Annotated in this window: 54 protein-coding genes and 3 pseudogenes; 18 read left to right on the forward strand and 39 right to left on the reverse strand. The window is 66.8% G+C overall.

The genetic code is table 11. The annotated features are described in order from the left end of the window. A pseudogene (locus DPV74_RS10510) lies at positions 1–240 on the forward strand (RND transporter); the annotation flags it as partial. Between the two features lie 117 nt (positions 241–357). Then, on the forward strand, positions 358–1,386 hold the full coding sequence (locus DPV74_RS10515) for a MerR family transcriptional regulator (protein WP_059696660.1): 1,029 nt from the start codon (positions 358–360) through the stop codon (positions 1,384–1,386). Positions 1,387–1,443: 57 nt separating this feature from the next. Here DPV74_RS10515 and DPV74_RS10520 read toward each other — a convergent pair whose 3' ends face one another. From DPV74_RS10520 to DPV74_RS10540, 5 genes are all read right to left on the reverse strand, one after another. Further along, positions 1,444–2,100, reverse strand: a complete 657-nt coding sequence (locus DPV74_RS10520; protein ID WP_308355535.1) for a hypothetical protein — start codon at positions 2,098–2,100, stop codon at positions 1,444–1,446. Positions 2,101–2,125: 25 nt separating this feature from the next. Further along, positions 2,126–2,350, reverse strand: a complete 225-nt coding sequence (locus DPV74_RS10525) for a helix-turn-helix transcriptional regulator (protein ID WP_027787308.1) — start codon at positions 2,348–2,350, stop codon at positions 2,126–2,128. 8 nt (positions 2,351–2,358) lie between these two features. Further along, on the reverse strand, positions 2,359–2,919 hold the full coding sequence (locus tag DPV74_RS10530) for a DUF2975 domain-containing protein (RefSeq protein WP_119337114.1): 561 nt from the start codon (positions 2,917–2,919) through the stop codon (positions 2,359–2,361). 164 nt (positions 2,920–3,083) lie between these two features. Beyond that, on the reverse strand, positions 3,084–3,614 hold the full coding sequence (locus DPV74_RS10535) for a M949_RS01915 family surface polysaccharide biosynthesis protein (protein ID WP_119337115.1): 531 nt from the start codon (positions 3,612–3,614) through the stop codon (positions 3,084–3,086). A gap of 79 nt (positions 3,615–3,693) precedes the next feature. Continuing rightward, positions 3,694–5,091 carry a sigma-54-dependent Fis family transcriptional regulator gene (locus DPV74_RS10540; RefSeq protein WP_060372761.1) on the reverse strand — a complete coding sequence of 466 codons (1,398 nt, stop codon included), beginning with the start codon at positions 5,089–5,091 and terminating at the stop codon, positions 3,694–3,696. Between the two features lie 261 nt (positions 5,092–5,352). Here DPV74_RS10540 and DPV74_RS10545 point away from each other — a divergent pair, with 261 nt between their 5' ends. Genes DPV74_RS10545 through DPV74_RS10555 form a run of 3 tightly spaced genes read left to right on the forward strand, consistent with a single transcriptional unit; the run spans position 5,353 to position 8,761 of the window. After that, complete coding sequence (locus tag DPV74_RS10545) at positions 5,353–6,237, forward strand: MBL fold metallo-hydrolase (RefSeq protein ID WP_162923012.1); 885 nt, start codon at positions 5,353–5,355, stop codon at positions 6,235–6,237. Between the two features lie 28 nt (positions 6,238–6,265). After that, positions 6,266–7,936, forward strand: coding sequence for a bifunctional protein tyrosine phosphatase family protein/NAD(P)/FAD-dependent oxidoreductase (locus DPV74_RS10550; protein WP_119337117.1), 1,671 nt, complete (start codon positions 6,266–6,268; stop codon positions 7,934–7,936). A gap of 18 nt (positions 7,937–7,954) precedes the next feature. Continuing rightward, positions 7,955–8,761: a sulfite exporter TauE/SafE family protein gene (locus DPV74_RS10555; protein ID WP_027787302.1), complete on the forward strand. Its 807-nt coding sequence runs from the start codon at positions 7,955–7,957 to the stop codon at positions 8,759–8,761. A gap of 146 nt (positions 8,762–8,907) precedes the next feature. Here the strand turns inward: DPV74_RS10555 and DPV74_RS10560 are convergent, their stop codons facing one another. The 5 genes from DPV74_RS10560 to DPV74_RS10580 form a co-directional block, all read right to left on the reverse strand. Further along, positions 8,908–9,318: a hypothetical protein gene (locus DPV74_RS10560; RefSeq protein ID WP_119337118.1), complete on the reverse strand. Its 411-nt coding sequence runs from the start codon at positions 9,316–9,318 to the stop codon at positions 8,908–8,910. A gap of 87 nt (positions 9,319–9,405) precedes the next feature. Beyond that, entirely contained in the window at positions 9,406–10,227 is an 822-nt protein-coding gene (locus DPV74_RS10565) for an ABC transporter permease subunit (RefSeq protein ID WP_027787300.1), read from the reverse strand. After that, the gene (locus DPV74_RS10570) at positions 10,224–11,150 is read right to left on the reverse strand and encodes an ABC transporter permease subunit (RefSeq protein ID WP_027787299.1); all 927 of its coding nucleotides are present in this window, start codon (positions 11,148–11,150) and stop codon (positions 10,224–10,226) included. Before DPV74_RS10570 ends, DPV74_RS10565 begins: the two co-directional genes overlap by 4 nt. After that, positions 11,147–12,307: an ABC transporter ATP-binding protein gene (locus tag DPV74_RS10575; protein WP_027787298.1), complete on the reverse strand. Its 1,161-nt coding sequence runs from the start codon at positions 12,305–12,307 to the stop codon at positions 11,147–11,149. Before DPV74_RS10575 ends, DPV74_RS10570 begins: the two co-directional genes overlap by 4 nt. An 85-nt stretch (positions 12,308–12,392) precedes the next feature. Continuing rightward, a complete protein-coding gene (locus tag DPV74_RS10580; RefSeq protein WP_027787297.1) occupies positions 12,393–13,487 on the reverse strand; it encodes a polyamine ABC transporter substrate-binding protein in 1,095 nt (364 codons plus the stop codon). A gap of 421 nt (positions 13,488–13,908) precedes the next feature. Between DPV74_RS10580 and DPV74_RS10585 the strand changes: the two genes are divergently transcribed. Further along, entirely contained in the window at positions 13,909–14,112 is a 204-nt protein-coding gene (locus tag DPV74_RS10585) for a DUF1289 domain-containing protein (RefSeq protein WP_021159754.1), read from the forward strand. Positions 14,113–14,203: 91 nt separating this feature from the next. Here DPV74_RS10585 and DPV74_RS10590 read toward each other — a convergent pair whose 3' ends face one another. From DPV74_RS10590 to DPV74_RS10600, 3 genes are all read right to left on the reverse strand, one after another. Further along, entirely contained in the window at positions 14,204–14,845 is a 642-nt protein-coding gene (locus tag DPV74_RS10590; protein ID WP_027787296.1) for an OmpW family protein, read from the reverse strand. A gap of 65 nt (positions 14,846–14,910) precedes the next feature. Beyond that, entirely contained in the window at positions 14,911–16,101 is a 1,191-nt protein-coding gene (locus DPV74_RS10595; protein WP_027787295.1) for a nitronate monooxygenase family protein, read from the reverse strand. A 121-nt stretch (positions 16,102–16,222) separates the two neighbouring features. Then, positions 16,223–17,659 carry an aldehyde dehydrogenase family protein gene (locus DPV74_RS10600; RefSeq protein WP_060174543.1) on the reverse strand — a complete coding sequence of 479 codons (1,437 nt, stop codon included), beginning with the start codon at positions 17,657–17,659 and terminating at the stop codon, positions 16,223–16,225. A 124-nt stretch (positions 17,660–17,783) separates the two neighbouring features. Here DPV74_RS10600 and DPV74_RS10605 point away from each other — a divergent pair, with 124 nt between their 5' ends. Together DPV74_RS10605 and DPV74_RS10610 are read left to right on the forward strand one after the other, a co-directional pair. Beyond that, positions 17,784–18,545 (forward strand): hypothetical protein, encoded by a 762-nt coding sequence (locus DPV74_RS10605; RefSeq protein ID WP_027787293.1) that lies wholly within the window; start codon positions 17,784–17,786, stop codon positions 18,543–18,545. Positions 18,546–18,865: 320 nt separating this feature from the next. Further along, a complete protein-coding gene (locus tag DPV74_RS10610; protein WP_027787292.1) occupies positions 18,866–19,231 on the forward strand; it encodes a hypothetical protein in 366 nt (121 codons plus the stop codon). 111 nt (positions 19,232–19,342) lie between these two features. Here DPV74_RS10610 and DPV74_RS10615 read toward each other — a convergent pair. After that, positions 19,343–19,823: pseudogene (locus DPV74_RS10615) on the reverse strand (DUF2501 domain-containing protein). A 271-nt stretch (positions 19,824–20,094) separates the two neighbouring features. Between DPV74_RS10615 and DPV74_RS10620 the strand changes: the two are divergent. Both DPV74_RS10620 and DPV74_RS10625 read left to right on the forward strand, forming a co-directional pair. Then, positions 20,095–20,652, forward strand: coding sequence for a hypothetical protein (locus DPV74_RS10620; RefSeq protein ID WP_374708962.1), 558 nt, complete (start codon positions 20,095–20,097; stop codon positions 20,650–20,652). A gap of 76 nt (positions 20,653–20,728) precedes the next feature. After that, a complete protein-coding gene (locus DPV74_RS10625; RefSeq protein WP_060314112.1) occupies positions 20,729–21,304 on the forward strand; it encodes a polysaccharide deacetylase family protein in 576 nt (191 codons plus the stop codon). Between the two features lie 18 nt (positions 21,305–21,322). Here DPV74_RS10625 and DPV74_RS10630 read toward each other — a convergent pair whose 3' ends face one another. Then, positions 21,323–22,309, reverse strand: a complete 987-nt coding sequence (locus tag DPV74_RS10630; RefSeq protein ID WP_205571904.1) for a phosphotransferase — start codon at positions 22,307–22,309, stop codon at positions 21,323–21,325. Between DPV74_RS10630 and DPV74_RS10635 the strand changes: the two genes are divergently transcribed. Next, positions 22,308–22,997 carry a cephalosporin hydroxylase family protein gene (locus DPV74_RS10635; RefSeq protein WP_119337120.1) on the forward strand — a complete coding sequence of 230 codons (690 nt, stop codon included), beginning with the start codon at positions 22,308–22,310 and terminating at the stop codon, positions 22,995–22,997. The two genes, DPV74_RS10630 and DPV74_RS10635, sit on opposite strands and share 2 nt — an antisense overlap. Here the strand turns inward: DPV74_RS10635 and DPV74_RS10640 are convergent. The 6 genes from DPV74_RS10640 to DPV74_RS10665 all read right to left on the reverse strand — a co-directional run bounded on the left by DPV74_RS10640 (position 22,954) and on the right by DPV74_RS10665 (position 29,710). Further along, entirely contained in the window at positions 22,954–24,159 is a 1,206-nt protein-coding gene (locus DPV74_RS10640; RefSeq protein ID WP_119337133.1) for a glycosyltransferase, read from the reverse strand. The two genes, DPV74_RS10635 and DPV74_RS10640, sit on opposite strands and share 44 nt — an antisense overlap. A gap of 7 nt (positions 24,160–24,166) precedes the next feature. After that, positions 24,167–25,240, reverse strand: coding sequence for an asparagine synthase-related protein (locus DPV74_RS10645; protein WP_119337121.1), 1,074 nt, complete (start codon positions 25,238–25,240; stop codon positions 24,167–24,169). Next, positions 25,237–26,097 (reverse strand): 4Fe-4S cluster-binding domain-containing protein, encoded by an 861-nt coding sequence (locus DPV74_RS10650; protein ID WP_233634251.1) that lies wholly within the window; start codon positions 26,095–26,097, stop codon positions 25,237–25,239. The genes DPV74_RS10645 and DPV74_RS10650 overlap by 4 nt, the downstream gene beginning before the upstream one ends. 22 nt (positions 26,098–26,119) lie before the next feature. Beyond that, on the reverse strand, positions 26,120–27,112 hold the full coding sequence (locus DPV74_RS10655) for a phosphotransferase enzyme family protein (protein ID WP_119337122.1): 993 nt from the start codon (positions 27,110–27,112) through the stop codon (positions 26,120–26,122). Continuing rightward, positions 27,113–27,862 carry an FkbM family methyltransferase gene (locus DPV74_RS10660; protein WP_059696628.1) on the reverse strand — a complete coding sequence of 250 codons (750 nt, stop codon included), beginning with the start codon at positions 27,860–27,862 and terminating at the stop codon, positions 27,113–27,115. Between the two features lie 255 nt (positions 27,863–28,117). Further along, entirely contained in the window at positions 28,118–29,710 is a 1,593-nt protein-coding gene (locus tag DPV74_RS10665; protein WP_027787281.1) for an ABC-F family ATPase, read from the reverse strand. Between the two features lie 169 nt (positions 29,711–29,879). Here DPV74_RS10665 and DPV74_RS10670 point away from each other — a divergent pair, with 169 nt between their 5' ends. Then, entirely contained in the window at positions 29,880–30,332 is a 453-nt protein-coding gene (locus DPV74_RS10670) for a lipocalin-like domain-containing protein (protein WP_027787280.1), read from the forward strand. 139 nt (positions 30,333–30,471) lie between these two features. On the opposite strand, the gene DPV74_RS10675 is transcribed toward DPV74_RS10670, so the two are convergent. Next, positions 30,472–32,766, reverse strand: coding sequence for an AsmA family protein (locus DPV74_RS10675; RefSeq protein WP_119337123.1), 2,295 nt, complete (start codon positions 32,764–32,766; stop codon positions 30,472–30,474). 152 nt (positions 32,767–32,918) lie between these two features. On the opposite strand from DPV74_RS10675, the gene DPV74_RS10680 reads away from it, so the two are divergent. Then, complete coding sequence (locus DPV74_RS10680) at positions 32,919–33,620, forward strand: ATP-binding cassette domain-containing protein (RefSeq protein WP_027787278.1); 702 nt, start codon at positions 32,919–32,921, stop codon at positions 33,618–33,620. Then, complete coding sequence (fetB, locus tag DPV74_RS10685; RefSeq protein ID WP_021159773.1) at positions 33,617–34,420, forward strand: iron export ABC transporter permease subunit FetB; 804 nt, start codon at positions 33,617–33,619, stop codon at positions 34,418–34,420. Before DPV74_RS10680 ends, fetB begins: the two co-directional genes overlap by 4 nt. A 42-nt stretch (positions 34,421–34,462) precedes the next feature. Here the strand turns inward: fetB and DPV74_RS10690 are convergent, their stop codons facing one another. From DPV74_RS10690 to DPV74_RS10700, 3 genes are all read right to left on the reverse strand, one after another. Next, complete coding sequence (locus DPV74_RS10690) at positions 34,463–34,936, reverse strand: PliI family lysozyme inhibitor of I-type lysozyme (RefSeq protein ID WP_027787276.1); 474 nt, start codon at positions 34,934–34,936, stop codon at positions 34,463–34,465. Between the two features lie 250 nt (positions 34,937–35,186). Then, positions 35,187–35,738: a DUF6013 family protein gene (locus tag DPV74_RS10695; RefSeq protein ID WP_027787275.1), complete on the reverse strand. Its 552-nt coding sequence runs from the start codon at positions 35,736–35,738 to the stop codon at positions 35,187–35,189. Positions 35,739–35,897: 159 nt separating this feature from the next. Continuing rightward, positions 35,898–36,914 (reverse strand): zinc-binding alcohol dehydrogenase family protein, encoded by a 1,017-nt coding sequence (locus DPV74_RS10700; RefSeq protein ID WP_027787274.1) that lies wholly within the window; start codon positions 36,912–36,914, stop codon positions 35,898–35,900. 121 nt (positions 36,915–37,035) lie between these two features. On the opposite strand from DPV74_RS10700, the gene DPV74_RS10705 reads away from it, so the two are divergent. Together DPV74_RS10705 and serB are read left to right on the forward strand one after the other, a co-directional pair. Further along, positions 37,036–37,977: a LysR family transcriptional regulator gene (locus DPV74_RS10705; RefSeq protein WP_119337124.1), complete on the forward strand. Its 942-nt coding sequence runs from the start codon at positions 37,036–37,038 to the stop codon at positions 37,975–37,977. A gap of 201 nt (positions 37,978–38,178) precedes the next feature. Next, positions 38,179–39,024, forward strand: a complete 846-nt coding sequence (gene serB, locus DPV74_RS10710) for a phosphoserine phosphatase SerB (RefSeq protein WP_027787272.1) — start codon at positions 38,179–38,181, stop codon at positions 39,022–39,024. Positions 39,025–39,111: 87 nt separating this feature from the next. On the opposite strand, the gene DPV74_RS10715 is transcribed toward serB, so the two are convergent. From DPV74_RS10715 to DPV74_RS10735, 5 genes are all read right to left on the reverse strand, one after another. Next, entirely contained in the window at positions 39,112–40,293 is a 1,182-nt protein-coding gene (locus DPV74_RS10715; RefSeq protein ID WP_027787271.1) for a cystathionine beta-lyase, read from the reverse strand. 113 nt (positions 40,294–40,406) lie between these two features. Further along, positions 40,407–40,949 carry a hypothetical protein gene (locus DPV74_RS10720; protein ID WP_119337125.1) on the reverse strand — a complete coding sequence of 181 codons (543 nt, stop codon included), beginning with the start codon at positions 40,947–40,949 and terminating at the stop codon, positions 40,407–40,409. Between the two features lie 90 nt (positions 40,950–41,039). Next, the gene (locus DPV74_RS10725; protein ID WP_119337126.1) at positions 41,040–41,966 is read right to left on the reverse strand and encodes a sugar kinase; all 927 of its coding nucleotides are present in this window, start codon (positions 41,964–41,966) and stop codon (positions 41,040–41,042) included. Between the two features lie 3 nt (positions 41,967–41,969). Beyond that, the gene (gene rimO / locus DPV74_RS10730; RefSeq protein ID WP_119337127.1) at positions 41,970–43,331 is read right to left on the reverse strand and encodes a 30S ribosomal protein S12 methylthiotransferase RimO; all 1,362 of its coding nucleotides are present in this window, start codon (positions 43,329–43,331) and stop codon (positions 41,970–41,972) included. Positions 43,332–43,484: 153 nt separating this feature from the next. Beyond that, a complete protein-coding gene (locus DPV74_RS10735; RefSeq protein ID WP_119337128.1) occupies positions 43,485–43,733 on the reverse strand; it encodes a hypothetical protein in 249 nt (82 codons plus the stop codon). A gap of 342 nt (positions 43,734–44,075) precedes the next feature. Between DPV74_RS10735 and DPV74_RS10740 the strand changes: the two genes are divergently transcribed. Together DPV74_RS10740 and DPV74_RS10745 are read left to right on the forward strand one after the other, a co-directional pair. Continuing rightward, a complete protein-coding gene (locus DPV74_RS10740; RefSeq protein WP_124918538.1) occupies positions 44,076–44,870 on the forward strand; it encodes a hypothetical protein in 795 nt (264 codons plus the stop codon). Between the two features lie 663 nt (positions 44,871–45,533). Continuing rightward, entirely contained in the window at positions 45,534–45,788 is a 255-nt protein-coding gene (locus DPV74_RS10745) for a hypothetical protein (RefSeq protein ID WP_060068411.1), read from the forward strand. Positions 45,789–45,883: 95 nt separating this feature from the next. Here the strand turns inward: DPV74_RS10745 and DPV74_RS10750 are convergent, their stop codons facing one another. From DPV74_RS10750 to DPV74_RS10790, 9 genes and pseudogenes are all read right to left on the reverse strand, one after another. After that, positions 45,884–46,363, reverse strand: a complete 480-nt coding sequence (locus tag DPV74_RS10750; protein ID WP_240439955.1) for a dihydrofolate reductase family protein — start codon at positions 46,361–46,363, stop codon at positions 45,884–45,886. 219 nt (positions 46,364–46,582) lie between these two features. Beyond that, positions 46,583–47,623 (reverse strand): FAD-binding oxidoreductase, encoded by a 1,041-nt coding sequence (locus tag DPV74_RS10755; RefSeq protein ID WP_162923013.1) that lies wholly within the window; start codon positions 47,621–47,623, stop codon positions 46,583–46,585. Between the two features lie 209 nt (positions 47,624–47,832). Further along, positions 47,833–48,450, reverse strand: a complete 618-nt coding sequence (locus DPV74_RS10760) for a hypothetical protein (RefSeq protein ID WP_240439956.1) — start codon at positions 48,448–48,450, stop codon at positions 47,833–47,835. Positions 48,451–48,459: 9 nt separating this feature from the next. Next, positions 48,460–48,627: pseudogene (locus DPV74_RS10765) on the reverse strand (hypothetical protein); the annotation flags it as partial. 469 nt (positions 48,628–49,096) lie between these two features. Further along, positions 49,097–49,663, reverse strand: a complete 567-nt coding sequence (phaR, locus tag DPV74_RS10770) for a polyhydroxyalkanoate synthesis repressor PhaR (protein WP_006485265.1) — start codon at positions 49,661–49,663, stop codon at positions 49,097–49,099. A gap of 119 nt (positions 49,664–49,782) precedes the next feature. Next, entirely contained in the window at positions 49,783–50,523 is a 741-nt protein-coding gene (locus tag DPV74_RS10775; RefSeq protein ID WP_006491801.1) for a 3-ketoacyl-ACP reductase, read from the reverse strand. A 134-nt stretch (positions 50,524–50,657) separates the two neighbouring features. Then, complete coding sequence (locus tag DPV74_RS10780; RefSeq protein WP_119337131.1) at positions 50,658–51,839, reverse strand: acetyl-CoA C-acetyltransferase; 1,182 nt, start codon at positions 51,837–51,839, stop codon at positions 50,658–50,660. Between the two features lie 99 nt (positions 51,840–51,938). Then, complete coding sequence (locus DPV74_RS10785; RefSeq protein ID WP_027787250.1) at positions 51,939–53,804, reverse strand: alpha/beta hydrolase; 1,866 nt, start codon at positions 53,802–53,804, stop codon at positions 51,939–51,941. A 359-nt stretch (positions 53,805–54,163) separates the two neighbouring features. Then, positions 54,164–54,535 (reverse strand): laccase domain-containing protein (locus DPV74_RS10790; protein WP_205571905.1); only part of this gene is annotated, 372 nt, incomplete at its 5' end.

Consider the following 54,535-nt stretch of genomic DNA (forward strand, 5'->3'; position numbering starts at 1 on the left):
TCGGCCGCGCGCGCCAGCGAGCTGCAGTATCGCAATGCACGGCTCGACGAGATCCGCGCGACCGGCGCGCGGTTCGCGGATACCGCGCGGCTCTACCAGGCGATGGGCACGCCGCCGGTCGACAAGGGCGGGCCGTCCGGCAAGGCCGGCAATACCGCCGGCGACGGCGCAACCGGCCAGCATGCGCGCGCCGCCACCGCCGATACCGCCGCCACTGACACGCCGCCTTCGCCGCAATAAGCCGCCCCGCCATCGCGTGCGCGCGGAATCCCCGCGCGCACGCTTCCCCATCTTCCGCTTGACCCTCACGTAGCGTAACGTTCGAGACTCCAGTGTGCGTACCGAACGGAGGAACGAATGCGACTGAAAGTGGGAGAACTGGCGAAACGCAGCGGGCTGACCGTCCGCACGCTTCATCACTATCACGCGATCGGTCTGCTGACGCCTTCGGCGCGCGCCGACAACGGCTACCGGCTGTACGACCGCCACGACATCGCCCGGCTCCACCAGATCCAGGCGTTGCGTCGCTTCGGCCTGTCGCTCACCGAAATCGGCGATCACCTGAACCGGCCCGGCACCCCGCTCGTCGATCTCGTCGCAAAGCAGATCGCGCTGCTCGACCGTCAGCTCGCGCAGACCGCGCAGCTGCGCGAGCGCCTCGTGAGCCTGCATGCGCAGCTCGCCGCGGGCACGGAGCCGGAGCTGGCCGATTGGCTCACCACACTGGAGTTGATGACCGTGTACGACAAATATTTTTCCGAGGAAGAACTCGCGCGCCTGCCGATGTACCAGAAAAGCCAGGCGGGCGACGCCGAATGGATCGCACTCGTCGACGAAGTGCGCGCGCTGCACGACGCGGGCGTACCCGCCGAGGACGAACGCCCCCGTGCGCTCGCCAGTCGCTGGATGAAGCTGCTCGTGCGCGACACGAACAACGACCCGCGGCTGCTGGCAAAGCTGAACCTGATGCACGAGCAAGAACCGGCGATGCAGTCGAAGATCGGCATTTCGACTGCGCTGCGCGACTATGTGCTGCGTGCGTCGTCCGAAAACAAGATGCGGATCTTCGAGAAGTACCTCGCGCCGGACGAGATCCGCTTCATGCGCGCGCACTACGGCGAACGCGCGATGGAATGGCCGCAACTGATGGGCGACGTGCGCGACGCGATCGATGCGGGCGCCCGACCTGCTTCGCCGGAAGGCCGCGCGCTCGCGCAGCGCTGGCTCGAGCTGTTCTGCAGCTATGCCGGCCACGATCCGGCCACGCATGCGAAATTCCGCGCGGCGATGATGAACGAGCCTGCACTGACGCAGGATACGTGGGTCGACGACACGCTGATCGGTTTCGTGCGGGAGGCGATGGCGCAGCTTGCGCCCGCGCGCTGAACGCGTTGAGCGCATGAACGTGCGGGCGGCAGGCGGGTTTCCCGCGTGCCGCCCGCTTCACCATTTGCAGCCTGTGTCGCGCACCGCATCCAGCGCGAGCATCGGCAACGCCAGCAGGCCCGCGCGTGAATACGCGTGCCGGCAGTCGGTGCGACGGGCATTCGACATGCCGTCGGCCAGCCTCGCATCGACGGTGTCACGGCGCGCGGCCACGCCGCCGGACGACGCGCCCAATGCCCCGACCGCCGCCTGCGCCGGACTGCGCGCCGCCGCATGCCGCGAGCCGATCGCGTCCAGATCGCGGCGCCAGTCGAGATCGGGGCCTGGTGCGTTCTCGGAACGGGGTTCACGTCGGGTCGCGATTGCGCCGGCAGGCGTTTCACCTTGCCGACGCGAAACGCCCTCCGTATTCGAAGACGCCCGCGTCGTCATGCGCGACACCGCAACCGCGGCGGATCGTTTCGTCGATGACACGGCGCCCTCCGCACCGCGCCCACTCGCGGCGGGCCCGGTTCGCCCGGCGTCATGCGTGCCCGCTGCGGGCACCGGCCGCGCGGGAATCAGCTCGACGCGCAGCGCGAGCCGGGGCCGCGCCCCGGCGTTCGGGCCGGCCACCGTCGACGCCCGCTGCAGCACGAACCATCCGAGCAGGTGAATCGATACGGACGCGACGACAGCCAGCGCGACGATGCGCGACCGGCGTCGCCCCGCCACGCCGGCAAGCCGCGATGGCGATGCGTCAGTCCGGCTCGCCGACACCGTCATCGCTGAACGCGAGCAGGTCGCCGGGCTGGCAGTCGAGATAACGGCAGATCGCCTCGAGCGTCGCGAAACGGATGCCCTTGACCTTCCCTTGCTTGAGCAGCGACAGATTCTGTTCGGTGATGCCGACCGCCGCCGCGAGATCCTTCGAGCGGACCTTGCGCGTCGCGAGCATCACATCGAGCTTGACCACGATCGACATGGCGCGCCTCAGACGAACTGCCGATGTTCGGCATCGAGTTCGCTCGCCTGCCGGAGGATGTGCGCGATGACCGCGATGCAGGCCGCGGTGAACAGCGCGACCACGTACGGCAGGCTGAACCCGATGCTGACCACGCGATGGCCGACCGGTTCGCGCAGCGTCGCCCACACGCTCAGGAGCGGTTCGCACAGCAGGCTCAGCAGCACCCACATCCCGATCGCACGGCCCGTCTTGCCGAGATGGCCGGCCGCTTGCGCGGAGAAATAGTCGCGGCGCGCGTAGGTGCGGAACAGCGCACGCAGATGACGCAGGCCGGTCGCGAGCGCGATCAGCGGCACGCTCGACAGCAGGATGCCGACCGCCTTCTGCCACCACGGGAACGCGGCGACATCCACGCGCAGGTTCGAGATCACCGAATCGGTGAGGCCGAATACGAGGCCGGGCCCCGACGCCGCGTTCAGCGACGGGAACGCCCAGCACGCGGCGTTGAGCACCAGCATGCCGACGATGAACCACAGCGTGACGGTGGCCATCTGCTGGCTGATACGGGCGATGCGATCGGAATGCATGACGTGTCCTCGACGACGAATGAACGAGCGTCGATTGTACGTCTGAAATTATCGTAAAACGATAATTAATTGCCGTTGAACCATGATTTTTTATTGTTCGACAGTTTTGACCCACCCCCAACAGGCGCGTGTCGCACGCGCCGTCACGATCGCCGGGCGCGCGCCTATCGGTAGTCGCGCGCGCTGATCGCGTGCCAGTGCTTCGTCATGTAGCGCAGAAACGCGGGTCGGGCTTTCAGGTCCGCATTCGGCACGGGCGCCGCGCCGCCGTCCATGAACTTGCCGTTGACCGTGACGGTTTCCTCGCCGCGCAGCACGTACTTCGTGCCCTGGTCGATCAGGAAGTACTTGACCTGGTCGGCGCTGACGTCGCCGCGGCAGCCGATCCTGTACGCGAACAGAAACTGCTTGCGGCCGTCGCCGAGCAGGTCGCGCATCTCGATCGATGCGGGCACGACGTCGAGAATCACGTCGACCGGACATGCCTTCACGTAGTCGCGCACCGTCCAGTCGGGCCGGCCGTCGAGCGTCGCGGCGACCTTGAGCTCGAGGTCGTCGCCGGACGCGGTGCGTGCGAGCGTCACCGCATGTACGCCGGCCGCATCGATCCACGTGTATTCGGTGGCGGCCTGCGCCAGGTTGCACAGCGCAGTGGCGGCAAGAAACAGGCAAGGCGAAAGGAAGCGTCTCTTCATCGGCGAGGTGGAAGCAGGATCGAACGCGCCATTATCGACACAGCCGCGTGCCTCTGCCAGCCGCCCGCCGCCTGCCCGTTCAGCGCTCGCGCGCCCCGAGCCCGAGCGCCTTCATCCGCCGGTACAACGTCCGCTCGCTCATCCCGACCTGCTCGGCGAGCGCCTTGCGCGTGCCGTCGAACGTGCGCGCGATGCGCACGAGCTCCGCGTCCGACACGCCGCGCGCATCGGCCGCGCGATCCTGCGGCGGCGCCGATGCGGCGACCAGCTCGGCCGGCAGGTGTTCGACCCGGATCGTCCCGTCGTCCGCGAACAGGCACGCGCGTTCGAGCACGTTGCGCAGCTCGCGGATATTGCCCGGCCACGCATAGGCATCGAGACACGCGCGCGCGCGTTCGGTCAGGACAAACGGCCGGGCCGCGAACGGCCGTGCGCCCGTCTCGCCCGCGCCGGCGCGCGCGTTCGCGATTCGCCGCAGGATCGATTCGGCCAGCAGCGCGACGTCCCCGCGCCGCTCGCGCAACGCCGGCAGCGGAATCGGAAACGCGTTGATCCGGTAGTAGAGATCCTGCCGGAACCGGCCGTCGTCGATCATCTCGCGCAGCGGCTTGTGCGTCGCCGCGACCAGCCGGAAGTCCGCGCGCAGCGCCTCGACGCCGCCGACGCGGCGGAACGTGCCCGACTCGATCAGGCGCAGCAGCTTCACCTGCATCGGCAGCGGGACGTCGCCGATCTCGTCGAGAAACAGCGTGCCGCCCTGCGCGGTCTCGACGAGGCCCGGCTTGCGCTGGTTCGCGCCCGTGAACGCGCCCTTCTCGTAACCGAACAGTTCGCTCTCGAACAGCGTCTCGGCGATCCCCGAGCAATCGACGACGACGAACGGCCCCATCGCGCGATCGCTCGCCTCGTGCAGCGCGCGGGCGAACAGCTCCTTGCCGGTGCCCGATTCGCCGAGCAGCAGCACCGGCAGCATCGACGGCGCGACGCGCTGCAGTGCGCCGAGCGCCGCATTGAACGCGTCGGCGCCGCCGACGAGCCCTTCCGCGCTCGGCTGCGCGGATGCGCTGCGCACCGTGGTCAGCCGCTCGACGTACGCGATCACGTTGCCGTGCGCATCGAAGATCGGCCGCAATTCGACGTCGACGTGTTCGGGGCCGCGCGGCGTGTGATGGATGTGCAGCACGCGGTTCAGCCCGCGCGACTCGAGCGCCTGCTTCATCGGGCAATGCTCGCCGGCCTGGTCGCACGGCACGTCGTAGTGATGCGACACCTGGAAGCAGTGCCGGCCCACGTGCTCGACGCCCGCGACGCCGAACTGGCGTCGGTACGCATCGTTCGCCGCGAGGATGCGGTAATCGGGATCGACGACGATCATCGGCTGCGGATCCTGCTCGAGATACGCGACGAGCGCGCGCACGTCGGGCATGACGTCGGGGCGCGGCGCGGGGACGATCGGGATGGTGTCGTGCGGATTCATGCGGACGCTCGGTGAAGGAGATGCCTGACGAACTGGCGGGCGCACTGCCAGGCGGACTGCCAATTCTGCCACGACACTGCCAGAAGTGGCAGTCGGCAGCGGCAACCGAACGCCGGCGACGCCCGTGCTTCGCCGCGCCTGCGCCGAAAACCCGAGTCGAATCAAATCCCTGGCAGATCGGCCAGTGCCGCGATGCAGGCTGGCACGCTTCTTGAGTTACAGATCGCGATTGCAGATGCAGAACCCGATCAAGGACACCCCGTGAGCGATGCCACCACGCTGTCGGTCGAAGGCTTTTTCGACCCGGCGACCCACACCGTCAGCTATCTCGTGCTCGATACCGCGAGCCGCGCATGCGCGCTGATCGACAGCGTGCTCGACTACGACCCGACATCCGGGCGCACGCGCACCGCCAGCGCCGACCGGCTGATCGCCCGCGTCGCCGAACTCGGCGCGGACGTGCACTGGCTGCTGGAGACCCACGTGCACGCCGACCACCTGTCGGCCGCGCCGTACCTGAAGGAACGCGTCGGCGGCCGGATCGCGATCGGTTCGCACGTGCGCCGCGTGCAGCACGTGTTCGGCACGCTGTTCAACGCGGGCCCCGGCTTCGCGCAGGACGGCCGCCAGTTCGACCGGCTGCTCGACGACGGCGACATGCTCGCGCTCGGCACGCTGACGATCCGCGCGCTGCATACGCCGGGCCACACGCCCGCGTGCATGACCTACTGCGTCGACGACGCGACGCAGCGCGCGGCATTCGTCGGCGACACGCTGTTCATGCCCGACTACGGCACGGCCCGCTGCGACTTCCCGGGCGGCGACGCGCGCACGCTGTACCGCTCGATCGCGCGCGTGCTCGGCCTGCCGCCCGACACGCGCCTGTACCTGTGCCACGACTACCAGCCGGGCGGCCGCGACGTGCAGTTCGTGACGACCGTGGCCGAGCAGCGCCGCGCGAACGTGCACGTGAAGGACGGCGTGACCGAGGACGATTTCGTCGCGATGCGTACCACGCGCGACGCCACGCTCGCCATGCCCGTGCTGATGCTGCCGTCCGTGCAGGTCAACATGCGCGCCGGCCACCTGCCCGAGCCCGAAGACAACGGCGTGCGCTACCTGAAGATCCCGCTCGACGCGATCTGAGCGCCGGCGCCCCAACCGAGACCCCGACATGACCTCCATCCGCAAGCTGACCGACGCGCTGTCGGTCTCGCCGCAGATCGCGGCGGCCGACCTGCCCGCGCTTCACGCGGCCGGCATCCGCGCGATCATCTGCAACCGCCCCGACGGCGAAGGCCCCGACCAGCCGACCGTCACCGAAATCCGCGCGGCCGCCGCGCCGCTCGGCATCGACGTGCTTTACCTGCCGGTCGATACGGGCAAGGTGACCGACGACCAGGCCGCGCAATTCGGCGCACTCGTCGCGTCGATCGACGGCCCGGTGCTCGCGTACTGCCGCAGCGGCATGCGTTCGGCCACGCTGTGGGCGTTGTCGCAAGCCGGCCTGCGCCCGCTGAACGACATCGTCGCGACGGCCGCCGCGGCCGGCTACGACCTGCACGCGCTCGCGTCGCGTGTCGTGTCAGGCGGCAAGCAGGCGGCACCGGCCGTCGACGCGCGGCACGACATCGTGATCGTCGGCGCGGGCGCGGCCGGCATCGCGGTCGCGTCGAGCCTGCTCGCGCGCGACGCGTCGCTCGACATCGCGGTGATCGATCCGGCCGACGTCCACTACTACCAGCCGGGCTGGACGATGGTCGGCGCGGGCGTGTTCCGCCCCGAGACTACCGCACGCCGGATCACCGACGTGCTGCCGCGCGGCGTGCACCGGATCCAGGCCGCCGTCGCGGGCTTCGAGCCCGACGCGCACGCGGTCGTGCTCGACGGCTGCCGCCGCATCGGCTATCGCAAGCTCGTCGTGTGCCCGGGGCTCAAGCTCGACTGGCACGCGATCGAAGGCCTCGCCGACACGCTCGGCCGCAACGGCGTCACGTCCAACTACCGTTACGACCTGGCGCCGTACACGTGGGAACTCGTGCGCGCGTTCCGCGGCGGCAACGCGCTCTTCACGCAGCCGCCGATGCCGATCAAGTGCGCAGGCGCACCGCAGAAAGCGATTTACCTGTCGTGCGACCACTGGCGGCGCGCGGGCCGCCTCGAGGCCGCGAACGTCGAGTTCCTGAATGCGGGCGGCGCGCTGTTCGGCGTCGTCGACTACGTACCCGCGCTGATGGAGTACGTGAAAAGCTACGACATCGCGTTGTCGTTCGGCCACAACCTCGTCTCGATCGACGGCCCGGCACGCCGGGCGACGTTCGCGCGCGCGCTGCCCGACGGCGGCAAGGAAACCGTGGTGCGCTCGTTCGACATGATCCACGTCGTGCCGCCGCAGAAGGCGCCCGATTTCGTGCGGTCGAGCCCGCTCGCCGATGCGGCCGGCTGGATCGACGTCGATCCGGCGACACTGCGCCACCGGCAGTATCCGGACATCTACGCGCTCGGCGACGCCACCAACACGACCAATGCGAAAACGGCCGCGGCCGCCCGCAAGCAGGCGCCCGTCGTCGCGCACAACCTGCTCGTGTCGCTCGGCCGCGCGCACGGCGACGCCGCATACGACGGCTACGGCTCGTGCCCGCTCACCGTCGAGCGCGGCAAGATCGTGCTCGCCGAATTCCTGTACGGCGGCAAGGTCGCGCCGACCTTCCCCGCGTGGCTGATCGACGGCAAGCGCCCGTCGCGGCTCGCGTGGCTGCTCAAGGAACGCGTGCTGCCGCCGCTCTACTGGAAGGCGATGCTCAAGGGCCGCGAATGGCTCGCGAAACCCGCGATCGCGCGTTGACCGGAGCCCGATGACGTCATGCTGATTTCCCTCGTACTGGGCGGTTTCGTCGGCGCCGTGCTCGGCCTGACCGGCGCCGGCGGCGGCATCCTCGCGGTGCCCGCGCTCGTCGTCGGCATGAGCTGGCCGATGCAGCAGGCCACGCCCGTCGCGCTCGTCGCGGTGGCCGGCAGCGCGGCGCTCGGCGCGCTCGAAGGCTTCCGCCGCGGGCTCGTGCGCTATCGCGCGGCACTGCTGATGGCGGTGGCCGGCGTGCCGCTGACCACGCTCGGCGTACGGCTCGCGCACGTGTTGCCGCAGCGCCTGCTGCTCGCGCTGTTCGCACTGACGATGCTGGTCGTCGCCGGCCGCCTGTTGCGGCAGGCGCTGCGGCATGCGGCGGTCGACGCCGACGCGTCGCCGCTGTGCGTCGGCCGCGTGAATCCCGATACGGGCCGGCTCGTGTGGTCCTGGCCGGTCGGTGTGGCGCTGGCGTCGACCGGCGCGATGACGGGCCTGATGACGGGGCTGCTCGGCGTCGGCGGCGGCTTCGTGATCGTGCCGATGCTGCGCAAGTTCACGAACGTGTCGATGCATGGGGTGGTCGCGACATCGCTGATGGTGATCGCGCTGGTCGGCACCGGCGGCGTGTTCGCGACGCTCGTGTCAGGCACGCGTGCACCGCTCGACGTGACGCTGTGGTTCACCGTCGCGACCGCACTCGGCATGGCCGCCGGTCGGGGCGCATCGAGACACCTCGCCGCGCGGCACGTACAGGCCGGGTTCGCGGCCGTACTCGTGTGCGTAGCGCTCGGGCTGCTGGCGAAGGCGGCGTTCGGCGCGTAATCGCGTACCGACCGGCGCCGGTCGACGCGCAGCGCCACCAGACAAAACGCCCGGCCGACTCGACGTCGATACCGGGCGTTTTTTATCGCGGGCGCCACCGGCCAACGGCGCGACGCCCCGTCGTCAAGACAGATGCTGGATGGCCGTCAATTCGGCCGTTTGAGCCATTTGCGCAGCCTGCCGGCAATCCCGGATCGCTCGACATACCCCAGCGCCGAAACCGCACACATCATTCCGATTGCCGCATACAGCAGGGCCATTTCTCCGTTCCTTGCGATGTCCGGCCAGGCTGCCTGTGTCAGAACCGCAAGAACGGTCAATCCAGCCGCACCGCCCACGATGACCAGCATCGGCAATACCGCCCTCCGAGGAAGCAGCGTGCTGGCCCGATAGACCGGATACGAAAGCAGCATTGCCACGGGAAATGCAACCGTGAAAGCCACAGCGGAAAAAAAGATCGAAACTTCGCCGAAATCCTTGACGGACACAATGCCGATCAACAAGCCTGCCACGATCGCGGCAGTCAGGCTTGCACCAAGCAATTCTGAAATCTTCAATTCCTTTCTCCCGTCGCGCCAGACAAAACGCCCGGCCCGACTCGTCGTCGGCACCGGGCGTTGTTCATGGCAGACGCCATTCAGGCGTCAGGTCGCGAACCCCGCCATCCGCTTGCGCTCCTGGCGCAGCATCACGAAGTTCGCGATCACGACGCCGGCCGTCACCGCGACGATGAACAGCGTCGCGAGCGCGTTCATCTCCGGGTTCAGCCCGAGGCGCACACGCGAGAACACCACGAGCGGCAGCGTCGTCGAGCCGGGGCCCGACAGGAACGCCGACAGCACGAGGTCGTCGATCGACAGCGTGAACGACAGCAGCCAGCCCGCGATCAGCGCCTGCGAGATCAGCGGCAGCGTGATCGTGAAGAACACCTTCAGCGGCGTCGCGCCGAGATCGAGCGCGGCCTCTTCCAGCGACGGGTTCAGCTCGCGCACGCGCGACTGCACGATGATCGCGACGTACGAGATGCACAGCATCACGTGGCCGAGCCAGATCGTGAAGATGCCGCGCTCGGCCGGCCAGCCGATCCACTTCGCCAGTTCGATGAACAGCAGCAGCAGCGAGATCCCCTGGATCACCTCGGGAATCACGAGCGGCGCGTTGATCATCCCGCTGAACAGCGCGAAACCGCGAAAACGCCCCATCCGCGCGAGCACGAAACCGGCCCAGGTGCCGATGATCACCGACGCGAACGCGGTCAGCACGCCGATCTTCAGCGACAGCCACGCGGCCGTCAGCAGTTCGTCGTCCTCGACGAGCGCCGAGTACCAGCGGAACGAGAACCCCGACCACACGGTGACGAGCTTCGACTCGTTGAACGAATAGACGATCAGGCTGATGATCGGGATGTACAGGAACGCGAAGCCGGCAAACAGCGCCGCGAACTGCAGGTAACGATTCGGCTTCATCGACGGCCTCCCTGCTCCTTCGCCTGGAAGTGCTGGAACATCGCCATCGGCACGAGCAGCAGCAGCACCATCGCGCAGGTCACGGCCGATGCCATCGGCCAGTCTGCGTTGTTGAAGAACTCGTTCCACATCACGCGGCCGATCATCAGCGTGTTCGCGCCGCCGAGCAGCTCGGGAATCACGTACTCGCCCACCGCCGGGATGAACACGAGCAGGCAGCCCGCGATGATCCCGTTCTTCGACAGCGGCAGCGTGATCTGCACGAACGCCTTCCACGGCTTCGCGCCGAGGTCGTACGCGGCCTCGAGCAGACGCAGGTCCATCTTCACCAGGTGCGCGTACAGCGGCATCACGAGGAACGGCAGGTACGAATACACCATCCCGATGTACACCGCGTAGTTGGTGCGATACAGCTCGATCGGCGTATGCGTGAGGCCGATCCACATCAGGAAGTTGTTCAGCAGCCCGTTGTTCTTCAGGATGCCGATCCACGCGTACACGCGGATCAGGAACGACGTCCAGAACGGCAGCATCACGCCCATCATCAGCAGGTTGCGGGTCGCCGGGTTCGAGCGCGCGATGTAGTACGCCATCGGATAGCCGATCAGCAGGCACAACAGCGTCGTGATCGCGGCCACCCACACCGAGTTCACGTAGGTCGCGAAATACAGGCTGTCCGTGAACAGGAACGCGTAGTGCGACAGGTTCAGCGCGACGTGCACGACGCCGTCGGCGTACGACGCAAGCTCCGTGTACGGCGGGATGCCGAGCTGCAGCTCCGCGAAACTGATCTTGACGACCAGCACGAACGGCACGAGGAAGAACAGCACGAGCCACGTGAACGGGCCGGCCACGACCGCCGTGGCGCCCGTCAGGTTGAAGCGCCGCACCGGCCACGAGAGCATGGACTTGAACGAGGTCATGACGTCAGCACCACGCCGGCAGTCGCGCTCCAGCGCACGTAGATCTCGTCGCCGAGCGACGGCGTGTCGAGCTCCGAAATCGCGAGGCTCGACACGTTCGCGATCACCGTCTTGCCGCCGTCGAGCTTCACGTGATACAGCGAATAGCCGCCCATGTACGCGACGTTGCCGATCCGGCCGCGCGCCCAGTTGAACGCGCCTTCGGGCGGCTTGCGCGTGAGCGCGATCCGCTCGGGGCGCACCGACACCGTGACCGGCATCCCGAGCGGGCCCGAGATCCCGTGGCTCACGTACAACCGGCTCGGCAGCTCCGGCGATTCGATGTACACGTGGTCGGGTTCGTCCTCGACGGTCACGCCTTCGAACAGGTTCGTCGAGCCGATGAATTCGGCCGAGAAGCGGCTGTTCGGGTATTCGTACACTTCGTTCGGCGAGCCGATCTGCACGATCTGGCCTTCGCTCATCACCGCGAGGCGATTGGCCATCGTCATCGCTTCTTCCTGGTCGTGCGTGACCATGATGCAGGTGACGCCGACCTTGTTCAGGATGTTGACGAGCTCGATCTGCGTGCGCTGGCGGATCTGCTTGTCGAGCGCGGACATCGGCTCGTCGAGCAGCAGCAGCTTCGGGCGCTTGACCAGCGAGCGGGCCAGCGCGACGCGCTGCTGCTGGCCGCCCGACAGCTGGTGCGGCTTGCGCTTCGCGTACTTGGTCATCTGCACGAGTTCGAGCGCCGCGGCCACGCGCTCCTTCAGCTCGGCCTTCGGCGTGCCTTCCTGCTTGAGGCCGAACGCGACGTTCGACTCGACCGACATGTGCGGGAACAGCGCATACGACTGGAACATCATGTTCACGGGCCGCTTGTACGGCGGCATCTGCGCGAGGTCCTCGCCGTCGATCAGGATCTTGCCCGACGTGACCGTCTCGAGGCCCGCGAGCATCCGCAGCAACGTCGACTTGCCGCAGCCCGAGCTGCCGAGCAGCGCGAACAGCTCGCCCTGGCGCACGGTCAGGTTGACGCTGCGCACGGCTTCGGTGTCGCCGAATTTCTTGACGACGTCGACGATCTGGACAAAGTTCTCGGCGCGCGCATCGGCGCCGGAGGAGGAAACGGAGGACGGTGCGCCCGCGACCGGCGCACCCGACTGGCTATTCATGATGTGCTGCATCTCTCCTGCGTTGAACGAACAAAGCCCCCGGGGGCACCAGGGGCTTCATGACTGCTGGGAACGCCGGCTCGCGTCAGCGGCCCGACTTCAGCTCGGTCCACAGACGCGTCTGCAGACGCTGGATTTCAGGCGGCAGCGGCTTGAGCAGGAACAGCGTCTTCACGACGTCGGCCGGCGGATAGACGGCCGGGTCGTTCGCGACGTCGGGCCGCACGTACTTGCGGGCCTCGGCGTTGGCGCTCGGGTAGTACACCGCGTTCGTGATCGCCGCGTGCACCTTCGGATCCTCGATGTAGTTGATCCACTCCAGCGCGGCTTCCTTGTTCTTCGCGTCCTTCGGGATCGCCATCACGTCGAACCACACCGGCGCGCCGCCCTTCGGAATGTAGTACTCGACCTTGTACGACTTCTTCGCCTCGATCGCGCGATGCTTCGCGATCACGACGTCGCCCGACCAGCCGAACGCGAAGCAGATGTCGCCGCCGACCAGGTCGTTGATGTAGCCCGACGAGTTGAATTGCGTGATGTACGGGCGGATCTTCTTCAGCACTTCCATCGCGGCCTTGTAGTCGGCCGGGTTCGTGCTCATCGGATCCTTGCCGATGTAGTGCAGCGTCGCCGCGAACATCTGGTCGGGCGCGTCGAGCACCGACACGCCGCAGGTCTTCAGCTTCGAGATGTTTTCCGGCTTGAACAGGATGTCCCAGTTGTCGAGCGGCACCTTGCCGAGCGCCTGCTGCGCCTTCGTCAGGTTGTACGCGAGACCGGTCGTGCCGTACGCCCAGGGCACCGAGAACTTGTTGCCCGGGTCCGCGCCGGCGACGAGCGCCATCAGCTGCGGATCGAGGTACTTGAGGTTCGGCAGCTTCGACTTGTCGAGCGGCGCGAAGATGCCGGCGGCGATCTGCTTGCCCGCGTAGTTGCTGGTCGGCACGACGATGTCGTAGCCCGAGCTGCCCGTCAGCAGCTTCGCCTGCAGCGTATCGTCGCTGTCGTAGTTGTCGTAGCGAACCTTGACGCCCGTCTGCTTCTCGAAGTTCGGGATCGTGTCCTTCGCAATGTAGTCCGACCAGTTATAGACATTGAGCTGCGTATCCTTCGCCGCTGCCGCCGATGCACCCACGCACAGCGCGAGCGCTGCGAACCGGCCCACTACCTTTGCTTTCATCCCGTTCTCCCTCCGGCCGGACACGTTGCCCGGCTGCCGTCTGCCTCGTCATGGCGGCGCATTCTGGCGCGCCGCCCCTCGAAAACCCCGAAAACTACCATCATTCGCGCCCCGTCACAAAAAAATCATGCCGGTGTCGCGCAAACGGAACAGATATCCCGCTGCCGGCCAGTCAGGCGGCCCGTGCGGCGGGACGTTCCCGGGGAATTCTATCGGGTAATCGGCGGCTGTCCACCGGGAACGACGGGCGGCGACGAAACCGGGTTCGCCGGCCGGACGCGAGCCGTGCGGCGGCCGCGCCCGAACCCGGCCGTACTGTCACGCCGCCGCACCGGTACGGCATGCCGGCCGCGCCCGTCCGACCGACCGGCCGCGATGCATTAAAATGGCGGCTGACGATTCAACTGCGTGAACCCCTCCAATGGCCTCCAATCTCCACGACCTGCCCGACAGCCCCTGCATCGGCGTGTGCTCGACCCTCTTCGACGAAGTCTGCAAGGGCTGCGGCCGCACGGCGGCCGAAGTGTCGAACTGGGTGTTCCTGAGCGACGACGAAAAGCGCGCGGTATGGGAGCGCATCCAGCGCGAAGGCACCGCGATGCGCTTCCAGTACGACAAGCTGTAAATCCGCCGCGCAAAAAAAAGCGGCATGCAGACCGCCATGCCGCCAACCCCAACTCTGTTCTGTTTCTGTTCCTGTTCCGTTCCCGCCGCGTCTAGAACTTCATCCCGACGCCCACGCCGACGATCAGCGGATCGATGTGCAGCGTGCCGATGCCCTTGTCGCCGAGCGTCGCATCGGTGCTCATCCAGATCTTCTTCACGTCGACGTTCATGAAGACCTTCTTCGTCAACTGCACGTCCACGCCGAACTGCAATGCCGGGCCGAAGCTGCTCTTGTTGATCGACACGCCCTGCCCGCCGACGTTGAGCCCGTTGTTGTAGAAGTACGTGTAGTTCACGCCCGCGCCGAAATACGGACGCACCTTGCCGGCATGGTTGAAGTGATACTGCAGCAGCAGCGTCGGCGGCAGCACGCCCACGCCGCCGAGATTGCCGAGGCTCGACGTCAGCTGGTGCCGCGACGTGCCGAGAATCAGTTCGACGCCGAGGTAGTCGCGGATCATGTACGTGAAGTCGAGCTCGGGCACGATCGCGTTGTTCACGCCGACGTTGAGCGCGCCCAGCGTGTCGCTCGCGCGTTCGTTCGGCTGGATGCTGATCGCACGCAGCCGGACCAGGACGTCGCCCTGGTTGATGCCGTCGCCCGGCGAGGCCGCGTGCGACAGCGAAGGCATCGCGGCGAAACTGGCCGCAACGGCGGCAGCGGTGACACAAGTTCGAATCGTTTTATGCATGGTACGGACCCCCAAAGAATGGTTCCCATTTTCCTCGTAGGGTCTTTTCATCGTCTTGATATCCGTCAAGCCAGCGTAAACGTGGGACGGTTTGCCGCAGGCTCGGTCGCACAGCCCGTCAGCAGCAGGTCGAGCAGGTCGCGCACGCTGCGAATCGCACGGCCGAACGGCAACGCCTCGCGGCCGCGGAAGAACAGCCCGTTCGCGACGTCGCCGCGCAGCGCCGCCGCCAGCCGTGTGTCGATGCAGAAATGGCCGAACTTCTCGATGCCGTCGCGCAAGCCGCATACGCTCAGGCATTCGAGCGCGGTCGGGCAGCGCTGCTTCAGCGCGCCGAGCTTGTTGCGGATGCGCGTCTCGTTGCGCAGGTAACGATCGAGCCACGGCGTTTTCACCGCGCGTGCGGGCAGCCCCGTCACGCTGACGAATTCGACGATGTCGTCGGGCGTCGCGTCGGCCAGCACGCGCTTGAAGTGCGGATGCGCATCGCCCTCTTCCGTCACCGCGAACGGCGTGCCGACCTGCACGCCGTTCGCGCCGGCCTCGAGCGCCGCGCGCACCGTGTCGTGACTGTTGATCCCGCCCGCAACGATCAGCGGGATTGTTTCGCGTGCGATGCCGAGCGATGCCATCACCTGCGCGGTCTCGTCGAGCACGCGTGCGAAATCGAAACGGCGGTCGTGCATGTCGTCGATCTGCGTGACGCCGAGATGGCCGCCCGCATGCGCCGGATGCTCGATCACGATCGCGTCGGGCAGGCGTCCCTTCTTCATCCACTTCTTCAGCACGAGCGCGATCCCGCGGCTGTCCGACAGGATCGGGATCAGCGCGATGTCGTGTCCTTGCGTGAGATCGGGCAGGTCGAGCGGCAGGCCCGCCCCCATCACGATCGCATCCGCGCCCTCGTCGCATGCGACCCGCACGTAGTCCGCATGCGCGCTCACGGCCTTCATCACGTTGACCGCGATCATCCCGCGTCCTTCGCTGTAGGTCTTCGCGAGACGGATCTCGCGGGCGAGCGCCTCGAGGTTCGCGGCCTCGAGCGTCGCGCGATCGGGTTGCGCGCGGCAACGCGCGAGCAGGTCCGCATGATGGTGACGCAGGTCGATGCTCGCGATCGTGCCGACCGCGCCTTCGCGCGCGACGCTGCCCGCCAGCCGGTGCGCGGAAATGCCGACGCCCATGCCGCCCTGCACGACAGGCAGCAAGGTGCGGCCGCGGATCGTCAGCGGCGGAAAGGAAGTGCGTACGGTCATCTGAAACCTCGTCGGAACATCGGAACCGCGATGATCGACGATCCACCGCCGCGCACCTTGACGACCGTCAATAAAAAAACGGCACCAGCGTGCCGTTTTCGGTTCGTGCGGCGCGAAGCGCTCAGGCAGGCTTCGCGGGCTTGAGCTGCATCGACTTGTACTCGAGATATTCCTCGAGCCCGTACACGCCGTTCTCGCGGCCATGCCCCGACTGCTTGTAGCCGCCGAACGGCGCGGCGCCGTTCCACGTGCCGCCGTTGATGTCCACCTGCCCGGTACGGATACGGCGCGCGATGCCCATCGCGCGTTCGTCGCTGCCGGCCCACACCGCGCCGCCGAGCCCGTACGGCGAATCGTTCGCGATCCGCACGGCCTCGTCCTCATCGCGATACGTGATGATCGACAGCACCGGCCCGAAGATTTCTTCCTGCGCGATCGTCGATTTCGGATCGACGCGGCCGAACACGGTCGGCTTCACGAAGAAGCCCTTCGTGAGCCCTTCCGGCAGGCCCGTGCCGCCCGTCACGAGCTCCGCGCCTTCGTCGATCCCGCGCTGGATGTAGTCCTGCACGCGCTGCTGCTGCACGGCCGACGCAAGCGCGCCGAGACGCGTCGCATCCTGCCGCGGGTCGCCCGCGACGTACGATTCCGCCGCGGCCTTCGCGATCTCGCGCGCTTCGTCGTAGCGCGCTTCCGGCACCAGCATCCGTGTATGCGCCGAGCAGGTCTGCCCCGCATTCAGGTAGCACGCGTTGACCGTGCCCTTCACCGCCGCCGCGAAATCGGCATCGTCGAGGATCACCGACGCCGACTTGCCGCCCAGCTCGAGCGCAACGCGCTTGACGCCCGCGGCCGCCAGCTCGGCCACGCGCTTGCCGGCGCGCGTCGAGCCCGTGAACGACACCATGTCGACGTCCGGATCGGTGGCCAGCACCTCGCCGACCACCGGGCCGTAGCCGCACACGAGGTTGAACACGCCGGCCGGCAGCCCCGCTTCGTGAATCGCTTCGGCAAGCATGAACGCGTTGAGCGGTGCGACTTCGGACGGCTTCAGGACGACCGTGCAGCCGGCCGCGAGCGCCGGTGCGACCTTCAGCGTCACCTGGTTGAGCGGGTAGTTCCACGGCGTGATCGCCGCGACGACACCCACCGGCTCGCGCACGACGAGCGAGTTGCCGACCTGTGCCTCGAACTCGAACGACTCGGCAAGCTTCGCGTACGCCTTCCAGTTGTAGATCGGGCCGCCGACCTGGATCGCGCGCGACAGCTTGATCGGCATCCCGACTTCGCCGGTGATCGACTGCGCGAGCTCCTCGCTGCGCGCCTGCAGGTGCTCGACGATCTTGCGCAGGTAGCCCGCGCGCGTCGAGGCCGGCGTGGCCGCCCACGCGTCGAAGGCCGCGCGCGCCGCGCGGATCGCGTCCTGCGCGTCGGATGCGACGCCTTCCGGAATCCGGCCGATCACGGCTTCGGTGCCCGAGTCGATCACGTCGATCGTGCCGGTGCCGGCCGGCTTGCGCCACGCGCCGTCGATATAGAACTGGTCGTAGATTTTCATCGTTTTCCGCCTCCAGGAAAGCCGACATTCTAGCGAGCGTTTCGGCCGGCCGGTGTGACGATTGACAGCTATTGGAAAGGTCTTTAGCCTCGGCGCCTCATTCATCATAAGAAAGGAGAATGCCTTGAGCATCCTGACCAAAATCGAGGGCGGCTATCTTCAGGTATTGCGCGTGATCGTGCTGTTGTTCGCGACCGCGGTCCTGATCGGCGGGGTCATATTCGGCGCGATCGCACTCGATGCGCGCCTGTCGAAACCGCCGAAAGTCGATTCGGCCATCCAGGTCGATCCCGCATCGTTCGCGTGGGAGAACGATGCAACCGCCAAGGCCACGCCGGCCGCCGGCGGCGCGGCAGCGAAGGACGACAACGCGTCGCCCGCGCTGCGCCTGTCGACGCAACTGTCGGGCATCGTGCAGAAGCACGGCCGGGCGGCCCTGTCGCCGGACTACGCGGTCGATCGCGACGCGTACGAGCCGTCGTTCCAGCGCGTGCTCGGCGACGACGACCATCCGGAAGTCGCGTACTACGAGCAGCAGATCGCGTATCTCGACAAGGTGCTGTCACGCGCGGACGTCGCGGCCAGCGTCAAGAAGAAAGTCACCGGGCACGGTGACGAATATGCGCGCGAGCAGGCATACACCGACGTCGTGTCGGCGGTCATGCGCGACTTCTCCGAGCGCTACGACGCACGCCGGACGGCGATCGACAACGAGAAGAAGGCCGCCGAAGAAACGGCTGCCGAGAACGGCCAGACCGCGCGCTTCGCCGGCGTCGCCGCGCTCGTCGCGCTGTATTCGTTCGTGTCGCTCGCGGTGCTGATCATCCTGATCCGCGTCGAGCGCAGCATCCGCTCGATCGCGCGCGCCACACACACGGCGACCTGATCCCGCTCATCCGCCAGCCCGCGCGCCGGGCTGCGGGGGCCCGGCAACGGGCCTGCTTCGCAGCGCAAGCGACCGCTTCCTGGTCGCTCCCCGGCCGCATCTTCCCGTGTCGTTCCTCACGCGCTCGCGCACTTTTCGTTCCCGCCGCTCCCTCATTCCGCCGTCGGCCATCCGCGCCGGCGCGGCGTCCGTTTCGCCACCGCCATGTCAGCATCCGCCCGGGTGCGCGGCCGGGCCCGCATCGTGCTATGTTTTTACTATCGGCACCGGCCCGTTGCAACCGGCGCCGCCCGGAATCGACGTATTTCGTGAGCGCTGCCATGTCCGACGCACCCCATACCCTCGGCTCGCAAGACCGCCTCGAGCTGCTTTGCTGGCTCACCTGCGGCAACCTCGGCGCGTTTTACCTCAACGAATCGTGGCCGGACGCCACGTTCCAGGTCCAGGCCGCGCACCGCTGGCTCGACCGCCATCACCGTCAGGCCGACTGGCTCGCGATCGCCAAGCTCGCGGCGCTCGCGCAGGACATCGCCAAGCGGCACGCCGGGTTCGTCGATGCGTCGTGGGCGCGCGACGCGGTCGAGGAAATCGTCGATACCGACGACCTCGACTATCGGGCGAAACTCGTGCAATGGGTCTACGAAGACTGCTGCAAGGCGCTCGCCGACAAGCGGCTGGCCGATTGACGATCGGGACGGCACGCGCGGCACCGCGCTCCTGTCGTTGACGGGAATGTCAGCCTGAAAGACTGACAGGGGCGGTACGTCGCGCACCGCACCCCGAATCGCGAGGCGCGCTTACAGCAGCGATTTCGCCTGCGTCAGCACCTTGTCGCAGATCTGCCTGGTTTGCCTGCTGCTTCAGTCCGCCGCCGCTCAGGTCGAGCTTGCTGCCATTGCCTGCGTCGAGCACACCGCTCGCACCGCTGGTATAGCCGCTGTCGGACGACGCGTTGCCGCCGAGCTTGCCCATCAGCGCGTCCTTCACCGACGACGCACCGCCGGATGCCCCGCCGAGATAGTTGTTCTGGATGCAGAACTGCAGCAGGCCCGCGACGTTGCCGGTGCTGCCCGGCATCAGCGACGAACCGCCACCGCCCGTCAACGCGCCGCCGATGCCGCCGAGGTTGCCGAGCGCACCGCCCGCGCTGCCGCCCGAATCGCCCCCGCCGCCGACCTGCTTCAGGACATCGCCCAGCTGCGCATGCGCCACCGAAAACGGCGCGAGCAATCCGATCAGCGCACCGGCAATGGTCGCGCGGTATAGACGTGCATTCATGTGAAGCCTCCCGGTTGTGACCGCGTGAGTACCGCGAATCGAATCCAAGGATACTCAATCAACCCGTGCATGACAGCCTTCGGAGGCGGCCTGAAACGTCAGGCATCGTGATATCGCCACGATTTGACAAAGCTTGACGGCGAGCCGCGTGCGGGCATGCCGGTTTTGCATCCGCGCGCGATCGCCCGTCCGGGTCGCCTGCGCGCGCGAAGCGTCATAGAATCGTCGTCGCCGGCCGCCCGGACCCTCCGGCCCGATCTCGATCCCGAACATGAAGGACACTCGCGTGACGCTTGCCCATCGATATCTGCTGTTCGCCGGCGCAGCGGCCGCGCTGGGTTGCGGCGCCGGCACCGCCGGCGCGGCCACGGCCGCCGCCGCATGCCCTTCGCCATCGTTCGAGCGCTATCCGGCACCCGCCGCAAGCGCACCGCGCAAGCCCGCCGCGGCACCACGCCTGACCACCAGGGAAGCCCGCCTCTACCGCACCGTCATTCGCGACGAATTCACGCAACCGGCCAACTTTGCCGGCCACTACCGCGTCGCGACCTGGGGTTGCGGAACGGATTGCCGGAATTTCGCGATCGTCGACAAGTACACGGGCGCGACGTACACGATGCCCGGCGTACAGGCCATCGCAGGCGTGATGGGCAACGACGAGGAGCGCGTCGATTTCCGGCCCGGCAGTACGCTGCTGATCGTCGCGGGCTGCTTCAACGACGATTGCGACTACAACGACGCGAAGGCGGCCCGGTTCTTCTACGAGTGGACCGGTACGCGCTTGCGTCGGGTCGGCACCTGTCCATTGGCCATCGAGCCGCGCGAGTAGCCGGCCGACGGCTGCCGCTCGCCGCGACTTGCGCTATCGTTCCCCCGGTATACCTTGAACGGCGCACCCACCTGCGATGCCCATTTGCCTCAGTTTCGATGACGGCCCCGGCCCGTCGACGCCCCTCCTGCTCGACGTCCTGCACGCCGCGTCGTGCCGCGCGACCTTCTTCCTGCTCGGCCGGAATCTGGCAGGCGCGCTCGATGTGGCCGCACGCATGGCGCGCGAAGGCCACCGGCTCGGCAATCACACCCGTTCGCACGCGAAGCCGGGCACGCTGTCGGACGACGCGTTGATCGACGAGATCGAGACGACCGACGCGCTGATCCGCGATGCCTATCGCGAGGCCCGCGTGCCCGCGCCGGATGCGATCCCGCTGCGCCTGCCTTATGGACTGATGCCGCGGGACAGTCGCGCCCGCGTGCTCGCACGGCTGCAACGCGAACATACCGGCTGGACCGCGATCCTCGACGACTGGCAGCGGCCGGCGCCGTCGCCGCAGGCGCTGTTCGATGCGATGTGCGCCCATGTCGACGCCAGCACGGCACGGCAGCGCGACGTGCTGTTCTGCATGCACGACGGATCGCGGCACGGCGAGGCGCGGCCCAACACGGTCGAAGCCGTGCGCCTGTTCCTGAATCGGCCGCGCTGACGTGGCATCCGGCCGGCGTCAGGGCGCAGCGCCATCCAGCAACTGCCGCCAGCCGCCGAGAAAACCGATGCCGGGCCCCGGCACCCACAGGCCGCGCTGCGCGGCTTCCAGGTGAATCAGCGTCTGGTCCGCGCAGAACAGGGCCATCAGCGCGTCGCGGCGGTCGTGCATCCAGTCAGGCACGGCATCGGGCCGCGTCGCCGCATAGGCCCGCAGGCCGGCGTCCCAGCGGCGCGCGTCGAATACGAAGCGATCGTCCCGGCCCGCATCGCGCGACAGCGCAAACAGCGCAAACGCCGCTTCGAGCCACTGCGCGCCCTGCCCGACGTCGTCGAAATCGAGCACGCCGTTCACGGCGCCCCCCACGTACAGCAGGTTGCCCGCGTGATAGTCGCCGTGCAGCCAGTGCACCGTGCCCGTCAGCCAGCGTGCGGCAGCGTCGAGATGCGCGTCGATCCGACGGATCATCGTCCCGTAGTGGTCGCTCAGGTCCCCCGGCAACGGCGGCGCGGCGCGCGCGGCAACGCGTGCGTGCCGCGCCGACAGCCAGGCCAGCGGCGCCGATTCGGTCACGGGTATCGCCGCCAGCGCCGCATGCAGATGCGCGAGCGCACGCATCGCATCGATCGCGCCCGCCTCCGCTTCGTCCGGCAGGCCGGGGCTGCCGTCGATATGCTCGAACAGATGCAGCCAGCTTCCGTCAGGCAGTCGCACGCCGGATTGCGCGTCGACGGTCGGCCGCAGGCGCGGCAGCGCCGGCAGCATCGGCGCCGTCCGCGTATCACCGAGATGACCGAGTATCGCCGCCTCGCGATCCACCTGCCCGACCGGCTTGCCGGACCACGATACGCGCAGCACCGCGCGTCCCGCATCGCACTCGACGAGATACGTTTTGTTAGTATGGCCCGACGCCAGCGCCTGCATGCGTGCAGGCCCGATGTTCCAATACCGGTGAAGCCACGGTTCCAGCGTTTTCACGTCACTCCTACTCGTTGCATTGACCATGTCAGAGCGTCCTTCGGCCCGCATGCGGGACATCAACATCGAATGGCTGACGCGCGCCGCCGAATTCGACCACCTGTTCCAGACGCGCTGGCTCGGCGAGCGCTTCTTCCACTTGCCCGGCGACATGCTCGCGCTCCAGGAACTGATCTGGCGCGAGCGTCCCGACTGCATCGTGCAGACCGGCATCGCGGCGGGCGGCGGCGTCGTGTTCTCCGCGTCGATGCTGGCGCTGAACGGCGATCGCGGCCGTGTCGTCGCGATCGAGCCGCGCCTGCGCGACGACGTCAGGCAGCGCCTGCAGTCGCATCGGCTCGCCGATCGCATGGTGCTGATCGAAGGCGAGTCGTGCGCGGCCGACACGCTCGCATCGGTACGCGCGCAGATCCCGCACGATGCGCGCGTGATGGCGATCCTCGACCTCACGCATACCCACGCGCACGTGCTGCGCGAACTCGAATGCTATGCGCCGCTCGTGACGCCGGGCAGCTACGCGATCGTGATGGATACCGTCATGGAATACCTGCCCGCGTCGATGTTCGACAGCAAGCCGTACGGCAAAGGCAACAACCCGGCCACCGCCGTGCGCGACTATCTCGACCGCGACGACCGGTTCGAGGTCGACTACGACATCGAAGACCGCGTACTCATGACGCTGTCGCCAGGCGGTTTCCTGAAGCGAGTTCGCTGATCAGGCGCGCGGCCTCCGCCGAGCCGTCACGCGCGTAGCTCGCACGGATCCGCGCCGCCTGCTCGCGCAACGAACCGGGGCGCAACAGGCACGCGAGCGCATCGGCAATCTCGGCCACGCCGGCCTGCTGCAGATCCAGCACGCGCCCCGCGCCGGCCCGCTCGACGAAGTGCGCCGAATGAAACTGGTCGTTGCAGAACGGCGACAGCAACATCGGCACGCCGCATGCGAGCGACTCCATCACCGAATTCGCGCCACCATGGCTGACGAACGCGTGCGTGCGTCGCAGCAGCGCCAGTTGCGGCACGTAACGCACCGCGATGACACGCGCGTCGTCGGCCGGCAGCAGATCCGCATCGACCAGCTCGCCCACCGACAACACCAGTTGGGCCGGCGTCGCGCGCGCCGCCTCGATGACTTTCGCGAACACATCGGGATGGTAATAAAGCTGGCTGCCGAGCGACATGTAGACGAGCGGACGATCGGCATCGAGGCGCTCCCACGGGAACGGCGTCTCGTCGCCACGCGGGCCGGACGGCAGCGCGGGGCCGACCAGTTCGACACCGGGCGGCGGCGCGCCGACCAGCGCGTCGGTCGTGAACGCGAGCGTCAGGTGCGGCGACAGGATGTCGCAACCGCGAAAGCGCGCATCGAGCCCGTAGCGCGCGAACAGCCGGGTGCGTTCCGGCGCCAGCCATCGCACCGTGCGCAGCAATTCGGAGTCGAGATCGTCCGGCAGCACCGGATTCAGCGAATTCGACATCGCCACCCACGGCAGCCCCTCCAGCTCGGCGGCGATCGCCGCCGCATAGAGCAGCGGATCGATCACGACCACGTCGGGCCGCCAGTCGCGCAGCACCGCGCGGATGCCGTCCACCTGTGCGGGCGCCAGGTCGATCAGCAGCGTGCGGATCCAGTGCCGCAGCCAGTCCGCGTCGCGGATGTTCGCGGCAAAGCTCGCGCCGCGCGACAGGTCGTGACGCTCGGGTGTCTCGCGCGGCCCGACGAACGCGAAGCCGCCGGCGGCGTCGAGCTGGGCGCTGATGTCGGCCGGCGCATAGAACGCGACGTCGCAACCGGCGGCGCGCAGATGCTGGGCCGGGCCGATGCACGGATTGACGTGCCCTTTCTCGGGCACCACGCAGAACAGGATGCGTTTCATGAGCGGCTCAGGTTGGGCGATGCGCGGCATCGAGGGGAGTGTCGAGGCGGTTGAAATGATCGAGGATCAGCGACAGCGTCGTCCACAGCACGCGTTCGTTGTCCGTTTGCAGCGTGGGCGCGTCCAGACCGAGCGTGTCGGCCAGCGCGTGCGTGCGGTCGCGATCGAGCAGCGTCGCGAGATCCATCGCCGGGGCGAGCCGCCCGCGCTTGGGGCCATGCACGAGCCGGTCCGGCAGGTTCAGGCGCGCACCGAGATCGCGCAGGCATTGCTTGTCCGGATCGGGGGCGATGCTGGTCAGATGCGCGACGACGGCATCGTCGACGAACGGCGGATGCAGGTCGACCGACGCCGCATCGAACAACGCATGGCACAGCGGCAGATAGTTGGCCGACTGGTCGCGGCGCAACACCTGGTCCGCGCCGTCGCCGGTGATGGCCACCTCGACGCCGTCCGCGGCCATCGCCTCGGCCAGCAGCAGCTTCGCGACCGGATGCAGGTTGAACATCGGCTCCTCGACCGCATGGGTCGTTCTCGGCAGCGCCGCGACGAAATCCGCCTCGTTCACGCGCACGAGCTTCACGTTCGCCTGCATCTGCCCGGCCAGTTCGAGTGCCGCATCGCGTTCGCAATAGTCCGGCATGTCGGTCACGAGGATGTAGGACGTCACGTGCCGCTGCGCGCCCAGTTCACGCAGCAGCGCAAGCAGCAGCGCCGAATCGAGCCCGCCGCTCAACGCCAGCGCAACGCGCTTGCCGCTGTCGAGCGCACGTTGCAGCGACGCGCGCAGCACGGTTTCCAGATCCGCGTGCTGCGGCCGCCCGGGTGCCGGCTGAACGGCCAGCCCTTGCGGCGAACGGATCAGCGCATGGCCGGGCGGCACCGCGCGCACGTCGCGCAGCACGGTGCGGCCGACCAGGCGCTCGCCGCTCAGGTAGCCCGCGATGGCCGCCGCGTCCGGCTCGCCGGCCGGTTGCGCCGACGCGCGCAGGACGGCCCGGATGCCGGACGCCGCCGTGCCGCTGCGCGGATGGTAGTGAAGCCGGTCGAAGCCGAACAGGTCGCGCGTGCCGACGATCATGGATAACGAGCCTTCAAAGAGTCCACTTCAATGCGTTTGAGGATGCGGTGCGGCGCCACCGGCGCGCTGCCGCCCTGGCAATGCAGGCACGCTTCGAGCGGCGCCTCGCGTTGCAGATAGGCGAGCATCGCGTCGAGCATGCCCGCGTCGTCGCGCAGCGGCAGGCCGTCGGATCGAAAATCCTTCTCGCCCTTGTAGAGCGTGTGGAAATGCGCCGGACGCGTGCACGTGTAGAACATGCCGTCGCGAATCATATGGCAGCGCTCGCGAATCCAGCAATCGTGATAGAGGCGCTGCGCGGCGTCCCGGTCGGTGCCGGGCTGTGCACGGTTCATCGTCGTAAACACGTCCTGCACCTTCCAGTTCAGGCGCACGTCGAAGCGCGCGGCCTGGTGCTCGATGTGCGCGACCAGGTCGGCCGAAAGCGACGGCTTCGGATAGCGCGAGATCGTCAGCGCGTCCACCGCCTGCCAGAACGCGTCCGTCATCTCGCCGAGCTTCAGGCCATTCGTCGTGACGGAGATCACGGGCGCGATACCCGTGGCGCGCACGCGCCCGACGAGCTCGACGAGCGCCGGATGCAGCAGCGGTTCGCCGCCGACCAGCTTGAACATGCGCGGGCGCAGCACCTTCGCCGCACGGCGCAGATCGGCCTCGAGCGATGCCGGGCTCGCATACCACTCTGGCAGAAGCGGCGACAGCGAACAGCATTCCGCGCACGTCAGGTTGCAGTGGTCGACGATATGCGCTTCCAGCGAGCGCGTCAGGACGCGCCCGTCTTCGACACGGTAGTCGCGATCCAGCGGCGGCGGAAATACGTGCTGCCGCTCGCCCGGCGGCGACGTCGGATGCGGCATCCGGTTCAGGTTCGAATTCACTTCAGCGTCCTGCTTCGATGCAACGGGAAAAGAAATCGACCAGGCGGTCGCGGGCATCCACCATCGCGGATGCCATCGTCACCGCGCCGCTCAGATGCGACGCGAAACGCGACGGGTCGTCGAGCCAGCCTTGCACGATCCAGAGCTTCAGCGCGTGCTGCAGGCATGCGGCATCGACCGCCCAGGCAATGCGTGCAGGATCCACCGGCCGCACCCGCAGGTATGCGCGCACGAACGCTTCCGCCAGCTGCGGCGCTTCCAGCGGCAAATGATTCAGGCAACGCACCAGTTCGTATTCGCGCGGCGCGCCGATCGTCGCTTCCCAGTCGAGGATCAGCGGCGGCAGCGTGCTCGTGAACAGATAGTTGAACTGGTTGTAGTCGTTGTGGATCGGGTGCTGCGGATCGTCGGCGGGAAACGCGTCGATGCTGCCCGGATAGTAGCGGTCGAGCATGCGCAGCGCGAGATCGACGTAGCGGCGCAGGTTCGCGGCGTTCTCGTTCGAGCGTGCGTGATTCAGCGCATCGAGCAAACTGCGCCGCACCGCATCCGCGTCGATCGCGATCAACCGCGCACGGATCGTGTCGAGCGATGGCAGCTGAAGCCGTTCGAGACTCAGATGCAACGCGGCCAGGCTCGCGCCGAGCGCCTCCCATTCGGCCGGCGAAAACGTGTCGTAGGTTCTGAACTGCCCGGTTTCCCAGCGCGTGAGCATCGCGTGGGCGTTCGCCCCCGTCCACAGCGGTGCGCCGGCTGCCGTGCGTTTCAGCGCCTGCACATGGAAACGTGTATCGCCGTGCGTCTCGAAGTGCGCGAGCACCGCCGCTTCCCTGGCCGCACGCGCCTGATGCCCGGCCGCGTAGAGCTTGACCGCTACGCCACCGTCATCGGTCGGCAGGTGCCACACGCGTTCGCTGACCTGGCGCAGCGGCCCGCTACGGCCGAGCGCGCAGGCTTCCAGGATCTCGTCGAAGGTCGCGGCGAGCGGGCCCATTCAGATGTGCTCGGCCGGCCCGTGCCGATACGGATGACCGGTCAGGAACGTGTTGTGTCCGACATAGCGCAGCTTGTACATCGCGGGCCGGAACAGCACCGAAGGATCGTTGTTCGCGATGCCGAGCAGCGGATACAGGTCCTGCCGCACGAAGAATGCGTTGTTGCCCATGTCGTCGCAGCAGACGAGTTCATATCCCTTCTGCCTGCCGAGATGCACGAGCGATTCGAGGCTCGCGCCGTAATAGGTCGAGCCGTCCCATTCGTGATCCGGGTTGAAGCACATGACCCAACGCTCGGGCGGCGTGTAGTACGGGTTGTATTCGATCACGACGATGCGCGGCTTGAACGCCTGCAGGCCACGCCAGACCCAGTAGTCGTTGCCGTCGATATCGATCGACAGCAGGTCGAAGTCGGTCGGCGTGTTCGCGTCGGCGAGCAGATGATCGACCGTGTCGGGCTGGACGCGGTCGTGATGCAGGCGGATGCGCTCTGCACCCGCGTAGTGCGCGGCCAGCTTGCCGAACCGGTACGCGCTGCCTTCCACCAGCACGCCGGCCCAGTCCTGTTCGCGCAGCAACCGGGCGGTGTTGCTGTTGCGCAGGCCGTCGCTGGCGCCGATATCGACGCAGAACCGGTTGACCGGCGCGATCCGCTCCATCAGGCGCGACAGGATGCCTTCCTCGGTGCCCTGCGCGTACAGGCTTTGCGCAAGGCCGGACAGGTCGAGCGGGAGAGGATGGTCCGGCATCGGGGGCGGCTCCGGGTCGAAATGGGGAATGATGATTGGCGTTCGGTGGGTAATTTACCCGAAGTCGATTCGCGGGAGGAAACCGGAATGAGAAACGCTGCCGGGCCGCGCGGCAAGCGGAAATGAAAAAGCCCGCATCGACAACGATGTCGATGCGGGCCCGATTTACTTCCGGCGGTTCGCTCCGTGGGGACGGCTGGAGGTACTGCTTGCCTGTCCAGCCGCGGCACTTGGCCGGAGGAAGCCTCAGGACACTTATTCCTGCCCCTGGCTCGTCAGGAACTCCTCGTAATTCCCGCCGAAGTCGAACAGCGTGCCGTCCGTGCGCACTTCGATGATCCGGTTCGCCAGCCCGCTCACGAATTCGCGGTCGTGCGACACGAAGATCAGCGTGCCTTCGAACTGCTCGAGCGCGATCTGCAGCGACTCGATCGATTCCATGTCCATGTGGTTGGTCGGCTCGTCCATCAGCAGCACGTTGTGGCGGCCGAGCATCAGCTTGCCCCAGATCATGCGGCCCTTCTCGCCGCCCGACAGCACCTTCACCGACTTCTTGATGTCGTCCGACGAGAACAGCAGGCGGCCCAGCGTGCCGCGCACCATCGTTTCGTCGTCGCCGTCCTTGCGGTACTGGTCGATCCAGTCCATCAGCGTGATGTCGTTCGGGAACTCCTCGTACGTGTCCTGCGGCATATAGCCGACATTCGCGTTCTCGGACCACTTCACCGTGCCGTGCTCGAGCGGGAGCGCGCCGAGCAGCGAACGCAGCAGCGTCGTCTTGCCCGCGCCGTTCTCGCCGATGATCGCGATCCGCTCGCCCGGCTGCACCGACAGGTTGAAGTTCTGGAAGATCGTGCGCTCGTACTTCTTCGTGATGTCTTCCGCGACCACCGCGACGTTGTGCAGCTTCTTCTCGAACTCGAAGCGGATGAACGGGTTCTGACGCGACGACGGCTTGAATTCCTCGATCTTGATCTTGTCGATCTGCTTCGCGCGGCTCGTTGCCTGACGGGCCTTCGACTTGTTCGCCGAGAAGCGGCGCACGAAGTCCTGCAGCTCGGCCACGCGCTCCTTCGCGCGCGCGTTCGCCGCGGCCTGGCGCTCGCGCGCCTGTGCCGATGCGAGCATGTAGTCGTCGTAGTTGCCCGGCCAGACCTTCAGCGTGCCGTAGTCCATGTCGGCCATGTGCGTGCACACCGAGTTCAGGAAGTGACGATCGTGCGAGATGATGATCATCGTCGAGTTGTACTCGTTGAGCGTGTGCTCGAGCCAACGGATCGAGTTGATGTCGAGGTTGTTGGTCGGTTCGTCGAGCAGCAGCACGTCCGGCTTCGAGAACAGCGCCTGCGCGAGCAGCACGCGCAGCTTCCAGCCCGGTGCGACGTCGCTCATCGTGCCGTTGTGGAACTTCTCCTCGATGCCGATGCCGAGCAGCAGCGCGCCCGCGCGCGCCTCGGCGTCGTAGCCGCCGTATTCGGCGAACTTGCCTTCGAGCTCGGCGGCGTGCATGTAGTCGTCGTCGGTGGCTTCCGGGTTCGCATAGATCGCGTCGCGCTCGGTCATCGCGGCCCACATCTCGGTGTGGCCCATCATCACGACGTCGAGCACGCGCACGTCTTCGTACGCGAACTGGTCCTGGCGCAACTTGCCCAGGCGCACGTTCGGCTCCAGCGCGACGTTGCCGGCGCTCGGCTCGAGGTCGCCGCCCAGGATCTTCATGAACGTCGACTTGCCGCAGCCGTTCGCGCCGATCAGACCATAGCGGTTGCCCTCGCCGAATTTGACCGAGATGTTCTCGAACAGGGGCTTTGGCCCGAATTGCATCGTGATGTTGGCAGTAGAAAGCACGGCAGGTCCCGTTAAAGGATAAATCGACGGAAAACCGTGTATTTTAGCAGGTGTCGGAGAAACTGCCGACCACGCCGTTCCGGCAGCGCATTCCAGCCCCCTGGACGGCCGCCCGGCGGCCCGCCAACACGACGGCACGCGCCCCGCCGCCGCCTGACAGGAATCCCGCATGCTTGCCAGCCAGCTTCGCGAACAACTCGTCGGCGCGTGGCGCCTCGTGTCCTACGAAATCCGCCCGCGCGACGGCAGCGCCGTCACCTATCCGCTCGGCCGCGACGCGCGCGGCTGGATTCTCTATACGCGGGACGGTTACATGTCGGCCCAGCTGATGGCTGCCGGCCGCCCGCCGTACGCGAGCGGCGATCTGCACCGCGGCACCGAGAGCGAGTGCACGGCCGCCGCACGCGGCTACATTGCCTATTCAGGCCCCTTTCATCTCGACGACGACGGCACGCTGACCCACGAAATGGACGTCAGCCTGTTCCCCAACTGGATCGGTAACGTGCAGCAGCGGGTCTTCAGGCTCGACGGCGATCGCCTGCAGCTCGGCACCGTCGGCCCCGTGCGGATCGACGGCCGGGAAGTCGACGCCGTGCTGCTGTGGGCGCGCGCGGGTAGCTGACGCGCCACGAACGGTCGACACGGTTCGCCGGGGCGATACATCGATACGGCCAGGCGGCGGGTCGTTGCGTGCCTGCGCCGCGCACGGAACGGTTGCATCGGCCGCACGCGCGTCGCGCTCACCGCGCGACGCACATCCGTCACTTGCCGGCTTTCGCGGCGGCCTTCTGGGCCGCCGTCGCCTTCACCTGCCCGAACAGCTCCGAGCACGGCACGTCCTTGTTGTTGCTCGGCGCGATCAGCGGGATCAAGGCCGCGAACGGGTTGATCAGGCCGAGGCCGACCATCGCGCCGGCGCGCAGCGCGAGCGCGCCCGCATCGACGCCGACCTTCGGATCCTTGAACGTGCCCTTCGCATACAGCGGCGAGCGCAGCGAGAAGATCCGGAAACCCTTCGTGTGCGGATGGATCTTCAGGTCGAGCGTTTCGTCGCGCAGGCTGATCGGGCCGTCGACGTTGATCAGCGCGTCGTCGGTATCGAGCGCGAATACCTTCGGGTCGAGCATCCCGTTGGTCGCGACGAAGTCGACTGCCGCGCAGTTGATCTTCACGTCATTGTTGCCGAACAGCTTCTCGTACACGACGTTCGCGACGTTCAGCCCCGCCGCCTCCATCAGCAGGCGGCTGATGCGGCCGTCCGTGACGAGCGCCTTCACTTCGCCGGTCGACGTCGCGGCCAGCGCAGCCGGCGAGTTGCCGGTCGCCGACAGCGACGCGTCGCCGTTGATCTCGCCGAGCGCCGACTGCATCACCTTCTGCGTGGGAAACAGCTGCTTGAGCTTCAGGTGCCGCGCGGCCACCGTGAAGCGGCCCTTCAACGGCGCGCCGCTGCCGTCGAGGTGCGCGGTCGTCGCGAGCGTACCGCCCGCGACGCCGAACTGCAGCGGTTCGAGCGACAGCACGCCGTCCTGCATCACGATGTGCGTGTACAGGTTCGTGATCGGCAGGTTCGAACTCTTGATCAGCTTGCGGCCCGTGAACTTGACGTCCGCGTCGATCTCGCGCCAACGATCGGTACGGAACGTCTCGACCGGCAGCACTCGGCCCGGCGGCTGGCGTGTCGTGTCACCGCGCCTGGCCTTGCTTGCGGCCGTATCCGCGCCGATCACCGGCGCGAGGTCCGAGAACTGCAGCAGGTTCGACACGAGCTCGCCCGACAGCTTCGGCCGCGGCTCGCGCTGCTCGTACACCAGCGTGCCGCCGAGATCGCTGCCGCCGACGCGGCCGTTGAAGTTCTCGTAGCGGAACGTGCTCGCGCGCCGCTTGAAGTTGCCGATCAGCCGCCCTTCCGTCGCGTAAGGCGGCGTGTCGGGCAGCGTGATGCCGGTGAGCTGGTAAAGGTGCGACATCGACGTGCCCTGCAGCCACAGCCGCAGGTCGATCGCCGCGAGATGCATCGGATCGGTCAGCGTGCCGACGATCGCGAGCCGCGTGTCGCCGGCCTTCACGTCGGCCTGCAGCGGGAACGGCCGCGACGCATCCTGGATCGCCAGCACGCCGCCGAGCTTGCCGGTACCGCTGATCGGCACGTTCTTGTAGCGGCCGTCGACCTTCAGCCCGAACGCATAGGTCGGGCCGGACGGCTTCGCGGGCGCCGCGACGCCGCTTGCGCCGCTTGCAGGAGAAGCGGAAGCGGCGACCGACGCCGATGAAGCGGACGACGACGAAGCCGATACCGCCGCAGATGCAGCCGAAGCCCGCACCCCCGACGCCGCGCTCGCGGCCTGCGCGGCGGACGCGCCCGACGCGGCTTCCGCGTTGGCCTTCGCGCTCAGTTGCGCGGCGCCGCGCTTGCCGACACGCTGCGCGGATGCCGCGCGCGACGTCTGCTCCTGCTCCTTCAGCACATCGCCGAGGGGAATCGGCTGCCCGAGCGTATCGATCGCGACGGTCAGGTCGGCCTTCGTGATCGCGTCGCGATACGTGACGGTGCCCTTCGCGAAGCCGAAGCTGTCGAGCCGCACTTTCCACGGCGACGGCTGCGACGATTGCTTGAACTGGAAGGTCCACGTGTTGCGGCCGTCGGCGAGGCGCTCGAGGTCGACGGCCGGATTCACGACGTCGATCGACGGAATGACGATTTCATGCGCGAGCAGCGGCAGGATCGCGAGGTCGAAGTGCGCGGCGTCGAGCGTGACGAACTTGGGCGTCTTCGCCCAGTCGGGGTTGCCGATCTCGAGTTGCGTGGCCGAAAAGCTCGGCCAGGGCACCCAGGCACGCCAGCCGGTTTCGCCGTCGGGGCGGCGCCAGCCGACCTTGAGATCGCCGTTGATCGCGAACGGGCGGCCGAGTGCGGCACTCACCTGTTCATTGACCCACGGCTTCGCGCGGTTCCAGTCGAACGTAAAGAGAAAGACGCCGGCCGCCGCGATGAGCACCGCGACGATACCGACGATCCATGCAGCCGATTTGCCGATGGCTCGGGTAAGCGTCATGGCGGTTCCGTTGTTGTTCTGAAATGTCGCCGCACCATGCCGGGCCGCTTGCGTGGACGAACGGCGCGCGACACCCGCGGCTTTTCAGTCGGTATTATGACGCACGCCATGGTGACGTTTCGGCGCCATTAACGCTTTTTTTCATTTGTGACATGACAGCCCCCACCGGCCTCATCGATGCGCAGCACATCACGCGGCGCGACGCCAGCAGCGGCAAGACCCTGCTCGCCCCGACCGATTTAAGCCTCGCAGCGGGATCGCGAATTGCTGTCACGGGACCGTCCGGGTCGGGCAAGAGCGTGCTGCTGCGCGCGCTTGCGCTGCTCGATCCGCTCGACGGCGGCCACATCCTGTGGCGCGGCAAACGGATCCGGCGCAGCGCGATCCCGCGTTACCGGCGCAGCGTCGCCTATGTACGCCAGCGCCCCGCGCAAATGGACGGCACCGTCGAATCGCAGTTGCGCTATCCGTATTCGCTCGCGATCTATCGCGACGTCGCGTTCGATCGCGCGCGCGCCGAAGCGCTCGCCGCGCAGGCCGGCCGCGGCCCCGACTTTCTCGACAAGCGCGCGAGCGACCTGTCGGGCGGCGAAGCGCAGATCGCCGCGCTGCTGCGCGTGCTGCAGCTCGATCCCGACGTGCTGCTGCTCGACGAGCCGACCTCCGCGCTCGACCCCGAATCGGCGCGCGCGATCGAGTCGCTCGTCGGCGCATGGTTCGACGCGGCGCCCGACGCCCGCGCGTACATGTGGATTTCGCACGATCCGGCCCAGGCCGCACGGATCGGCACGATGCGGCTCGTGATGCAGGCCGGCGTGATACACGTTGCCAACCCGACGGAGGCAACCCAATGAGCCCCGCACTGCAGGACCTGAGCCTCGTCGACGTCGGCATCGCCGCCGCGCTCGTCGCGGTCAACGGCGCGATCTCGATGGCACTGTCGCTCGGCCTCGGCCGCAAGCTCGCGCTCGCGGCCGTGCGCACCGTCGTGCAGTTGCTCGCGATCGGCTACGTGCTCGGCTGGGTATTCGGTCATCCTCACTGGTACATCGTGCTGCCGCTCACCGCGCTGATGACCTTGATCGCAGGGTTCGCCGGCGCGGGGCGCGGCAAGCGCACCTACCGCGGCCAGCGCATCGACAGCATCGCGTCGATCTGGTTCAGCAGCTGGTTCGTCGCGGCGGTCGGCCTGTTCGTCGTGATCCGCATCCATCCGTGGTACGCACCGCAATACGCGATTCCGATCCTCGGGATGATTCTCGGCAATACGCTCACGGGCGTGTCGCTCGGCGTCGAGCGGATGATGGAGGAGCTCACGGCGCGCCGCGACCGCGTCGAAACCGCACTCGCGCTCGGCGCGACGCGCTGGGAAGCCGCGCAGGACGCCGCGCGCCAGGCCGTGCGTGCAGGCATGCTGCCGACGCTGAACCAGATGGCCGTCGTCGGCGTCGTGAGCCTGCCGGGAATGATGACGGGGCAGGTGCTGGCCGGCCAGTCACCGCTGCAGGCCGTGCGCTACCAGATCGTGATCATGTTCCTGATCGCCGCGGCTTCCGCGCTCGGCACCGTCGGCGCGGTGCTGATGACCTATCGCCGGCTGTTCTCGGCCGATCACCGCTTTCTCGCATCGCGGCTCGAGGAACGCGCGCACTGACACGCGGAAGTCGCCGCGCGATGCGTTCGCGCGGTTCGCCGGTCAGCGCGCGCCGCGACGCTTGCCGATCGCCTGCCGCAATGCGGCCACGATGTCCGCGTCCGCTGCGAGCCCGTCGACCGACGCAACGAGCCGCACCGCGCGCGGCGTCGTCACATAGGCCTGCGCGCCGACATAGCCGCCGCTGCCGGCCGAGCGTGTCGTCACGACGAGCGCCTGCGGCGCCCGCGCGCCGAGGTCGGCCGTGAACGCGTCGGTGACCGTACCGTCACGCGCGTGCAGCGCGCCCGTCACGTAGTCGTCGGTATCGAAGCCGGCGGCGGCATGCGCGGTCGAATACACCCGCACCGCGTAGCTGCCGGTCGAGCACGGTTCGAGCGCGCCGCTCGACACGACGGCCACCTGCTGCCGGGACGGCAGCCCGACCTTTTTCACGAAACCGCAATCGTCGGCCGCGTGCGCGTGCATGGCGGCGAACGCAATGGCGCACAACAATGCGCGGATTCGGCATTTCATCGGGATGTCGTTACGGGAAGTGGATGATGCGGGCGAGCATAGCGTGACATTCGCATGACGTCACGCTGGTCGACGCGCGACGCCGCCGCACGCCGTGCTGCTGCCATACCGTTGCAGCAGCACGGCACCGCGAGCAGGTCGCGGGAAAGCACCGTGACGGCGACACGAAACGCTCACGCGCCGCTGGGCCCGCCCGCACGCCGAATCCGTTGCGCGCGCACCGGTTCCGGCAGCGGCCCGCGCGCGCCGTTCAGCGCTTGATCGACACCGTCACCTTCGTGCCGTCGCTCATCGTGACGGACTTCGAACCGCCGTTGGTCGGGATCGACACCCACTTCACCTGGCTCACCGACGCGACGTCCGGGCATTGCAGCGACTTGCCGCCGACCGTCACGTTGCGCGTGCCCTTCGGCGCGGCCGCCTGGAAGCTCATCTGCACGTTGGCGACGCCCTTCGCGTCGATCGACGGCGCGAGCCGCACCTGGGTCTGGCGGACCATCGCGCCGTTCGCGTCGCGCGGCAGGCTGTCGGCGTTCGGGCAACCGTCCGGCATCGCGACCGCACCGCTCGGCGGCACCGACTTCCAGTTGAAGTCGTCCGTCTCGCCCGAGCGGATCTTGCGGGTCTCCTGCGTGTTGCCGAAGGTCTTCGAGTCGACCTTGACGGTGTATTCGAGCTGTCCGGTGCCGCCGCCCTTCAGGCTGCCCTTGACCGGCGGCGCCGCGAATACGCTCGCGCTGACGCACGCCGCCGCGAACACGACCGACCACGATGCGGCGACTGACAAGCTGCGTTGGCTCATGCTGACCTCCTTGGTATGCGGCGGCACGCGCGTGCCGCGCGGTTTTCGATGCATGATGCGCTGCCAGTCTACCGCCAAGCGGCATGCCGTGCGCCGCAAACGCATCGGGTGTTACCCCGCTTGCGTTCGCGGCGCCGCAACCTTACGCGCGATGCCGGCTCAGAAGCCGCTCAGCACGAGCTTGCCGATCGCGCGCCCGGCCTCGAGCAGCTGGTGCGCACGCCGCACGTTCGCGGCATTGATCGTGCCGAGCTGTTCGCCGAGCGTGGTGCGCAGCGTGCCGCCGTCGACGAGCCGCGCGACTTCGCCGAGGATCCGGTGCTGCTCGATCATGTCCGGCGTCTCGAACATCGCACGCGTGAACATGAACTCCCAGTGAAACGCCGCACTTTTCGCCTTCAGCAGTTCGACCGGCACCGGCTTGTCGTTCTCGACGATCGTGCAAATACCGCCCTGCGGCCGGATTACCTCCGCAGCGGCGGGGAAATGACGATCCGTATCGTTGAAAATCAGCACGTAGTCGACGCTCGGATGCCCGGCCTCGCGCAACTGCGCAGGCAAGTCGCCGAAATGGTCGACCACCGCATCCGCACCCAGCGCACGCACCCATTCGGCCGAAGCCGGCCGCGACGCGGTCGCGATCACGTGCAGCTTGCCGAGCGCCTTCGCGAGCTGGATCGCGATCGAGCCCACGCCACCCGCGCCGCCGATGATCAGCACCGATTTGCCGGCGTCCGCACCCTGCGGCGACACGCGCAGCCGGTCGAACAGCGCCTCCCACGCGGTCAGTGCGGTGAGCGGCAGCGCGGCCGCCGCGGCGAAATCGAGCGTACGCGGCTTCAGCGCGGCGATCCGCTCGTCGACCGTATGGAATTCGCTGTTCGCGCCGGGCCGCGTGATGCTGCCCGCATAGAACACTTCGTCGCCGGGCCGGAACAACGTGACGTCGGCACCGACCGCGACCACCGTGCCGGCCGCATCCCAGCCGAGCACGCGCGGCGTGTCCTCGACCTGCGGCTTCGGCGCGCGCACCTTGGTGTCCACCGGGTTCACGGAAATCGCCTCGACCTTCACGAGCAGGTCGCGCGGGCCCGGCACGGGCTGCGGCAGCTCCACGTCGAGCAAGGCTTGCGGATCGTCGATCGGCAGATAACGGGTCAGTCCAACGGCCTTCATCACGAAACTCCTTCTGGAAACCTGGGGGCCGCGGCGCAGCCCCATGGACGTCATCGTAGGCAACCCGATCATTCGAGAAAACCGCTATATTTCCTGAAACATTTTCAGGAAATTCAGAATAATGGCCTCCGATCCGATTCCGGCCCCCGACAAGCCGCTCGACCTGCTCGACGTCGCGCTGTTCGTTCGCGCGGCCCTGCTCGCGAACGTCACCGCGGCCGGGCGCGAATTCGGCGTGTCGGCCGCGGTCGCGAGCGCGCGCATCGCGCAACTCGAGCGTCAGCTCGGCGCACGGCTGCTGCACCGCACCACGCGCCGCATCAGCCTCACGCAGGACGGCGAGGTATTCATGGCGCACGCCGACACGCTGCTGTCGGCGGCCGACGCCGCGCGCGCGTCGGTCGGCCACGGCCGCACCGAGCCGTACGGGCGGCTGAAGGTGTCGATGTCGTCGTCGTTCGGCCGGCAGCATGTCGCGCCGGTGATTCCCGCATTCCTGCGCCGCTATCCGTCCGTGTCGCTCGACCTGCGGCTGTCGGACGAGATCGTCGATCTGGTCGACGACGGCTACGACGTCGCGATCCGCCTCGGCGCGCTGAAGGATTCGACGCTCGTCGCGCGCAAGCTTGCCGCCAACCGCCGCGTGCTGTGCTGCTCGCCCGCGTATCTCGCCGGCCACGGCACGCCGCGCCATCCGGCCGACCTGACGCAGCACGAATGCGTGATCCTCGGCGACCAGCGCGACTGGTCGTTCACGACGCCGCAAGGCTCGCTGACCGTGCGGGTCGGCGGCCGGCTCGTCGCGAGCAATGGCGAAGCCATCCGCGAAGCGCTCGTCGACGGCTTCGGGATCGCGATCAAGTCGACCTGGGACGTCGGCCCGCTGCTCGCGAGCGGCACGCTCGTCACGATACTCGACGACTATCCGTTCGCCGACGACGTCGCGATCTGGGCCGTCTACCCGAGCCGCACACACGTGCCGCTGAAGACGCTCGCGTTCATCACGTTCCTGGCCGAGCATTTCGGCGATCCACCCTACTGGGATCGCGCGGACGGGCGATAGGCGCCTTCATTCGGCTCGCGCCGCGGGCGTGCCGGTTCGAGTCGGGCCTCGGGATTCGTCCCTGCCGCGACCGCCCGGTCCGGCCAACCGGCTACAATGGCGCGTTCGCGACGCAATGGCCCGCAGTCGAACGGGGCCGCGCACGCAGACGGCCGCCCATTGGCCGCGCACGCTTTTCATATGTCTCCCAACCATCCCGTCATGACCCACAACCTCGTCATCCAGAGCCTTGCGCCGCTGTCGGACGCCCATCACAAACCGCTGCTCGCGCTGTCGCGCGGCACCCGCATCGTGCAGACCGACGATCATGCGCTGCGCATCGAAGACGCGAGCCCGGCACAGCGCATCGACATCGACGCGTACTGCGGCACGCACGCGCTCGACTTCGCGTTCGTCGAGGCCGGCCGCACGCTCGCCGATTTCGGGCTCGCCGTGATGGACATGGATTCGACGCTGATCACGATCGAATGCATCGACGAGATCGCCGATTTCTGCGGGCTGAAAACGCAGGTCGCCGAGATCACCGAAGCGTCGATGCGCGGCGAGATCCGCGACTTCAACGAAAGCCTCACGCGCCGCGTCGCGCTGCTGGCCGGGCTCGACGCGCACGCGCTCGAACGCGTGTACGAGGAACGGCTGCAATTGACGCCGGGCGCCGAGACGATGCTCGCCGGCGTGAAGGCCGCCGGCATGAAGACGCTGCTCGTATCGGGCGGCTTCACGTTCTTCACCGAGCGGCTGAAGGCGCGCCTCGGCCTCGACTACGCGCATGCGAACACGCTCGAGATCGTCGACGGCAAGCTGACCGGCAAGGTGCTCGGCGAGATCGTCAACGCCGACGTGAAGGCGCGCCTGCTGCGCGAGACGTGCGCGTCGCTCGGCCTCGAGCCGAGCCGCGCGATCGCGATGGGCGACGGGTCGAACGACCTGAAGATGATGGCCGAAGCCGGGCTGTCGGTCGCGTACCACGCGAAACCCGTCGTGCGCGACGCGGCGACGGTCGCGTTCGATCACGTCGGCCTCGACGGGCTGCTGCGGCTGTTCTGATCCTGCCGCGCGTCAAATGAAAAACGCCGGCGCGATGTTGCATCGCGCCGGCGTTTTGTCGTGCCGGGGAACCTGACCGGCCGGCGATCAGCCGAGTGCGGCCTGCATCGCGCGTTCGATGTCCGCGCGCAGGTCGGCTTCGTCTTCCAGGCCGACATAGAAACGCACCAGCGTGCCGCGATGCGGCCAGTCCGGCCGCATCGACGCGACGTCGTAAGGCATCGCAAGGCTGCATGCACCGCCCCAGCTCCAGCCGATCGCGAACAGTTCGAGCGACTCGACGAAGCGGTCGACCTGCTCCGCGCTGTAGCGTTCGTCGAACACCACCGAGAACAGCCCGCCCGCGCCGGTGAAATCGCGCATGAACGACGCGTGCCCCGGGCAATCGGCCATCTGCGGATGCAATACCGACGCAATCTCCGGCCGCGCCTTCAGCCATTGCGCCAGCGCGAGCGCGCTCTTGCCGTGCGCGTCGAAGCGCACCTGCATGCTCGGCAGGCTGCGCAGCACGAGCGAGCAATCGTCGACCGACACGCCGATCCCGCAGCGCATCCGCGCGAGCTTCAGCTTCGCCTGCAGGTCGGCGCTCGCGGTGATCGTCGCGCCCATCAGCACGTCGCTGCCGCCCGACTGGTACTTGGTCAGCGCCTGCACCGAGATGTCGACGCCGTGCTCGAACGGCTTGAACGCGAGCCCAGCCGAAAAGGTGTTGTCGATCGCGGTGACGATGCCGCGCGCCTTCGCGGCCGCGGTGATCGCCTGCACGTCGGGCACTTCCATCGTCACCGAGCCGGGCGCCTCGATCCAGATCAGCCGCGTGTTCGGCTGGATCAGGTCGGCGATGCCGGCACCGACGAGCGGATCGTAGTAGCGCGCGGTGATGCCGAAATCCTTCGCGAGCCAGTTGCCGAAATCGGCGTTCGGCCCGTATACGTTGTGCGGAATCAGCACGTCGTCGCCGGCTTTCACGATCCCGAAATAGACGTTCATGATCGCCGCGAGGCCCGACGGCTGCAGCAGCGCATGCGTGCCGCCCTCGATCTCGGCAAGCCGCTGCGCGAGCGCGAGCGACGTCGGCGTCGAATGCAGCCCGTAGCGCCACTGGTTGTCGTTGTGCCAGACGAGCGCACGCATCGTCGCGAGATCGGGGAACACGACCGTCGACGCGCGCGCGACCGGCGGCACGAACGAACGGAAACCTTCCGGGATCACGTCGTCGGGTTGAACGATGCGGGTTTGCAACGCGCGCTTGGGAGTGGATGCAGTCATGACAGGAAGCCGGGCACGAGGCCGTTCGGTTGCGGAATAAGTCGCCAGATTAGCCAAAATCGGCACGATTGGCCCGGTACAATGCGCGCCGCGCGCGCCGAGCCAGCGCGGGTTCAGTTGTCGGTGCGCAGATTGACGACGCCGCCCACCGTCTCGATTTCCTGCACGCGGCCGTCGCGCACCTGCAGCGCCGCGCGCTTGCCCGGCGCGAGACGCAGCACGACGGGTTGCGGATCCGACTCGTCCGAGTTCATCCGGTCGGCCTTCAGGGTGCCCGTCGCGTCGAAGCGGCCGATCCACACGCCCGTGATGTTCGTGCCGTCGTTCGATTCCTCGATTTCAAGCGTGTCGCCGTCGCGATCGCCCGCGAGCAGTACGACCTCACCCGTATCGGCGAACTGGTATTCGCCGTGCACGCCTTCCTCGTCCGTCTTCGGGCCGAGATGCACGACGATCGGCCGGTCGCCGAGCATGCCTTCGTAGCGCGGCAGGCGGGCAAACTCCGGATTCGGCTTCAGCGGCCGCGCCGGTGCCGGTTCGTCCTGCTGCACGCCCGGCGCGACAGCCTGCGCCGCGACCACGCCCGGCATCGCCATGCCCGCCGCCAGCGCGCCCGCGACGACGAGCGCCCGTTGCCATTGCGAATATCGACCCACCTTGTGTTGCTCCTTGCTTCAGATTCGCTCGTAAATTGCGGCGATGCGCTGGCCGTCATACGAAGCCGCGGCCGGCGCGCGTATTGCGCATCAGCCTTGCATCAGGCGCTCCACCGCCTCGCGCTGCGGAATCGGCGCGACCGCGCCGTAGCCCGTCGTCGACAATGCCGCCGCGGCGTTCGCATAACGCGCCGCCGCGAACGGATCGTCGCCCGCGACGATCCGCGCGACGAAGGCACCGCCGAAGCAGTCGCCCGCGCCCGTCGCGTCGACGGCCTCGACCGCGAAGCCCGGCACGACGCGCCGCTCGTTCGGCGTCGCCACGTAGGCACCTTCCTTGCCGAGCTTCAGCGCAACGACCTGCGGCCCGTGTTCGAGCATCGCGTCGACGATCGCGTCGCGATCGTTCGCGCCCGTGATTGCCGTCACGTCGTCCCAGCTGGGCAGGCAGATATCCGTCTGGCGCAGCGCCTCGCGCATCACCGCGCGGGCGCGCGGCAGCGGCCACAGCTTCAGGCGCAGGTTCGTGTCGAAGCTGACCTTCGCACCGTTGCGGCGCGCGTGGTCGATCGCCGCGAACGCGGCGTCGCACGCGGCCGTGCTGATCGCGAGGCTGATGCCCGACAGGTGCACGGCCTTCGCGGCGGCCAGTGCGTCGAGCGGCAGGTCGCCCGCCGCATAGCGGCTCGCCGCCGAGCCCGCGCGCAGATAGTCGAACTGGTGGCCGTCGGCGCCGTGCGTGACGAAATACACGCCGGTCGGCGCCGTGCGATCGATCCGCACGTACGTCGTGTCGACGCATTCCGCGCGCCACATGTCGGCCAGCAGCCGGCCGAACGGATCGTCGCCGATCGCCGACACGAAGCCCGTCGACGCGCCCTGGCGCGCCGCCGCGATGCAGAAGTTCGACGTGTCGCCGCCGAAGCCCTGCAGGAATTCAGGCCGGCCCGGCTGCGACTGGTTGAATTCGATCATCGCTTCGCCGAGCGCGAGGATCTCCGGGAATACGGCGGCCACCGCTTAGACCTCGCCCCACAGATCGTGGCCGTCGGCGCCCGTGATCTTCACGGACACGAAATCGCCGACCTTGTAGCGCTTCGAGGCCTTCGCCGCCGGCTCGACATAGACGACGCCGTCGATCTCCGGCGCATCGGCCGCCGTGCGGCCGATCCCGCCTTCCTCGCTGACTTCGTCGATCAGCACCTTGAGGGTCTTGCCGACCTTGCGCTGAATGCGGTTCGCCGACACTTCCTCGGCGACTTCCATGAAGCGTGCGCGACGCTCCTCGCGAACCTCATCCGGCAGCGCGCCGTCGAGTTCGTTTGCCGTCGCGCCTTCGACCGGCGAATACGCGAAGCAGCCGACGCGATCGAGTTCCGCCTCGCGGATGAAGTCGAGCAGCGTTTCGAACTGCTCTTCCGTCTCGCCGGGGAAGCCCGCGATGAACGTGCTGCGGATCGTCAGGTCCGGGCAGATCTCGCGCCACTTCTGCACGCGCTCGAGCACCTTCTCGGCGTTCGCCGGACGCTTCATGCGCTTCAGCACTTCCGGATGCGCGTGCTGGAACGGCACGTCGAGATACGGCAGCACGTGGCCCTTGAACGAACCTTCGGCCATCAGCGGAATCACTTCGTCGACGCTCGGGTACGGGTACACGTAGTGCAGGCGCACCCATGCGCCGTACTGTGCCGCGAGTTCGCCGAGCGCGGCGACCAGGTCGGTCATGCGTGTCTTGATCGGCTTGCCGTTCCAGAAGCCCGTGCGGTACTTCACGTCGACGCCGTACGCGCTCGTGTCCTGCGAGATCACGAGCAGTTCCTTCACGCCCGACTTGAAGAGGTTCTCGGCTTCCAGCATCACTTCGGCGACCGGGCGCGACACGAGGTCGCCGCGCATCGACGGGATGATGCAGAACGTGCAGCGGTGGTTGCAGCCCTCGGAGATCTTCAGGTACGCGTAGTGGCGCGGCGTGAGCTTGATGCCGGCCGCCGGCACGAGGTCGGTGAACGGGTCGTGCGGCTTCGGCAGGTGCGAATGCACGGCCTGCATCACTTCGCCCACCGCGTGCGGGCCGGTGACGGCGAGCACCTTCGGATGGACTTCCTCGATCAGGTTCGAGCCGCTGGCGCTCGACTTCGCGCCGAGACAGCCGGTGACGATCACCTTGCCGTTCTCGGTCAGCGCTTCGCCGATCGCGTCGAGGCTTTCCTGCACGGCTTCGTCGATGAAGCCGCAGGTGTTCACGACGACGAGGTCGGCGCCGTCGTAGGTGCCGGAGATTTCATAACCTTCGGCACGCAGTTGCGTGATGATCTGTTCGGAATCGACGAGGGCTTTCGGGCAACCAAGCGAAACGAACCCTACTTTGGGGGATTGGGACATCTGGAATGTGGGGGCGTGGCAGCAAAAGCGTGAGTTTACAGCGATTTAGGGGCGGCGAGCCAAAACAAGTAGCCGACGGTAACGTCGATCGACAGCTAGAGCATGCGGCGCGGCGGGCGGCCGACAGCGAATATGGCGCTTGATGCGTCCCTATCACTTCGTGACGAAGGGCTGTCGGCGTGCCGTCAGCACCATGTGCGGCAGGGCGCGCCCCAGTTTTTCTTGCGCGCTGTGCGGGATGTCGCGATTCGTTCGTATCGCATATCGCAGTTTCCTGATAGGCCGCAGGCATCTTCGCGTGTTGTCGAAACCGGCCTCCACATGAAACCACGCCACTTCGGCGCCGTTTTCGTTATGCCTTTCGCATTGCGAGTCGAACTGATCGAGGCTCGGAATTTCCATTTACCCACACTGCTTCCGGATGACGAAGCCGTGTAATCACGTGTAATGGATCTACCGCACGAGGGAGATTATTTTCATTGCGCGTGGCGTTTAAGTTTCACGTCACCGGCATCGGAGTTACTGACGGAAACCTGACATCCGAGATGTATCGACGAAACCACGCGATTTCCGGGCATCCAATGGCAATTGCCAGGGCCGCGACCTCTGTCGGGTGCATGTTCCGGTTCCAGGTCTGTACGGGATCGCTCGCTCCAAAGCATGAGCGTCTCTCATACCTTATGGAGACTATGAATGACGTCGCTTCTTTACACTACATCAGGCTCGAGGCCTCGAAAAGACTGGATGAAAGACACGTTCTTTCCACTTGTGCGAGAAGAGTACGGTAATCAGGCGGTGTACGTGGCCGGGCGCGCATTCGGTGCCAGTTGGGCAATCGGCCTAATTGGTCCAGACTTCTACAATCAGTCGGGGAAGATGCCCGATGGATACCCATGGAATGGGAAACCTCCGAGCAATACCTGGCCGCCCGAACCGTTCAACGAGAATACCTATCATTATGACGGGACACCTCCACGCAAAACCGATACGTGGATCCGCGCACACTTGATAAATCAAGGCATGGGCGGTAATACCGACTGGAAGAACCTCGCGCCATTTACGAAGATCGGCAACTCGAATCATGAGACCGTCGAGACATTTATTCGAAATTTCCTGACAGCCAGCCTGAGCTGGGACAATGGTCGTAGCGACGATAGCAGCACGCGCTGGATCGGCGTGTACTACTGCGCACAATGCGCCGTCGAACCGCTTTCCCATCAAATAGCCCAGACGGACTTGTACTCGTACGCCCCCAACTTCATCAAGCTTACCTGGCGCGCCGTAAGCTTGGATAAACCGAAATCCACCCTTTCACAAGAAGACGTTCGAAAGAAGGCCAAGGAACAAGTGACCAGCGGGACCTTAAGCCCTGTAGCAGTACTGCCATTCAGGATCCAGAACTCGCCAGTGAAGACACCGACGCTCCCGCCGGGCTATACGGCCGGCGGCCGCGTGCAGGGCACGCTGCCACCCTTTCTCGCCAGGCCGGCACAGCCCAACGGGTTCGACGGAGAGGTAGAGATTCACATCCCGGTGTAATGCGGGGGAATCTCACGCCCTCGCACCCCAATCACGGGCATATGAAGAATCAAGCCGAATGGATCTGCCTGGTTTCTTCGGGCCACTTCAATCTTGGAGAACGGCCACGGATGGCCCGATCATGAGCGCGACCGTCCGCCGGGCGTTTGCATAGATCCTTCACCGGCTCGCTCCGGCTCTCGGCCATCTCGCGCAAGATCCGGCTGACTTGTTCGTTGGTAAATCGCCTCTTCACTGAGTTCTCCTCACCTCTAGGAGAAAAGAGAATTCACTTGCCCCGTGGCCACGAGAATCGGCTCAGGTCAGCCTTGCGTGCGCTAGAGGCCGCTGGGGAAATGCAGAAGTTTCGCGGCTATTACGAATAGGATCCGACAATTACCACCTTGGTGCCGCGAACTGCAGCTTGCGGACCGCATGACGCGTGCCCACTTCGATTGAGCGAACACGTATGTCGGAGATCGCTTGCTGACCAGGCTGCACATTCGTCCACGCGCCTTCACGCCACGCACAATCAGCGACGCACGTAGTCCAGCCAGCGACGTCCGCAAGCGCACCCTCGCACTCCATCGATGCCACGTACCGCACAAAAATCGCCCCGGGCGCAGCCGGCCGCTATGCGAAAATCCAGGCGTCCATCCTTTTCAATCGACCAACGGGGTTCGCATGACCACCCACATCACGATCGAATTCACCGAGCACGCAGCCGAAGCCATCGGCGAGCAGACCAGCACCAGCTTTTCGTACGACCAGGGCGCGCACGTACCGCAACCGGGCGACTTCGTCGAACTCGAGAATTCGCGCCAGACGTTTCTCGTGATTGGCCGCGTGTTTTCGCTCAAGGCGAACTACAGCGCCGTCAAGCTGGTGCTCGACCTTCCTCCGTCGGATGGCGAGCCGGATTTCGACCCGGCGCACTGACGGACCACGAGAGACGCGTTACACGCATTACACCAGCCTGAACCGACGACCACGCAGCGCCTGCCTCGGCGCTGCGTTCAGCATCACCACCCGCATCAATCCTGCCTGGCAGGTACATACCGGGCCTGCATCAACCCGCTCGGCAACCGCTTCGTATCGTCGAGTTGCAGCAGCGTCTGCGGCAGGTCACTGCCGAACGGCGGAATCCCCTTCCCGAGTACGATCGGCACCCAGCTGAGCGTGATGCTGTCGACGACCCCGGCCGCGATACCTTCCCGCGCCGTCATGCCGCCGTCTAGGTAAACGTGACGATGGCCTTGCTCCGCCAGCCTGCCAAGCAGTGTCGTGAGCGCACCGTCGAACGGTTCTTCGCCGTGGCGCGAAGCCAGTTCCCGACGGGTCATGACCACCATCCGCTTGCCGGCATAGGGCCATGGGTCAAACGCAATCACCGTGTCGTACGTGTTGCGCCCCATCACGATCACGTCGATGTCGTTCATCAGCGACGTATAGCCGGTTTCATCCGGCGAGTCCGACGAAAACGCCTCCAGCCACGACAGATCGCCGTTTTTCACCCGCGATGAATCCATCGAGACTGAGGGCGAGAAACACGCTGCCCCGAGGGCGAGTACAGACATCCTTTCGAAAATGCAAGGATGCCGAGTATATCCATGATCGACGTGCGCTGCCGATACGGTGGCAGGACGTCTTCGTTTGCGGCTACGGCGTTCGCTCGCATGCGGCAGGCATCGCCCGTCGTCCGATCGATCGCAGCCCGGCGCTCGGGCATCGAATTACGCACCCACGATCGCGTGCGCGGCCAATCGGCCAAGCTGAGGAGCCAGAATCACGCCAGGATGGCCAACAACGGCATAGACGCCTGCAACATCCGGCAAGAACCCGTTGATCGGCGCACCGTCGTTCGTCATCGGCCGAAGCGCCGATTTCGCCGAGAGGGGCGTGAGGGTCGGCGGATCGGCAAACAATGCCGAAATGTCCGCCGCCGTACGTGCAGCAAGCGCGGCAAGACCGTCGCCCCCCTCTTCCGGAGGATCCGCAGCCGACAGCAGGCTACCCGACGGGCCGACGCGCACTTCGAGGTCCTGCCCGTAGAGCAAGTGGCTGATGAGCCCCGGCTCGGCCGCGAAGCGCATCAAGACGGCCGGCTCCTCGCGAACGGGCAATGACATGCCCAGGCCTGCGGCGATTGCAACCGCGGAAGCAGCGTTCGCCAGGACGACGACCTCCGCCGGCACGTGCCCGTGCGCGGTATTTACACCGACAGCGCGCCCATTGTGCGTTTCGACCGCTTCAACTGCGCAACCGCACCGGATCCGCGCACCGGCGGTTTGTGCGCCGGCCAGCAACCGATGCGTCAAGTCGATCGGCTCGACCACGAAATCGTCCGGTGCCCATGCGATCAACTCGGGAAGTCGCGCAAGACGCGGCTCCATCCGGGCCACGTCTCGACGTCCCAGCGCCTCCATTTGCACGCCCGCCGCGCGCTGCTCGTCGATCAATGCGGCGGTCTGCGCATCCGTGTCCAGCCAGACAAGCGCCCCGCGCGTCGTCACCGGCAACGGGCCCAGTTCACGCGCCAGCCGGGCGAACTCCGGGAGCGCGCCGAGCGTGCGGGAAAATCCGGACGGGTTTTCAGAAGGAAGCGCGCTACCGGTGCCCACCCAGCCGAACGACCAGTGAGTTGCGCCGCCCGCGGCCGCCGGCTGCTTTTCCAGCAGCGTCACCTGCGCGCCCGATCGCGCAAGATGCCACGCGATGGACGCGCCGACGATGCCTCCGCCGACCACGACGACGCGCAGATGGTTGATTCCCATGAGTGACATTCGGAAGTCGCGGGGTTCCGACTATACCGTTCGCCGCTCTTCGCCGCTGTGCGGTTGCCTGCCGCCCATCATCGCGAATCGCGTCGTCCTCTCGCGCCCGGCAAACAAACAATCGATCGATATCCGCGGCACTTGAGGCGGGCGGACGATACAGAAAAGCCCGCCGAGGCGGGCCTTACTCAAACACCGGGCTCGACACTTCATCGCATGTCCGGAAACGCCGCCGCCTTCAAGCATCGGTCGAACCACACCACATCGTCGCCATCGCCGATCGGCCACATTTCCGCATCGAGTTGCGGCAACCCGGCTACGGGCGCTGACGCGTGGTTATCGCCACCGGCCGCCCCTGCGCGTATCCAAGCCGATTGCGCTCCACCGTTGTCGCACGCATTCTCATGCGCCTGTGTTTCGCAAAATGCCACGGGGCGAACCTTCCCGCCGTCTGCCGCGCTCACCGATCGGTACTGATAAACCGCACCGGTCGCCCAGTCCTCGCTCTGGCTGCAGACCCGTGCACGATGCTGCACATGGACAGCACCGAAACACGCATAGGAAACGTGCGCGCCACTTGCATCGTCGGGAATGAAATCGCAGTTTGCATCGAAACCGGTGAGCGGGCCGCCCGTGTAATTCGCGAGCCACTTGCGCTCGGCCAGCGCACGCGCGATCAACCCTTTGTCCGATCGATCGGCCAGCACGGCGGCGCGCCGATCGATGGCCTTGCGCACTTCGTCGACGGCCAGCGGACGGCCTTCGTAATCGGCGTCGAGACGGTTGTTGCGTGCGTCGATCCAGCGGCGCTGGCCGCGCACCAGCATGTCGCGGATCGTCGTGTCCGGCGCGGCCTTCAGTGCGCCCGAGTACGCCGAATTCATGCGCGCGTCGGCCGCGCGCAGCACGGAGTTCGTACAGATGCGCTTCTCGATCGACTGCACCGCTTTCGCGCAATCCATCGCAAAGGCCGGTAGTGCCATGCCGGCGCTCATCATGAACATCGAAGCAAGACCCGCCAGCCGGCCGGCCGGCCGATGCCATTCGAATCCCTCGCATGCTCTCTCTCAGTCGGTTTTTTCTTGGTCGCACCGCATCGGTGGGGCATCGCCCGTCACAGCCTGTCGTGCCCGCGCGCCGGTATCGCATGTCGCCAAAGGCAGCCTCCATGCTTCACCTTGCAGCGCCGCTCATGGTACGCGCGCCTGCACGGACGCACACCGTCCGGCGCGGTGCGCCCCGGCGTTCCTTCACTGGTGACTGGATCTCGATCGACTGGACGACGGTCATGCACGCCCGAACCCGGCGCGCATTCGGTACCGACGGTCATGAACGACCGTCGGCGAAATGATCCTGCTGGCGGCGGCCGCACATCGTCGCGCCCGAATGCACGATCGGCCGACCCGCACCGCTTTGCTTCGCGGCACCGACGCCCGACGGTTTGCCCGCCGCGGTCGGCCTGCCGCGAAACCGTTACTTCTTCTCCGGCTCCGACGCGCCCGGCTGCTTGAACGGGAACGTGCTGAACATCGACTTCGCCTGGTTCTGCATCTGCTCCTGCATCTGCACGAACATGTTCTTCGACTGCTCGATGTAGCTGGTCATCATCCCTTGCATCATCGGCGCCTGCATGTTCATGAACTGCGACCAGACTTCCGGATTCATCGCATTGCCTTCGTACAGGTTCTTCGACTGATCCGCGAGCTTGTTCTGGATGTCGATGAACGCCTGGATGTTCTTTTCCAGGTACGTCCCCATCATGCCCTGCATCGCATGTCCGTAGAAACGGATGATCTGCGACAGCATCGACGACGAGAACATCGGCACGCCGCCGCTTTCCTCTTCGAGGATGATCTGCAGCAGGATGCTGCGCGTCAGGTCTTCGTTGGATTTCGCGTCGACGACCTTGAAGTCCTCCTGCTCCAGCACGAGTTGCTTCACGTCGGTCAGCGTAATGTACGTGCTTGTCTCTGTATCGTAGAGCCGACGGTTCGGGTACTTCTTGATGAGCCGTTCGGCCGTCTTCTTTGTAGTAGTCATGTAACGCCTTTGAGTGCAGCGTAGCGGAAGTGACGAATCCCCGCCGCCCGAATCCGGGAGGCGGGGGCCTTCGGAATACGCCCGGCTGCGCGGCCACCCGGCCCGCGCAGCGCGGACGCTCAGCCCATGTGCAGGCCGCCGTTCAGCGAGAAGTCGGCGCCGGTCGCGAAACCGGAATCGTTCGACGCGAGCCACGCGACGATCGAACCGATTTCCTCCGGCCCGCCGAGACGCCGCACCGGGATCGTCGCGACGATCTTCTCGAGCACGTCCGGGCGGATCGCCTTCACCATGTCGGTGCCGATGTAGCCCGGCGACACGGTGTTGACCGTCACGCCCTTCGTCGCGACTTCCTGTGCGAGCGACATCGTGAAGCCGTGGATACCGGCCTTCGCGGTCGAATAGTTGGTCTGGCCGAATTGCCCTTTCTGGCCGTTCACCGACGAAATGTTGATGATTCGGCCCCAGCCGCGTTCGACCATCCCGTCGATCACCTGCTTCGTCACGTTGAACAGGCTCGTCAGGTTGGTGTCGATCACGGCGGTCCAGTCTTCGTGCGTCATCTTGCGGAACACGACGTCGCGCGTGATACCCGCGTTGTTGACGAGCACGTCGATCTCGCCGACTTCAGCCTTGACCTTGTCGAACGCTTCCTTGGTCGAGTCCCAGTCGCCGACGTTGCCTTCCGACGCGATGAAATCGTACCCGAGCGCCTTCTGGTCCTCGAGCCATTTCACCCGGCGCGGCGAGTTCGGGCCACATCCTGCGACCACCTTGAAGCCGTCTTTCGACAGGCGCTGGCAGATGCTGGTGCCGATGCCGCCCATCCCGCCCGTTACGTACGCAATTCGCTGAGACATAAATCTCACTCCATTTTTTGGTTTCGAGAGCTGCCGGAGCCCCCTCTGACTTCACGTGACGCCGGCCGAAGCCGCAATCGGCCGGCGCACGGATTCGGTTCGCCGGTGGCGAACGGCCGGTTACGGACGACCGGTTACGGACGCTCGACCGCGAGCGCAACGCCCATCCCGCCGCCGATGCACAGCGACGCCAGCCCGCGCTTCGCGTCGCGTTTCTGCATTTCGTGCAGCAGCGTCACCAGGATCCGGCAGCCCGATGCACCGATCGGGTGACCGATCGCGATCGCCCCGCCGTTCACGTTCACCTTCGACGTGTCCCAGCCCATCTGCTTGTGCACCGCCAGCGCCTGCGCCGCGAACGCCTCGTTGATCTCCATCAGGTCCAGGTCGCCCGGCGTCCAGCCCGCGCGCTCCAGGCACCGGCGCGACGCCGGCACCGGGCCCATCCCCATCACGCTCGGATCGACACCCGCGTTCGCGTAGGCCTTGATCTTCGCCAGCGGTGTCAGACCCAGCGCCGCGGCCTTCTGCGCCGACATCACCAGCACCGCCGCCGCGCCGTCGTTCAGCCCCGACGCGTTCGCCGCCGTCACCGAGCCGTCCTTCGAGAACGCCGGCTTCAGCCCCGCCAGCGACTCCGCCGTCACGCCGTGACGCACGAATTCGTCGGTCGCGAACTGCAGCGGCTCGCCCTTACGTTGCGGGATCGACACCGGCACGATCTCGTCGGCGAAGCGGCCCGCCTTCTGCGCGGCTTCCGCCTTGTTCTGCGACAGCGCCGCGAACGCATCCTGCTCCTCGCGCGTGATCCCGTATTCCTTCGCGACGTTCTCCGCCGTGATGCCCATGTGGTACTGGTTGTACACGTCCCACAGGCCGTCGACGATCATCGTGTCGACCAGCTTCGCATCGCCCATCCGGAAGCCGTCACGCGAGCCCGGCAGCACGTGCGGCGACGCGCTCATGTTCTCCTGGCCGCCCGCGATCACGATGTCCGCGTCGCCCGCGACGATCGCGTTTGCTGCCAGCATCACGGCCTTCAGGCCCGAGCCGCACACCTTGTTGATCGTCATCCCCGGCACTGCCGTCGGCAGCCCGGCCTTGATCAGCGACTGCCGCGCCGGGTTCTGGCCCGAGCCGGCCGTCAGCACCTGGCCCATGATCACTTCGCTCACCTGCTCGGGCTTCACGCCCGCGCGCTCCAGCACCGCGCGGATCACCGTCGCGCCCAGTTCGGGCGCCGCAATCTTCGCAAGCGAACCGCCGAATTTGCCGACCGCGGTCCGCGCGGCCGATACGATCACTACGTCCGTCATTTCCCTTTCCTCCAGGCCCGCACGACACGGCGCATCGCTACCGGCCCTGTTAAAAAAACTGCGGTGCATCGGACAGCGTGCGCCGCTGTCCGTCTTTCGTCAATCGCGCTGCAATACGTACCGGCCCGGCGCCGGCTCGATCACCGGGAACTGTGCGGAACCGGGCTGGGCAGGCGGCGCCACCTTGCGGCCGCCGTACTGGTCGAGCCACTCGACCCAGGTCGTCCACCAGCTTCCCGGGTGCTCGGTCGCACCGGCAAACCAGTCGTCCGCCGATTCGGGCAGGTCGCTGTCGTTGATCCAGTAGCTGCGCTTCTTCTTCGCCGGCGGATTGATCACGCCCGCGATGTGCCCCGACGCGCCGAGCACGAACTTCAGCGGGCCCGACAGGATCGACGTCGATGCATAGGCCGTCTGCCACGGCACGATGTGATCCTCGCGCGAGCCGTAGATGAAGGTCGGCACGTCGATCAGTGTCAGGTCGACCGATTCGCCGCACACGGTCAACGCGCCCGGCTCGCGCAGCTTGTTCTCGAGATAGGTATTGCGCAGGTACCACGCGTACATCGGGCCCGGCAGGCTCGTCGAATCGCCGTTCCAGTACAACAGGTCGAACGGCGCCGGCGTGCGGCCCTTCAGGTAGTTGTCGACGACGTAGTTCCACACGAGGTCGTTCGGTCGCAGGAACGAGAACGTGTTCGCGAACTCGACGCCGCGCATCAGCCCCGGCTGCGTGCCGTTCTTGCCGCCGATGGTCTGCTCGCGCATCTGCACGTGCGCCTCGTCGACGAACACGTCGAGGATGCCGGTGTCGCTGAAGTCGAGCATCGCGGTGAGCAGCGTCATCGACGCGACCGGATGTTCGCCGCGCGCGGCGAGCACCGCGAGCGCGGTCGCGAGCATCGTGCCGCCGACGCAGAAGCCGAGCGTGTTGATCTGCTCGCGGCCGCTCACCTGCTGCACGGCGTCGATCGCCGCGAGCAGCCCTTCGTTCATGTAGTCGTCCCACGTCTTGTGCGCGACCGATGCGTCCGCGTTGCGCCACGACACGAGGAACACCTGATGGCCGTTCGACAGCGCATGCGCGACGAGCGAATTCTCGGGCTGCAGGTCGAGGATGTAGAACTTGTTGATGCACGGCGGGACGATCAGGAGCGGCCGCTCGAACACCTTGTCCGTCTTCGGCGTGTACTGGATCAGCTGGATCAGGTCGTTCTCGTAGACGACCGCACCTTCAGTACACCCGAGGTTCTTGCCGACCACGAACTGCGATTCGTCGGTCTGCGAAATCTTGCCGCGCTGCAGGTCGCCGAGCAGGTTCATCATCCCCTGCCGCAGGCTTTCGCCCTGCGTCTCGAGAATCGATTTCTGTGCGTCGGGATTGAGTGCGAGGAAGTTGCTCGGCGCGGCGGCGGCCGTCCACTGCTGGACCGTGAAACGAATGCGCTCGCGCGTCTTCGGATCGGTCTGAAGCGCGTCGGCCAGTTCCTGCAGATAGCGCGCGTTGAGCAGATACCAGGCCGCCGCGAACGCATGCGCCGGCGACGCCTTCCATGCATCGCCGCTGAAGCGGCGGTCCTTCAGTTCGGGCGACTCGAGCTTCGCGGCGGCGGCCTGCTGCATCAGCGCCATGCAATCGCGCGCGTAGTCGGCCTGCAACGCCTGAAGCCGCTCGGGGGGAATCGCGGCGGCCGGCAGCTTCAGCCCGGCGAACGGCGACGCCATCGCGCCGAAATCGGGCATCGACGGCACCTGGAACGGAAACGATGTCGGAAACTGGAATGTCGCGAACGGATTCACGGTGGCCGACGCAGTCGCGGCACGTGCCGGATCCGCAAAACCGCGCCACGCGTTCAACCACGACTCGAACATCTGCTGCATCGGCTGGGCGGCCGGATCGAAACCAATGCTGCCCGTGGAAGTGCCCGCCTGAGCGGACGTCGACGATTTTTTCGATGCTGTCATTACCTGCCTTACCGGTGATTCGTGAGCGTCTGTCGTGAAATCCTGCTCGCGGGCGGCATGCCGGCAGCGAGCCGGGCCGTCATGCTCTGGAGAGGCGTCTCCAGATTCTGCCGCAGTGCGGTATTTTTATCATTATCGTTTTCCCCATGTGAAGCGCCATATCAAACCGCTGAACAATTCCGCACGGAGATAATCCTCGCGCAACAGGCGGGACAAGGGTTCCGGCGAAACATAAAACATTTTGATTGACTTGACTTCGCATTTTTCATTCAGCCGCGCATGTAACGCGGCATGGCCGCCGCAAAATCGAGATAACCCGATTTTGCAGCGCGACAAATCCCGCGCCCATGCGCATCCCGTCAATCCGCCAGCCAGATCGCCGCCGCCATGCGGCCCGTCACGCGGTCGCGCCGGTACGAATAGAAGCGCGCCTGTTCGGTGACCGTGCAGGCCGTCCCGCCGCTCACGTGCGCCACGCCCGCACGCGCAAGACGCAAGCGCGCGAGCGCGTAGAGATCGGCCAGGAACTTGCCGGGCGCGCCATCGATCGCGACGAACGCAAGCCGGGTTTCATCATGCTCCGACTGCGGGGCCGTGTCGAGAAACGCATCACGCACGTCGGCGCCGACCTCGAACGCCCGCGGGCCGATCGCCGGCCCGAGGTAAGCATGAAGCGCGTCCGTCGCACCGCCCGCGAGTGCCGCGACCCGCGCCGCCGTCTGTTCGACGAT

The sequence above is a fragment of the Burkholderia sp. HAN2018 genome, assembly GCF_024704855.1.
Taxonomy (GTDB): domain Bacteria; phylum Pseudomonadota; class Gammaproteobacteria; order Burkholderiales; family Burkholderiaceae; genus Burkholderia; species Burkholderia cepacia.

Excerpts from the sequence above, each read along its gene's own strand:
- DPV74_RS10515 (WP_059696660.1), top strand. The coding sequence starts at position 358 with ATGCGACTGAAAGTGGGAGAACTGGCGAAACGCAGCGGGCTGACCGTC.
- DPV74_RS10525 (WP_027787308.1), bottom strand. The coding sequence starts at position 2,350 with ATGTCGATCGTGGTCAAGCTCGATGTGATGCTCGCGACGCGCAAGGTC.
- DPV74_RS10530 (WP_119337114.1), bottom strand. The coding sequence starts at position 2,919 with ATGCATTCCGATCGCATCGCCCGTATCAGCCAGCAGATGGCCACCGTC.
- DPV74_RS10535 (WP_119337115.1), bottom strand. The coding sequence starts at position 3,614 with ATGAAGAGACGCTTCCTTTCGCCTTGCCTGTTTCTTGCCGCCACTGCG.
- DPV74_RS10540 (WP_060372761.1), bottom strand. The coding sequence starts at position 5,091 with ATGAATCCGCACGACACCATCCCGATCGTCCCCGCGCCGCGCCCCGAC.
- DPV74_RS10550 (WP_119337117.1), top strand. The coding sequence starts at position 6,266 with ATGACCTCCATCCGCAAGCTGACCGACGCGCTGTCGGTCTCGCCGCAG.
- DPV74_RS10555 (WP_027787302.1), top strand. The coding sequence starts at position 7,955 with ATGCTGATTTCCCTCGTACTGGGCGGTTTCGTCGGCGCCGTGCTCGGC.
- DPV74_RS10565 (WP_027787300.1), bottom strand. The coding sequence starts at position 10,227 with ATGAAGCCGAATCGTTACCTGCAGTTCGCGGCGCTGTTTGCCGGCTTC.
- DPV74_RS10570 (WP_027787299.1), bottom strand. The coding sequence starts at position 11,150 with ATGACCTCGTTCAAGTCCATGCTCTCGTGGCCGGTGCGGCGCTTCAAC.
- DPV74_RS10575 (WP_027787298.1), bottom strand. The coding sequence starts at position 12,307 with ATGAATAGCCAGTCGGGTGCGCCGGTCGCGGGCGCACCGTCCTCCGTT.
- DPV74_RS10580 (WP_027787297.1), bottom strand. The coding sequence starts at position 13,487 with ATGAAAGCAAAGGTAGTGGGCCGGTTCGCAGCGCTCGCGCTGTGCGTG.
- DPV74_RS10585 (WP_021159754.1), top strand. The coding sequence starts at position 13,909 with ATGGCCTCCAATCTCCACGACCTGCCCGACAGCCCCTGCATCGGCGTG.
- DPV74_RS10590 (WP_027787296.1), bottom strand. The coding sequence starts at position 14,845 with ATGCATAAAACGATTCGAACTTGTGTCACCGCTGCCGCCGTTGCGGCC.
- DPV74_RS10595 (WP_027787295.1), bottom strand. The coding sequence starts at position 16,101 with ATGACCGTACGCACTTCCTTTCCGCCGCTGACGATCCGCGGCCGCACC.
- DPV74_RS10600 (WP_060174543.1), bottom strand. The coding sequence starts at position 17,659 with ATGAAAATCTACGACCAGTTCTATATCGACGGCGCGTGGCGCAAGCCG.
- DPV74_RS10610 (WP_027787292.1), top strand. The coding sequence starts at position 18,866 with ATGTCCGACGCACCCCATACCCTCGGCTCGCAAGACCGCCTCGAGCTG.
- DPV74_RS10620 (WP_374708962.1), top strand. The coding sequence starts at position 20,095 with ATGAAGGACACTCGCGTGACGCTTGCCCATCGATATCTGCTGTTCGCC.
- DPV74_RS10625 (WP_060314112.1), top strand. The coding sequence starts at position 20,729 with ATGCCCATTTGCCTCAGTTTCGATGACGGCCCCGGCCCGTCGACGCCC.
- DPV74_RS10635 (WP_119337120.1), top strand. The coding sequence starts at position 22,308 with ATGTCAGAGCGTCCTTCGGCCCGCATGCGGGACATCAACATCGAATGG.
- DPV74_RS10630 (WP_205571904.1), bottom strand. The coding sequence starts at position 22,309 with ATGGTCAATGCAACGAGTAGGAGTGACGTGAAAACGCTGGAACCGTGG.
- DPV74_RS10640 (WP_119337133.1), bottom strand. The coding sequence starts at position 24,159 with ATGAAACGCATCCTGTTCTGCGTGGTGCCCGAGAAAGGGCACGTCAAT.
- DPV74_RS10645 (WP_119337121.1), bottom strand. The coding sequence starts at position 25,240 with ATGATCGTCGGCACGCGCGACCTGTTCGGCTTCGACCGGCTTCACTAC.
- DPV74_RS10650 (WP_233634251.1), bottom strand. The coding sequence starts at position 26,097 with ATGCCGCATCCGACGTCGCCGCCGGGCGAGCGGCAGCACGTATTTCCG.
- DPV74_RS10655 (WP_119337122.1), bottom strand. The coding sequence starts at position 27,112 with ATGGGCCCGCTCGCCGCGACCTTCGACGAGATCCTGGAAGCCTGCGCG.
- DPV74_RS10660 (WP_059696628.1), bottom strand. The coding sequence starts at position 27,862 with ATGCCGGACCATCCTCTCCCGCTCGACCTGTCCGGCCTTGCGCAAAGC.
- DPV74_RS10670 (WP_027787280.1), top strand. The coding sequence starts at position 29,880 with ATGCTTGCCAGCCAGCTTCGCGAACAACTCGTCGGCGCGTGGCGCCTC.
- DPV74_RS10675 (WP_119337123.1), bottom strand. The coding sequence starts at position 32,766 with ATGACGCTTACCCGAGCCATCGGCAAATCGGCTGCATGGATCGTCGGT.
- DPV74_RS10680 (WP_027787278.1), top strand. The coding sequence starts at position 32,919 with ATGACAGCCCCCACCGGCCTCATCGATGCGCAGCACATCACGCGGCGC.
- fetB (WP_021159773.1), top strand. The coding sequence starts at position 33,617 with ATGAGCCCCGCACTGCAGGACCTGAGCCTCGTCGACGTCGGCATCGCC.
- DPV74_RS10690 (WP_027787276.1), bottom strand. The coding sequence starts at position 34,936 with ATGAAATGCCGAATCCGCGCATTGTTGTGCGCCATTGCGTTCGCCGCC.
- DPV74_RS10695 (WP_027787275.1), bottom strand. The coding sequence starts at position 35,738 with ATGAGCCAACGCAGCTTGTCAGTCGCCGCATCGTGGTCGGTCGTGTTC.
- DPV74_RS10700 (WP_027787274.1), bottom strand. The coding sequence starts at position 36,914 with ATGAAGGCCGTTGGACTGACCCGTTATCTGCCGATCGACGATCCGCAA.
- DPV74_RS10705 (WP_119337124.1), top strand. The coding sequence starts at position 37,036 with ATGGCCTCCGATCCGATTCCGGCCCCCGACAAGCCGCTCGACCTGCTC.
- serB (WP_027787272.1), top strand. The coding sequence starts at position 38,179 with ATGACCCACAACCTCGTCATCCAGAGCCTTGCGCCGCTGTCGGACGCC.
- DPV74_RS10715 (WP_027787271.1), bottom strand. The coding sequence starts at position 40,293 with ATGACTGCATCCACTCCCAAGCGCGCGTTGCAAACCCGCATCGTTCAA.
- rimO (WP_119337127.1), bottom strand. The coding sequence starts at position 43,331 with ATGTCCCAATCCCCCAAAGTAGGGTTCGTTTCGCTTGGTTGCCCGAAA.
- DPV74_RS10735 (WP_119337128.1), bottom strand. The coding sequence starts at position 43,733 with ATGGAAATTCCGAGCCTCGATCAGTTCGACTCGCAATGCGAAAGGCAT.
- DPV74_RS10740 (WP_124918538.1), top strand. The coding sequence starts at position 44,076 with ATGAAAGACACGTTCTTTCCACTTGTGCGAGAAGAGTACGGTAATCAG.
- DPV74_RS10745 (WP_060068411.1), top strand. The coding sequence starts at position 45,534 with ATGACCACCCACATCACGATCGAATTCACCGAGCACGCAGCCGAAGCC.
- DPV74_RS10755 (WP_162923013.1), bottom strand. The coding sequence starts at position 47,623 with ATGGGAATCAACCATCTGCGCGTCGTCGTGGTCGGCGGAGGCATCGTC.
- DPV74_RS10760 (WP_240439956.1), bottom strand. The coding sequence starts at position 48,450 with ATGCTGGTGCGCGGCCAGCGCCGCTGGATCGACGCACGCAACAACCGT.
- phaR (WP_006485265.1), bottom strand. The coding sequence starts at position 49,663 with ATGACTACTACAAAGAAGACGGCCGAACGGCTCATCAAGAAGTACCCG.
- DPV74_RS10775 (WP_006491801.1), bottom strand. The coding sequence starts at position 50,523 with ATGTCTCAGCGAATTGCGTACGTAACGGGCGGGATGGGCGGCATCGGC.
- DPV74_RS10780 (WP_119337131.1), bottom strand. The coding sequence starts at position 51,839 with ATGACGGACGTAGTGATCGTATCGGCCGCGCGGACCGCGGTCGGCAAA.
- DPV74_RS10785 (WP_027787250.1), bottom strand. The coding sequence starts at position 53,804 with ATGACAGCATCGAAAAAATCGTCGACGTCCGCTCAGGCGGGCACTTCC.